This window comes from Rhodococcus sp. As11 (genome assembly GCF_048957735.1).
Taxonomy (GTDB): Bacteria; Actinomycetota; Actinomycetes; order Mycobacteriales; family Mycobacteriaceae; genus Rhodococcus; species Rhodococcus gordoniae.
Genome location: NZ_JARDJE010000006.1, coordinates 57,501 through 113,823 on the forward strand (window position 1 = coordinate 57,501; position 56,323 = coordinate 113,823).

The 56,323-nt window shown below is 68.1% G+C and carries 56 protein-coding genes (2 of these 56 only partly in view); 32 read left to right on the forward strand and 24 right to left on the reverse strand.

The features are described from left to right. On the reverse strand, positions 1 to 559 hold the 5' portion of the coding sequence (locus PV766_RS09845) for a pseudouridine synthase (protein WP_421096944.1). It extends 416 nt beyond the left edge of the window; the window shows 559 of its 975 coding nt (coding positions 1-559); the start codon lies at positions 557 to 559; its stop codon lies off the left edge, out of view. A 131-nt stretch (positions 560 to 690) separates the two neighbouring features. Here PV766_RS09845 and PV766_RS09850 point away from each other — a divergent pair, with 131 nt between their 5' ends. Then, a complete protein-coding gene (locus tag PV766_RS09850) occupies positions 691 to 1,962 on the forward strand; it encodes an MFS transporter (RefSeq protein WP_421096945.1) in 1,272 nt (423 codons plus the stop codon). A 24-nt stretch (positions 1,963 to 1,986) separates the two neighbouring features. Here PV766_RS09850 and PV766_RS09855 read toward each other — a convergent pair whose 3' ends face one another. Then, on the reverse strand, positions 1,987 to 2,901 hold the full coding sequence (locus PV766_RS09855) for a hypothetical protein (protein ID WP_421096946.1): 915 nt from the start codon (positions 2,899 to 2,901) through the stop codon (positions 1,987 to 1,989). A gap of 87 nt (positions 2,902 to 2,988) precedes the next feature. Then, entirely contained in the window at positions 2,989 to 3,255 is a 267-nt protein-coding gene (locus tag PV766_RS09860; protein ID WP_016932378.1) for a helix-turn-helix domain-containing protein, read from the reverse strand. A gap of 89 nt (positions 3,256 to 3,344) precedes the next feature. On the opposite strand from PV766_RS09860, the gene map reads away from it, so the two are divergent. From map to PV766_RS09880, 4 genes are all read left to right on the forward strand, one after another. Beyond that, positions 3,345 to 4,124, forward strand: coding sequence for a type I methionyl aminopeptidase (gene map, locus PV766_RS09865; protein WP_421096947.1), 780 nt, complete (start codon positions 3,345 to 3,347; stop codon positions 4,122 to 4,124). 89 nt (positions 4,125 to 4,213) lie between these two features. Beyond that, positions 4,214 to 4,504, forward strand: coding sequence for an FmdB family zinc ribbon protein (locus tag PV766_RS09870; protein WP_064064755.1), 291 nt, complete (start codon positions 4,214 to 4,216; stop codon positions 4,502 to 4,504). 58 nt (positions 4,505 to 4,562) lie between these two features. Further along, positions 4,563 to 5,816, forward strand: a complete 1,254-nt coding sequence (gene fmdA, locus PV766_RS09875; RefSeq protein ID WP_064064751.1) for a formamidase — start codon at positions 4,563 to 4,565, stop codon at positions 5,814 to 5,816. 86 nt (positions 5,817 to 5,902) lie between these two features. Beyond that, a complete protein-coding gene (locus PV766_RS09880) occupies positions 5,903 to 6,391 on the forward strand; it encodes an FBP domain-containing protein (RefSeq protein ID WP_129976943.1) in 489 nt (162 codons plus the stop codon). Positions 6,392 to 6,409: 18 nt separating this feature from the next. Here PV766_RS09880 and PV766_RS09885 read toward each other — a convergent pair whose 3' ends face one another. Beyond that, positions 6,410 to 6,994: a helix-turn-helix domain-containing protein gene (locus tag PV766_RS09885; protein WP_016932374.1), complete on the reverse strand. Its 585-nt coding sequence runs from the start codon at positions 6,992 to 6,994 to the stop codon at positions 6,410 to 6,412. A 48-nt stretch (positions 6,995 to 7,042) separates the two neighbouring features. Here PV766_RS09885 and PV766_RS09890 point away from each other — a divergent pair, with 48 nt between their 5' ends. From PV766_RS09890 to PV766_RS09905, 4 genes are all read left to right on the forward strand, one after another. After that, positions 7,043 to 7,903 (forward strand): class I SAM-dependent methyltransferase, encoded by an 861-nt coding sequence (locus PV766_RS09890; RefSeq protein ID WP_421096948.1) that lies wholly within the window; start codon positions 7,043 to 7,045, stop codon positions 7,901 to 7,903. Then, positions 7,900 to 8,874, forward strand: coding sequence for an NAD(P)/FAD-dependent oxidoreductase (locus tag PV766_RS09895; protein ID WP_064064756.1), 975 nt, complete (start codon positions 7,900 to 7,902; stop codon positions 8,872 to 8,874). Before PV766_RS09890 ends, PV766_RS09895 begins: the two co-directional genes overlap by 4 nt. Positions 8,875 to 8,883: 9 nt before the next feature. Further along, entirely contained in the window at positions 8,884 to 9,120 is a 237-nt protein-coding gene (locus PV766_RS09900; RefSeq protein ID WP_129977698.1) for a helix-hairpin-helix domain-containing protein, read from the forward strand. A gap of 131 nt (positions 9,121 to 9,251) precedes the next feature. Next, positions 9,252 to 10,274 carry an alpha/beta hydrolase gene (locus PV766_RS09905; RefSeq protein WP_129977697.1) on the forward strand — a complete coding sequence of 341 codons (1,023 nt, stop codon included), beginning with the start codon at positions 9,252 to 9,254 and terminating at the stop codon, positions 10,272 to 10,274. Here the strand turns inward: PV766_RS09905 and PV766_RS09910 are convergent. Both PV766_RS09910 and PV766_RS09915 read right to left on the reverse strand, forming a co-directional pair. Then, positions 10,271 to 10,975, reverse strand: a complete 705-nt coding sequence (locus PV766_RS09910) for a type 1 glutamine amidotransferase domain-containing protein (RefSeq protein ID WP_129977696.1) — start codon at positions 10,973 to 10,975, stop codon at positions 10,271 to 10,273. The genes PV766_RS09905 and PV766_RS09910 overlap by 4 nt on opposite strands. Positions 10,976 to 11,132: 157 nt before the next feature. Next, a complete protein-coding gene (locus PV766_RS09915) occupies positions 11,133 to 12,092 on the reverse strand; it encodes a hypothetical protein (protein ID WP_064062291.1) in 960 nt (319 codons plus the stop codon). A 340-nt stretch (positions 12,093 to 12,432) separates the two neighbouring features. On the opposite strand from PV766_RS09915, the gene PV766_RS09920 reads away from it, so the two are divergent. The 6 genes from PV766_RS09920 to recD all read left to right on the forward strand — a co-directional run bounded on the left by PV766_RS09920 (position 12,433) and on the right by recD (position 22,349). After that, a complete protein-coding gene (locus PV766_RS09920; protein ID WP_064062235.1) occupies positions 12,433 to 12,732 on the forward strand; it encodes a hypothetical protein in 300 nt (99 codons plus the stop codon). A gap of 66 nt (positions 12,733 to 12,798) precedes the next feature. Further along, complete coding sequence (locus PV766_RS09925; protein WP_064062236.1) at positions 12,799 to 13,299, forward strand: DUF2505 domain-containing protein; 501 nt, start codon at positions 12,799 to 12,801, stop codon at positions 13,297 to 13,299. A 169-nt stretch (positions 13,300 to 13,468) separates the two neighbouring features. Continuing rightward, positions 13,469 to 13,666, forward strand: a complete 198-nt coding sequence (locus PV766_RS09930; protein ID WP_064062237.1) for a hypothetical protein — start codon at positions 13,469 to 13,471, stop codon at positions 13,664 to 13,666. Positions 13,667 to 13,804: 138 nt separating this feature from the next. Beyond that, entirely contained in the window at positions 13,805 to 17,098 is a 3,294-nt protein-coding gene (gene recC / locus PV766_RS09935; RefSeq protein ID WP_421096949.1) for an exodeoxyribonuclease V subunit gamma, read from the forward strand. 32 nt (positions 17,099 to 17,130) lie between these two features. Next, the gene (locus PV766_RS09940; protein ID WP_421096950.1) at positions 17,131 to 20,460 is read left to right on the forward strand and encodes a UvrD-helicase domain-containing protein; all 3,330 of its coding nucleotides are present in this window, start codon (positions 17,131 to 17,133) and stop codon (positions 20,458 to 20,460) included. An 8-nt stretch (positions 20,461 to 20,468) separates the two neighbouring features. Next, entirely contained in the window at positions 20,469 to 22,349 is a 1,881-nt protein-coding gene (gene recD, locus PV766_RS09945) for an exodeoxyribonuclease V subunit alpha (protein ID WP_421096951.1), read from the forward strand. A 7-nt stretch (positions 22,350 to 22,356) separates the two neighbouring features. On the opposite strand, the gene PV766_RS09950 is transcribed toward recD, so the two are convergent. Continuing rightward, positions 22,357 to 22,830 (reverse strand): hypothetical protein, encoded by a 474-nt coding sequence (locus PV766_RS09950; protein ID WP_172506087.1) that lies wholly within the window; start codon positions 22,828 to 22,830, stop codon positions 22,357 to 22,359. Positions 22,831 to 22,934: 104 nt separating this feature from the next. Here PV766_RS09950 and PV766_RS09955 point away from each other — a divergent pair, with 104 nt between their 5' ends. After that, positions 22,935 to 24,362, forward strand: a complete 1,428-nt coding sequence (locus PV766_RS09955) for a lipase maturation factor family protein (protein WP_421096952.1) — start codon at positions 22,935 to 22,937, stop codon at positions 24,360 to 24,362. Positions 24,363 to 24,377: 15 nt separating this feature from the next. On the opposite strand, the gene PV766_RS09960 is transcribed toward PV766_RS09955, so the two are convergent. From PV766_RS09960 to PV766_RS09985, 6 genes are all read right to left on the reverse strand, one after another. Beyond that, a complete protein-coding gene (locus tag PV766_RS09960; RefSeq protein WP_245207747.1) occupies positions 24,378 to 24,956 on the reverse strand; it encodes a hypothetical protein in 579 nt (192 codons plus the stop codon). 80 nt (positions 24,957 to 25,036) lie between these two features. After that, on the reverse strand, positions 25,037 to 26,116 hold the full coding sequence (locus PV766_RS09965; protein ID WP_064062243.1) for an ABC transporter ATP-binding protein: 1,080 nt from the start codon (positions 26,114 to 26,116) through the stop codon (positions 25,037 to 25,039). Between the two features lie 33 nt (positions 26,117 to 26,149). Beyond that, the gene (locus tag PV766_RS09970) at positions 26,150 to 27,040 is read right to left on the reverse strand and encodes a carbohydrate ABC transporter permease (protein WP_129977690.1); all 891 of its coding nucleotides are present in this window, start codon (positions 27,038 to 27,040) and stop codon (positions 26,150 to 26,152) included. Then, complete coding sequence (locus PV766_RS09975) at positions 27,037 to 28,002, reverse strand: carbohydrate ABC transporter permease (RefSeq protein WP_129977689.1); 966 nt, start codon at positions 28,000 to 28,002, stop codon at positions 27,037 to 27,039. The genes PV766_RS09970 and PV766_RS09975 overlap by 4 nt, the downstream gene beginning before the upstream one ends. After that, a complete protein-coding gene (locus tag PV766_RS09980) occupies positions 27,999 to 29,306 on the reverse strand; it encodes an ABC transporter substrate-binding protein (RefSeq protein ID WP_421097026.1) in 1,308 nt (435 codons plus the stop codon). The genes PV766_RS09975 and PV766_RS09980 overlap by 4 nt, the downstream gene beginning before the upstream one ends. 56 nt (positions 29,307 to 29,362) lie before the next feature. Beyond that, the gene (locus PV766_RS09985; RefSeq protein ID WP_064062246.1) at positions 29,363 to 30,424 is read right to left on the reverse strand and encodes a sugar-binding transcriptional regulator; all 1,062 of its coding nucleotides are present in this window, start codon (positions 30,422 to 30,424) and stop codon (positions 29,363 to 29,365) included. Positions 30,425 to 30,572: 148 nt separating this feature from the next. On the opposite strand from PV766_RS09985, the gene PV766_RS09990 reads away from it, so the two are divergent. From PV766_RS09990 to PV766_RS10005, 4 genes are read left to right on the forward strand one after another with little or no spacing between them, the layout of a single operon-like run. Further along, positions 30,573 to 31,607, forward strand: a complete 1,035-nt coding sequence (locus tag PV766_RS09990; RefSeq protein ID WP_421097027.1) for an NAD(P)-dependent alcohol dehydrogenase — start codon at positions 30,573 to 30,575, stop codon at positions 31,605 to 31,607. Continuing rightward, positions 31,598 to 33,070: a mannitol dehydrogenase family protein gene (locus PV766_RS09995; RefSeq protein ID WP_421096953.1), complete on the forward strand. Its 1,473-nt coding sequence runs from the start codon at positions 31,598 to 31,600 to the stop codon at positions 33,068 to 33,070. The genes PV766_RS09990 and PV766_RS09995 overlap by 10 nt, the downstream gene beginning before the upstream one ends. Continuing rightward, positions 33,067 to 33,999 carry a carbohydrate kinase family protein gene (locus tag PV766_RS10000; protein ID WP_421096954.1) on the forward strand — a complete coding sequence of 311 codons (933 nt, stop codon included), beginning with the start codon at positions 33,067 to 33,069 and terminating at the stop codon, positions 33,997 to 33,999. Before PV766_RS09995 ends, PV766_RS10000 begins: the two co-directional genes overlap by 4 nt. Continuing rightward, a complete protein-coding gene (locus tag PV766_RS10005) occupies positions 33,996 to 35,423 on the forward strand; it encodes a xylulokinase (RefSeq protein ID WP_421096955.1) in 1,428 nt (475 codons plus the stop codon). The genes PV766_RS10000 and PV766_RS10005 overlap by 4 nt, the downstream gene beginning before the upstream one ends. A 22-nt stretch (positions 35,424 to 35,445) precedes the next feature. Here the strand turns inward: PV766_RS10005 and PV766_RS10010 are convergent, their stop codons facing one another. Then, complete coding sequence (locus PV766_RS10010) at positions 35,446 to 36,324, reverse strand: LysR family transcriptional regulator (RefSeq protein ID WP_064062251.1); 879 nt, start codon at positions 36,322 to 36,324, stop codon at positions 35,446 to 35,448. 76 nt (positions 36,325 to 36,400) lie between these two features. Here PV766_RS10010 and PV766_RS10015 point away from each other — a divergent pair, with 76 nt between their 5' ends. The 4 genes from PV766_RS10015 (at position 36,401) to PV766_RS10030 (ending at position 41,263) form a co-directional block, all read left to right on the forward strand. After that, positions 36,401 to 37,624 (forward strand): MFS transporter, encoded by a 1,224-nt coding sequence (locus PV766_RS10015; protein WP_064062252.1) that lies wholly within the window; start codon positions 36,401 to 36,403, stop codon positions 37,622 to 37,624. Positions 37,625 to 37,702: 78 nt separating this feature from the next. Next, positions 37,703 to 39,058 carry a TrkH family potassium uptake protein gene (locus PV766_RS10020; RefSeq protein ID WP_064062253.1) on the forward strand — a complete coding sequence of 452 codons (1,356 nt, stop codon included), beginning with the start codon at positions 37,703 to 37,705 and terminating at the stop codon, positions 39,056 to 39,058. Next, on the forward strand, positions 39,051 to 39,716 hold the full coding sequence (locus PV766_RS10025; RefSeq protein ID WP_072740535.1) for a potassium channel family protein: 666 nt from the start codon (positions 39,051 to 39,053) through the stop codon (positions 39,714 to 39,716). The genes PV766_RS10020 and PV766_RS10025 overlap by 8 nt, the downstream gene beginning before the upstream one ends. A gap of 62 nt (positions 39,717 to 39,778) precedes the next feature. Then, positions 39,779 to 41,263 (forward strand): flavin-containing monooxygenase, encoded by a 1,485-nt coding sequence (locus PV766_RS10030; protein ID WP_064062254.1) that lies wholly within the window; start codon positions 39,779 to 39,781, stop codon positions 41,261 to 41,263. 22 nt (positions 41,264 to 41,285) lie between these two features. On the opposite strand, the gene PV766_RS10035 is transcribed toward PV766_RS10030, so the two are convergent. From PV766_RS10035 to PV766_RS10045, 3 genes are all read right to left on the reverse strand, one after another. Beyond that, on the reverse strand, positions 41,286 to 41,954 hold the full coding sequence (locus PV766_RS10035) for a pentapeptide repeat-containing protein (RefSeq protein WP_064062255.1): 669 nt from the start codon (positions 41,952 to 41,954) through the stop codon (positions 41,286 to 41,288). Between the two features lie 112 nt (positions 41,955 to 42,066). Next, positions 42,067 to 42,618 carry a CGNR zinc finger domain-containing protein gene (locus PV766_RS10040; protein ID WP_421096956.1) on the reverse strand — a complete coding sequence of 184 codons (552 nt, stop codon included), beginning with the start codon at positions 42,616 to 42,618 and terminating at the stop codon, positions 42,067 to 42,069. Positions 42,619 to 42,893: 275 nt separating this feature from the next. Then, positions 42,894 to 43,412: a polynucleotide kinase gene (locus PV766_RS10045; protein WP_129977681.1), complete on the reverse strand. Its 519-nt coding sequence runs from the start codon at positions 43,410 to 43,412 to the stop codon at positions 42,894 to 42,896. Positions 43,413 to 43,511: 99 nt separating this feature from the next. Between PV766_RS10045 and PV766_RS10050 the strand changes: the two genes are divergently transcribed. Beyond that, positions 43,512 to 44,000, forward strand: a complete 489-nt coding sequence (locus PV766_RS10050) for a VOC family protein (RefSeq protein ID WP_129977680.1) — start codon at positions 43,512 to 43,514, stop codon at positions 43,998 to 44,000. A 32-nt stretch (positions 44,001 to 44,032) separates the two neighbouring features. Then, positions 44,033 to 45,349 carry an MFS transporter gene (locus tag PV766_RS10055; protein ID WP_421096957.1) on the forward strand — a complete coding sequence of 439 codons (1,317 nt, stop codon included), beginning with the start codon at positions 44,033 to 44,035 and terminating at the stop codon, positions 45,347 to 45,349. A 25-nt stretch (positions 45,350 to 45,374) separates the two neighbouring features. Here PV766_RS10055 and PV766_RS10060 read toward each other — a convergent pair whose 3' ends face one another. Further along, positions 45,375 to 46,901 (reverse strand): AMP-binding protein, encoded by a 1,527-nt coding sequence (locus tag PV766_RS10060; protein WP_421096958.1) that lies wholly within the window; start codon positions 46,899 to 46,901, stop codon positions 45,375 to 45,377. 710 nt (positions 46,902 to 47,611) lie between these two features. Here PV766_RS10060 and PV766_RS10065 point away from each other — a divergent pair. The 3 genes from PV766_RS10065 (at position 47,612) to PV766_RS10075 (ending at position 49,241) form a co-directional block, all read left to right on the forward strand. Then, positions 47,612 to 47,965, forward strand: a complete 354-nt coding sequence (locus tag PV766_RS10065; protein WP_064062259.1) for a hypothetical protein — start codon at positions 47,612 to 47,614, stop codon at positions 47,963 to 47,965. Positions 47,966 to 48,042: 77 nt separating this feature from the next. Continuing rightward, the gene (locus PV766_RS10070; RefSeq protein ID WP_024103381.1) at positions 48,043 to 48,651 is read left to right on the forward strand and encodes a ClpP family protease; all 609 of its coding nucleotides are present in this window, start codon (positions 48,043 to 48,045) and stop codon (positions 48,649 to 48,651) included. Further along, on the forward strand, positions 48,648 to 49,241 hold the full coding sequence (locus PV766_RS10075; protein WP_006550620.1) for an ATP-dependent Clp protease proteolytic subunit: 594 nt from the start codon (positions 48,648 to 48,650) through the stop codon (positions 49,239 to 49,241). Before PV766_RS10070 ends, PV766_RS10075 begins: the two co-directional genes overlap by 4 nt. Positions 49,242 to 49,285: 44 nt before the next feature. Here PV766_RS10075 and PV766_RS10080 read toward each other — a convergent pair whose 3' ends face one another. Beyond that, entirely contained in the window at positions 49,286 to 49,663 is a 378-nt protein-coding gene (locus PV766_RS10080; protein WP_064062260.1) for a helix-turn-helix domain-containing protein, read from the reverse strand. A gap of 166 nt (positions 49,664 to 49,829) precedes the next feature. Between PV766_RS10080 and PV766_RS10085 the strand changes: the two genes are divergently transcribed. Genes PV766_RS10085 through alc form a run of 3 tightly spaced genes read left to right on the forward strand, consistent with a single transcriptional unit; the run spans position 49,830 to position 53,418 of the window. Continuing rightward, entirely contained in the window at positions 49,830 to 51,104 is a 1,275-nt protein-coding gene (locus tag PV766_RS10085; protein WP_064062261.1) for a DUF6986 family protein, read from the forward strand. Continuing rightward, the gene (allB, locus tag PV766_RS10090) at positions 51,101 to 52,453 is read left to right on the forward strand and encodes an allantoinase AllB (protein WP_064062262.1); all 1,353 of its coding nucleotides are present in this window, start codon (positions 51,101 to 51,103) and stop codon (positions 52,451 to 52,453) included. Before PV766_RS10085 ends, allB begins: the two co-directional genes overlap by 4 nt. Continuing rightward, entirely contained in the window at positions 52,450 to 53,418 is a 969-nt protein-coding gene (alc, locus tag PV766_RS10095) for an allantoicase (RefSeq protein WP_421096959.1), read from the forward strand. Before allB ends, alc begins: the two co-directional genes overlap by 4 nt. 74 nt (positions 53,419 to 53,492) lie before the next feature. Here alc and PV766_RS10100 read toward each other — a convergent pair whose 3' ends face one another. The 5 genes in view from PV766_RS10100 to PV766_RS10120 are tightly spaced (at most 18 nt apart) and all read right to left on the reverse strand, a layout consistent with a single transcriptional unit that may run on beyond the window. After that, the gene (locus PV766_RS10100; protein ID WP_081314471.1) at positions 53,493 to 53,831 is read right to left on the reverse strand and encodes a WhiB family transcriptional regulator; all 339 of its coding nucleotides are present in this window, start codon (positions 53,829 to 53,831) and stop codon (positions 53,493 to 53,495) included. 18 nt (positions 53,832 to 53,849) lie between these two features. Continuing rightward, positions 53,850 to 54,845 carry an amidohydrolase family protein gene (locus PV766_RS10105; RefSeq protein WP_421096960.1) on the reverse strand — a complete coding sequence of 332 codons (996 nt, stop codon included), beginning with the start codon at positions 54,843 to 54,845 and terminating at the stop codon, positions 53,850 to 53,852. A 1-nt stretch (position 54,846) separates the two neighbouring features. Next, positions 54,847 to 55,365 (reverse strand): 3-hydroxyanthranilate 3,4-dioxygenase, encoded by a 519-nt coding sequence (locus PV766_RS10110; RefSeq protein ID WP_421096961.1) that lies wholly within the window; start codon positions 55,363 to 55,365, stop codon positions 54,847 to 54,849. 16 nt (positions 55,366 to 55,381) lie between these two features. After that, positions 55,382 to 55,810: a RidA family protein gene (locus PV766_RS10115; protein ID WP_064062265.1), complete on the reverse strand. Its 429-nt coding sequence runs from the start codon at positions 55,808 to 55,810 to the stop codon at positions 55,382 to 55,384. Next, positions 55,807 to 56,323: the 3' portion of a 2-keto-4-pentenoate hydratase gene (locus PV766_RS10120; RefSeq protein WP_202968355.1), read on the reverse strand. Its footprint extends 254 nt past the window's final position; only the last 517 of its 771 coding nucleotides appear in the window; its start codon lies off the right edge, out of view — the gene reads right to left on this strand; it ends in the stop codon at positions 55,807 to 55,809. The genes PV766_RS10115 and PV766_RS10120 overlap by 4 nt, the downstream gene beginning before the upstream one ends.

Genomic DNA, 56,323 nt, shown 5'->3' on the forward strand with positions numbered 1-56,323 from the left:
CCCACTCCGCCGGAAGAGCCGATACCGCCTCGTACACCTTGGTGACCCGGCGCCTCTCGAACAGTGACTGGTAGGCGCCGCGGGTTGCGGGCCGGGCCGAGAACATCACCAGTCCGGCGGTCGCCCGGTCGAGGCGGTGGATCGGTGTCAGATCCGGGTTGTCGAGACGCGTCCGTAGCCGGACGAGCGCCGACTCGCGCAGATACCGTCCACCCGGCGTGGTCGGCAGGAAGTGCGGTTTGTCGACGACGACGAGGTCGTCGTCGATATGCAGGATCTCCTCGTGGAACGGTACCGGTTCCTCGACGGGCAGATCGCGGTAGTACCAGACGAATCGGTGCGTTCCGAGCTCGGTGCTCCGGCCGATCGGTTCTCCGTCGATCCCCACGATCTCGCCGGTGTCGAAGCGGTGGTAGAGATCGTCGGCGTCCAGGTGATCGAATCGTGCGACGACGTACTCGGCGACCGTCGCCCACGGGCCCGAGGTGGGAACACGCAATCGCGTGGGCCCGACCCCGTTCCTGACGGGCAACGGCGAGGGCATCGGCACGTGCCCCATCCTCCCATCGAACCGGGAACGGGTTGCGCCTCGGGTGAGGGACGGTGATGCGGGGATGCGTCCGGGAAGCGGCGCAGCGTCTCATGTACGCCTGCCGGGGACGACCGACACCGTTCTGCCACCATGTCCGCATGACTGCACCGGCCCGGCTCGGCATCCCGACCGGCACGCTCGCGCTGCTGGCCGCCCTGTACTTCGCGCAGGGCCTGCCGTACGGGTTCTTCACCCAGGCGCTGCCGGTGGTACTCCGCGAGTCGGGTTTCTCGCTGATCGCGATCAGCGCGACCGGTGTGCTGTTCGCGCCGTGGGCGCTGAAGTTCCTGTGGGCGCCGTACGTCGATCATTACGGAACCCGGCGGCAGTGGCTGCTCTCGCTCCAGCTCGCGGCGTCGGCGGTGTCGTTGATCCTCGCGTGCCTCGATCTGTCGTCGACGCTGCGGTGGCTGCTCGTCGGCATCGCGGTGGTCAACGCACTGTCGGCGACGCAGGACGTCGCGACCGACGGCCTGGCCGTGCACCTGCTCGGACCGAGACAACGCGGACTCGGCAACGGTATCCAGGTCGGCGCGTACCGCATCGGGATGATCGTCGGCGGGGGAGCGCTGCTGTGGGTGTTCTCCCTCGCGGGCTGGCGCAGCCTGTTCCTCGCGATGGCCTTCCTGCTGGTGCTGACGACGATCCCGGTCTGGCGGCTGCCGCGCACGGAGCGACCGGCCACGCCGGATCAGGAGCCGAGGAGCGCGACCCGCATGACCGTCGCGTGGTGGGCACGTCTGCGCCGCCCCGGGATGCTCGCGTTCATCCTGCTCATCGGCGGTTTCAAGTTCGGCGATTCGATGGGATCGGCGATGGTGGGGCCGTTCATGTCCGACTCCGGCCTGACCCTCGGGCAGATCGCACTGGTCAAGGGCGTGTTGTCGTCGGCGGGCGCACTGGGCGGCGCCGCGCTCGGTGGATGGCTGTGTTTCCGGCGCGGCCGCCGCCAGGCCCTGCTGATCGGCGGCGTCACGCAGACCGCGAGTCTCGCGCTGTATGTGGTCGCGTCGCTCGGTTACGGCGGATTCGGGCTCCTCGTCTCCGCGAGTCTCGCCGAACACATCCTCGGTGGTGCTGCGACAGTCGCGGTGTTCACGCTCATGATGGACGCCGCGGACCAGGAGCATGCCTGCAGCGACTACACCCTGCTCGCGTGCGCGATCGTCGTCGTGCAGGGCATCGCGGGATTCACCGCCGGTGTCGTCGGAGACGTGTTCGGTTATCCCGCGCTGTTCGGTACGAGCCTGGTGCTGTCGGGAATCGGATGTGCCGCCCTGCTGATCGCCCTCGATCGGGGCGTCGGACCGAGCGGCGTGCACAGGGTGTGGAGAAGTGGCGCGGGACGGGCGATCTCGCGTCCCCGGTGACCTCACCGCGACCGGTACTGCCGATCACCGCGACCAGTACTGCAGCATCGGTTCCTCGGCGAGCACCGTCGACCCCTCGGAGATGACGAGAGCGCTCGACGAGATCCGATACTGCACACCGGCGTTCGTTGCGGTGAAGCCGTCCCCCGAAGGCGCGGGATCGTCGATCTCGATCGCCGCGCCGTCGTTCGTGCGGACACCCTTGTAGTAGTACCGCCCGGCCCCGGTCTCACACACCACGACGAGCGACTCGGCCGTCTGCCCGATGGCGACGGCGGGATTCGTGTGGTTGCACCGTGCCTCGGGGATGCCGACGAAGCCCTGTGCGTCGGTGTCCTCGGAGGCCGGCACGGGCGGTAGCGGCCGCGCGGGTCCCGTCGCGGGGGCGGGATTGCCGGTGGCCGAGAGTTCGAGATCCTCGATCCGCAGGGCCACATCTCCTGGGAGCACGGTGACGTAGCTGTTGCCCTGCACGATGCTGTTGGCCGTGATGCACTCGAAGTCGCCCGTGAGGCACGACAGTCGTTCCCAGTAACCGCCGAGCGAATCCGTCGGGCGCAGCGCGTATTCACCGGGGGTGATGTCCACCCCGACCTTCAAGGTGCCGTTGGTCGGGAAACCGCTCGGGGTGGCAGGCCGGCTCGTCTGCGCTCGGGGTGCTGACGGACTCGCCTCTGCTCGCGGCGCGGGTGATGCGGACGGCGACACGGTGACCGTCACGGTCGACGGGGACGTGCGTGCAGCGGCGGTGCTCTCCGATTCCGGATCGGCTGAGCGGGTCAGGGTGACGACCAGGGCGGCGACTGCGGCGACGACGGCGACGAGCAGGGCACCGCCCACGAACCACGGCCACTTCGGTCGTCGCGGCGGGGTCGGGGCGGGCCAGGGTGGCGGGGGAGCGCCGTAGCCGTAGCCGTATCCGTCCGGCGGAGGCTGCATCGACATTCGGGTCCCTTCGCTGTCGCGGTGTTACGCCTCCTGATATCGCTGCCGATGTCTGCTGCTGTTACGTCAGGCGGGGTGGGATCACCCGGTTTGCTGCAGGTCGTCGCAGGGAAGGGTCAGTTCGGCGAGATCGTCGAGGGAGACGGGCAGCACCCGCGCGAGCGCGGCGATCGTCGCGAACGCAGGGGTGGCCAGTCGTCCGGTCTCGATCTTCCGGAGGGTTTCCGGGGAGATGTCGGCGGCGCGAGCCACCTCGGTGAGCGTCCTGCTGCCCCGGGCTTCGCGCAACCGTCCGCCCAGACGCTTGCCGGCGGCGAGCTGTTCCGGGGTCAGGGGGAGTCGCACCATGGCCGCAGTCTAGCCGGTGCCGGTATGAAAATAACGGCCATGGGTTAGAGTGGTATTTAAATACCGTTTCGTCATCCTGAGGAGTGCCCGTGCTGGAATTGAAGACCCCCCGCGAGATCGCGGCCATGGACGTGACCGGCACGTTCATCGCCGAGTTGCTCGACGACCTCACCGGCCGCGCCCGGCCCGGTGTGAACCTGCTCGATCTCGAGCAGCGCGCGCGGGACATGATCGAGGAACGCGGCGCGGTCTCGTGCTACTGGGACTACGCGCCCTCGTTCGGGCGTGGACCGTTCCACAACGTCATCTGCCTGTCCGTCAACGACGCAGTGCTCCACGGGCTCCCGCACGACTACGTGCTCCGGGACGGCGACCTGCTCAGCATGGACATCGCCGTCTCGATCGGCGGCTGGGTCGCCGATTCGGCCCGCAGCATCATCGTCGGCGCGGAGCGTCCCGAGGACCGGCATCTGGTCGAGGCGACCGAGATGGCGCTGGCCGCGGGTATCGCCGCCGCGCTCCCCGGCAACCGCCTCGGTGACATCTCGGCGGCGATCGGCGCCGTCGCGGCCGACTACGGCTATCCCGTCAACACCGAGTTCGGTGGTCACGGGCTCGGCCGCACCATGCACGAGGATCCGCACGTGGCGAACGCCGGGCGTGCGGGTCGTGGGCTCGTGCTGCGTCCCGGTCTGACGCTCGCCCTCGAACCGTGGTTCGCGGCGGGGACGGACGAGATCGTCTACGACCCCGACGGCTGGACCATCCGCTCCGCCGACGGTTCGCGCACCGCACACAGCGAACACACGATCGCGATCACCGAAGGTGAACCGCTGGTGCTGACGAAACGGGAGCGCGTCACCGAATAGATCCGGACGGCAGGAAGATTCGGAGTAGACACGCGGGTTTCCGCTCGGTCCGTTATGGTCGGTGCACCGACGCGCGAGAGGCGATGCAGATGCCGCTGTACGAGTTCCGATGTGCCGACTGCGGGCCCTTCGACGTCTCCGTTCCCATGAGTGAAGTCTCCGCATCGGCTCCGTGCCCGCGGTGCGAGCAACAGTCTCGTCGCTCTCTCACCCCACCGCGTCTCGGTCGGGGAGGTTCGGCAGCGATGCGCCTGCACGACGCGACGGCCCGTACCGCCTCCGAGCCCGACGTCGTCTCGGGTGCCCTCCCAGGCGTGTCGAGGCGTCCGTCGCGGCCGGTCACGACCGATCCCCGACATCGAACGTTGCCCCGCCCGTGATCCGACACCACCCGTGATCCGACACCGCCCGTAATCAGACACCGCTCCAGGAGGTCCCGTGCCCGACGTCGTGTTCCCGCTCGATTCGACCCGCCGGTTCACCGATCAGGACAAGATCGGCCACAACCGCTGGCATCCGGACATCCCGCCCGTCGCGACGCTGAAACCGGGCGATTCCTTCCGCGTGCACTGCCGCGAATGGTTCGACGGTGAGATCCACAACGACGATTCCGCCGACGACATCCGCAATGCCCCGCTGCACATCGTGCACGCGTTGTCGGGACCGTTCGCCGTGGAAGGTGCCAAGCCCGGCGACCTGCTGATCGTCGACATCCTCGACCTCGGCCCGATCCCGCAGGAGGACTCGGGTCCGCTCGCCGGACAGGGTTGGGGATACACGGGCATCTTCGCGAAGACGAACGGCGGGGGCTTCCTCACGGACCAGTTCCCCGACGCCTACAAGGCGGTCTGGGACTTCTCCGGTCAGAAGGCGACGAGCCGTCACGTGCCCCATGTGTCGTTCACCGGCATCGTGCATCCCGGTCTGATGGGGACGGCACCGTCGCACGAACTGCTGTCGACGTGGAACACCCGGGAAGCGGCGCTGATCGCGACGGATCCCGACCGTGAACCGGCGCTGGCGCTGCCGCCCGAGCCGAACGGCGCCATCCTCGGCAGCCTGTCGGGCGCCGACTTCGACCGGGTCGCGGCCGAAGCGGCGCGCACCGCTCCGCCCCGGGAGAACGGCGGCAACCAGGACATCAAGAACCTCACGAAGGGAAGCCGGATCTTCTATCCGGTCTTCGTCGACGGAGCGAATCTGTCGGTCGGCGACCTGCACTTCTCGCAGGGCGACGGCGAGATCACCTTCTGCGGTGCCATCGAGATGGGTGGTTTCATCGACCTGCGCGTCGACCTGATCCCCGGCGGCATGGAGACCTACGGGGTGAGCGAGAACGCCATCTTCATGCCCGGCAACACCGACCCGCAGTACTCCGAGTGGCTCGCGTTCTCCGGCACGTCCGTGACGCTCGACGGCGAACAGCGGTATCTGGATTCGCAATTGGCGTACCAGCGGGCCTGCCTGCACGCCATCGACTATCTGACGAAATTCGGCTACAGCCCCGAGCAGGCGTATCTCCTGCTCGGGGCTGCACCCATCGAGGGACGCTTGTCGGGTGTGGTGGACATCCCGAATTCGTGTGCCACGGTGTACCTTCCGACGGCGATCTTCGACTTCCCGGTCGCGCCCACCGCGTCCGGTCCGGTGACGATCGATCCGGGTATCGGAGCGCCGCGTTCGTCGGCGTGAGGGCCGCGAAAATCGTTTGTCGGGTAGGAGCGGGGCGCGTACCGTCCTCGGGTCGGTACATACGCGAACGAAAGGTGGTCCCGACCATGGACCCGCTCACCGAACGGGACATTCGAACATCCTTCGTCAACTGCTCCAAGGGTGATGCGAAGCGGCTTCCGGTGCCGCGCGATCTCGACGACCGGCCGTGGGACGAACTCGACTTCCTCGGCTGGACCGATCCGTCGTTCCCCGGTCGCGGCTACATCGTCGTCCCGCGCGACGGCGAACTCGTCGGCGTCGCCATGCGGTTCGAACAGCAGGGTTCCGGCAAGACGCAGATGTGCACGATCTGCCTCACCACCCACACGCGGGGCGGCATCGCGCTGATGACGGCGAACAAGGTCGGAGATTCGGGACGAGCGGGCAACGCGGTCGGGACGTACATGTGCATCGACCTGCAGTGTTCGTTGTATGCGCGCGGCAGGAAGAAGCCCGCCCTGGGGAGCCGCTACCGCGAGGACCTCGAGCCGGAGGAGAAGGCCGAACGTGCCCGCGAGAATCTCCGCGCGTTCGTCGACCGTCTGTACGGCTGAAGGGCTCGTCCGGCGTGCTCAGTGCGAGCCGGAGCTGCGCAGGTGGGCACGCTCGCCGTTGTGGTCGAGGATCGTGAGGATCTCCACCGGCCCGTCGTGTGCGCTGATCGCGTGCGGGGTCATCGTGGAGAACTCGGCGGCATTGCCCTCCTGGATGAGAATCGTCCGCTCGCCGAGCTGGAGCCGGGCCGTGCCGGACAGGACGGTGAACCATTCGTGCCCCGGGTGCACGGGGAGCGTGTCCGCCGGCCGCGGCTCCTGCAGCGTGATCCGCATCTTGGCGACGGTGACACCGCCCAGTGACCGTTCCCGCGACAACAGCCAGGTCGTGTACCCCGGCGTGTCGCACGGTTGGGGTCTGATCACCACGTCCTGGTCGTCGCCGGATTCGACGAGCTGGTCGATGGTGGTGTCGAGTGCCCGGGCGATCGGGACGAGCTGGTCGAGTGCGATTCTGCGGCGGCCCGTCTCGATGCGGCTCAGGTTCGACGGGCTGATGTGGCACCGGGCGGCGAGAGCGTCGAGTGTCCAGCCCTGCGCGAGTCGCAGGCTGCGGATGCGCTGACGGATGAGTCGGTCGAGATCGGACGATTCTTGCTCCATAGGCAAGAGTGTATGCGGAAAATGAATGATGCGTTCTAGCGTGGAGTCATGCACCACCACGCCCATGCCTCGCATCCACGACACGCACCGCACGACCCTGCCCACGACGAATCGATGGCAGAGGTGCTCGACCTCGACGCCGAGATGCATCGGCCCTACTTCGAGTCGTTGCTCGACCGGGTCGCCGGACAGCTCGCGCGGGAACCACGCGTCATCGTCGACATCGGCGCGGGGACGGGCACGGGCACACTCGCCCTGGCCCGCCGGTTCCGCCACGCCCAGCTCGTGGCTCTCGACCGATCTGCCGGAATGCTCGGCCGGATCCGGAAGACCGCTGAGCACAACGGGTTCGATGATCGGATCCGAACCGTCGAGGTGGACCTCGACGCAGGGCTGCCGGCGGTGGGTGCGATCGATCTGGGCTGGGCGGCGCTGTCCCTGCATCACATCGAGGATCCCGACGCGATACTCCGGCAACTGTTCGACTCGATGGAATCGGCCGGAGTGGTGGTGATCACCGAGATGGAATCGCAGCCACGCTTCCTGCCCGACGACATCGGTATCGGTGCACCGGGACTCGAAGCGAGATGCCACGAGGCCGTAGCGTCCCGAGGGTGGAACAGGTGGCCCGACTGGAGCGAGAATCTGCGTCGCGCCGGTTTCGAGATGATCGAGATCCGCCGCGACGAACTCGATGTCGACGTCGATGCCACCGTGCGTCGATACGCTCACGCGGTACTGAGCCGGATGCGCACCGCACTCGAACATGTCCTGTCCCCCGATGATCTCGACACGCTCGACCAGCTCACCGGCCACGGTCCCGACTCGGTACTGCACCGAACGGACCTGGTGGTCCGTACATCCCGAACCGTGTGGATCGCACGGGCAACGAAGGAGAAGAACCGATGAACACCCAGGAGAATCCCGCGAAAGAGGACTACGACGTCGTCGTGATCGGCGGTGGCTCTGCCGGACTGAGCGCTGCCACCGCGCTGGCACGCTCGCGCCGCTCGGTGCTCGTCGTCGACGCCGGCGAACCACGCAACGCCCCCGCTGCGGCCGCACACAACGTGCTCGGGCACGAAGGCATCGCGCCGACCGAGCTCTTGGCGCTCGGACGAAAGGAAGCCGCCGGATACGGCGCCGAGATCCTGTCCGGGCGTGCCGAATCCGCTCGCCGTACCGAAACAGGATTCGAGATCGGTCTCGCCGGAGGCAAAGCCGTGCACGCACGCCGACTGATCCTTGCGACGGGACTGGCCGACGAGCTGCCCGACCTCCCCGGAGTGCGCGAACTGTGGGGCACGTCCGTCCTGCACTGCCCCTACTGCCACGGCTGGGAAGTCCGGGACCGGCGCATCGGCGTGATCGCGTCGGGTCCGATGAGCGTGCACCAGACCCTGTTGTTCCGTCAGCTCAGCGACGACGTCACGTTCTTCACCCACTCGGCACCTCCCTTGGAGGCCGAGGCCCGCGAACAACTCGAGGCGCGCGACGTCCGGATCGTCGACGGGGCGGTCGCGGAACTCCGCGCCGAGGGCGACGCGGTCCGTGCCGTGGTTCTCGAGGACGGCACCGAGTTCGACGTCGACGCCGTGGTGGTCGCACCGCGTTTCGTCGCCCGCGCCGAACTGTACGAGCAGCTCGGCGGGGCGGTCACCGATCATCCTGTGGGCACCTTCATCGAGACGGACCCGACGGGGAAGACCGCTCTGCCCGGCGTGTGGGCGGCAGGCAACTCGGCCGACCTCTCGGCGGTGGTCGTGGTCGCGGCAGGCACCGGCGTGATGACAGGGGCCGCCGTGAACGCCGATCTGATCGCGGAAGAAACTGCTGCGGCGGTGGAGAAACGAGCCGCCCGTCAGGATGTGCGGCTCTAACATCGATGCATGACGTCGACGCCCCCCACCCCGGGTGATCTCCCCGCGATCGGAAAGCCTGCGACTCGCGCTCTGCTCGCCGAAGGAATCGGCACACTCGACGATGTCGCACGGCATTCGCGACGGGAACTGGCGGCGTTGCACGGGGTGGGGCCGAAGGCGCTCCGTATCCTCGAGGAAGCACTCGCCGAACGGGGACTCATCTTTGCCGAACAGCCCTGCCCGGCATACGAGACGGCCGGGTGAGCACAGGCTCACCCGGCCGATGCGTGATCTGCGTCGGCACGGGTCGCACGCGAGGCCTCCCGCTGCGCTGTTCGACATGATCGTGCGGTCCGGATCCACCGGGGTGCGTCGTGATCAGGCGGGAGGGACAGGTGTCGGAAGGTGGTACGGACAGGACGCCGCGTCGGCGCGCGGGTAGGTGGATCCTGATGGTTCTCGTCGTGGTGATCGTCGTCGGGGCGGCGGCGTTCGTCCTGACCCCCGTGCCGGGAGCGCTGGTGGTGCGGAAGGTGTTCGAACGCGACGCACGAGAGCTGACGGCGAAGCTCGCGGTGGAGGCGCCGGAGACGGACCTCGTGGCAGATCTCCGGTATCGGGGGGACGACCCCGACGCCTTCCTCGACGTGTACACGCCGCCGGGCACCACCGAAGCGCTGCCGACGATCGTGTGGACCCACGGCGGCGCATGGTTGTCGGGCGACCGCACCAACTACGCCGGCTACTACCGGCGTCTGGCCGGCGCGGGGTTCACCGTCGTGTCGGTCGGCTACTCGCCGGCACCCGGCCACCGCTATCCGACGCCGGTGCGGCAACTCGTCGACGCCCAGAGCTATCTGCTCGAGCACGCCGGCGAACTGCACATCGACACCGACCGGATCGTGCTCGCCGGTGATTCGGCCGGGGCGCAACTGTCCGCCCAGATCGCCGCGGCGATCACCGACACCGACTACGCCGAGGCTCTCGGTGTCGACCCGGCCTTCACCCCGGACCAGGTCCGCGGCGTGGTGCTCAATTGCGGCATCTACGACGTGTCCGCACTCGGCGGGGGCGGCGGGCTGATCGGATGGGGTGTCGAACAGGCGATGTGGGCCTACACCGGTGCTCGCGACTTCGCCTCGTCGGATGCGGCGCGGCAGATGTCGGTCCTGGACTCGGTCACCGAGAATTTCCCCGCCACCTACATCTCGGGTGGCAACGCCGATCCGCTCACCGCCACCCAGTCCGGGCCGCTGTCACGGCGGCTCACCGGGCTGGGTGTACAGGTGGATGCGTTGTTCTATCCGGACGACCACACACCGGAACTGGGACACGAGTACCAGTTCGATCTGTCCACGCCGGACGCTCGCGCTGCCCTCGAGCGGACGATCGACTTCGTCCGCAAGGTCACGACCTAGCGCGCGGGGATCTCGGCGACGACACGTTCGGCGAGCGGACGCGAGGAAGCCGGGTTCTGGCCCGTGTACAGGACGCGGTCGACCACGACGTACGGTTCCCACGCACCTGCGGACGAGAAGACGGCACCGGCCTCCTGGAGGCGGTCCTGCAGCAGCCAGGGCGCCTTGTCGGCCAACCCGGCCTGGACCTCCTCGATGTTCGTGAAGGACGTCAACCGGTAACCCTCGAACAACCAGCGGCCACCGGAGCCGTGGGCGGGCAGCAGGGCGGCGGGGGCGTGGCACACCATCGCCACCACCTTGTCGGCCTCGACGAAGTGCCGGACGAGTTCACCGAACCGCTCGTCGACGGCGAGATCCTCCATCGGAGCGTGGCCGCCGGGTACGAACAGCAGATCGAAGTCCTCGGCACGCTGATCCTCGAGCACTGCCGCACCGGCCAGCACCGGTTGCAGCTTCTCGAGCGATGCCTTCAGGTCGGCCACGCGGTCCTCCCCGCCGGCGGCGTCGGGTTCGAGGCTGGCCTGGTCCACGACCGGCGTGCGACCGCCGGGGGTGGCGACGGTGATGTCGTATCCGGCCTCGTCGAAGACGGTGTACGGCTCGACGAGCTCCTCCGCCCAGAATCCGGTGGGGTGGCGGGTGCCGTCCTGCAAGGTCCAATGATCGGCGGCACTGACGACGAACAGGATACGAGTCATTGTGGTTCCTTTCGGGAGAACGTAGAGGTCGCGTACCCGCTGCCGGCAGCGCCGACACAGGGCAGGGGGAACGGTCGCGGGATCCGCGAGTGAGACGACGATCGCCGGGCCCTCGAGGGACCCGGCGATCGTGTGACGGAACTGGAGAGGCGGCGGATCAGACGCCGACCACCTCCTGCGCGATCGCGGCCAGACGGGTCTGGGCCGCGGAGACCACGCCGTGTCGTGCCTTGTGTGCTTCCTCGTAGGCGACGATCGCCCGGATGTCCGCGGGCTCGGTCAATTCCTTGACCGCCGCCACGGCCTTCGGGACGGTGAGATCGTCGTAATTGCGGATCGGCAGTTCCTCCTCGGTGAGGACACCGGAGGCGGTGCGTGCCTTGTGCAGGGCGTCGGCGGCGCCGTCGGCACCTTCGCGCCGACTCACCCGTTCGGCCGTCTCGAGGGCGGCATCCCGCGAGGCGCCGATGGTCTTGGCTGCCACGTCACCGGCATGCGCGCCGCGGGAGAGCAGCGACTCGATGCGGGGCCGCGTCGAACGGGCGACGTCGATCGCACGATCGATCCCGCGCGTCGACCAGGTGACCGGCGTGTTGACCAGGCGGACTGCCGCACCGGCCGCGGCCTGCAGCGGTGTACGACGCAGGGCGGCGGGACCGCCGAGCGCTTCCTCCGCGATGACGGTGGTCAGCCACTCGACCGTGGCCGTGTGAGCGGTGATCAGGCGGTCCGCCAGCGAGACGATCGACTTGTGACCGCCCGCCGTGGCCAGGGCCTTCACGTAGCGCGCCCGATCGAGGAGTTGATGTTCGAGGGCGAGGTCCGACAACAGCGCTTCGTCGAACGGCTGCGCCTGTTCGGTGAGGGTCTTCACCATGATGGCGGCGCGACCGAGGAACGGCCCGACCACATCGGGAAGTCCGCCCAGATCGCGGATGGCTTCTTCGATCGCCACCGCACGGATGCGGCAGTTCTCGGCGTTCTCGGTCAGCTCCTTACGTACCGCTTCGGTCCGGGCCTGCGCGACACGCGTTTCGGCGACCTGGGTTTCTGCATGGGTCAGTTCGTGGAGTGTGCGCAACTGGGTGAGCAACGCGGGAGTTCGGTTCTCTGTCATCGTGCGTTCGCCTCCTTCGCACTGGAAGAGTCGGTGATCTACCGACGAATTCACATCGATCGGAAAATGATGTGACAACTGTCGGCTACCCGGGCCCCGGAGCTGTTAACGTCGATGTGATTCACAACACACTCCATGGTCGGGTTCGGTGCTGTAATGACCACTCGGCGCACGCGAGTCACTTCGGTCCCGGTTTGGACCGGTTACTCACGGGGAAACTTCGGAGCACACCTTGACGTGAGATTTCGAGGCCGGAACGAGGCGCGGTCCGCCTGATACTCCAGGCGACCGGCGACCGTGAGGCGGCCGCAAGCAGCACGAGGAAAGCGGGGACGACACGATGACCACGGCAGCACCCGTCATGCCACCGGACGTGATCAGCGCTCCGGCGACGGCCGTTCCGTCACGATCGGTCGATACTCCCGCGCCGAAGATCGATGCCTCCGTGGAGGAAGTGAAGGCTCCGGCGGAGGAGATGCCGGCTCTGCTCGAGCACCCGATCGCGGGTCTGCTGATGTTCGTCGTCCTCGCCGTCTGTGGATTCGCAGCCGCCGCGGTGGTCGCGGGATCCTTGGCGGCCGGACTCGCTCTGGCGGGTGTCGTCGGAGGAGCTGCGGCGACTCTCGTCGCTGTTCTCTGACGTGGCAGAACGACACCGGTAGGCCCGTTTCGTCCAGATCCGGGTGGGAGGATATCGTCTCCGGTCATGTCCAAGGAATTCGTTTTCACGTCCACGCTCGACCACAGCGTCGAACGCGTCCACGGCGCTTTGACCAGCGAGGACTTCTGGAACAGCCGGTTGGCTGCGAGTCAGACCGGCGCGGGGCAGCTCGAGGTCGACTCCCGCCCCGGCACCTTCCGCGCGAAGGTCTCCGACCAGATGGACACCTCGGCTCTGCCCGCGATCGTCCGGGGCGTGGTGCGAGGACCTCTGATCATCGAGCGCACCGACGAGTGGGGCGGACTCGAGGGCGGTACCGCGCAGGGAACCCTCGCCGGCAGCACGTCGGGGCTGCCGATCACGATCGCGGCCCGTTCGGAGCTGCGCGGCAACGCGGCCGGCGGCACCGAGATCGAGGTGCGGGGCGAGGCCGCCGTCAAGGTTCCTGTCGTCGGCGGGCAGATCGAAGGCCTGATCGTCCAGCTCGTGGAGAGCATCGTCCAGAACGATCGGACCGATCTCGACAAGTGGCTCGCCGAGAACTGACCCGGGGGGTCCCCTGATCGGGCCGGCTCCCGATCGACGGGAAACCACCTCCTTCCGATGCCGCCGCACCTTTCGTCGAGGTGCGGCGGCATCGTCGTTCGCGGGATCGGCCGGCGACACGCCGGGCCGGGTCCGCGGTGCGGAGTGTGACCCGGGACACCATCGGATCATGTCGATGCCGTGGCACGAGGACGGCGGCTACGCGTGGGAACGCCGCGAGGCCGGATACACCTGGGATCAGATCGGCAGCGAACTCGGTTGCCCTGCCCATGTCGCACAGAATCTGGGGGAGCGGTACCACGCCGACGTCACCGCCGAGACGGCCGAGAACCAGTTGTCACTGTTCGACCTGTCGACGGAGACGTGATCCTCTCCCGGCGAGGTTCGCCCCGCCTGTAGCCCGTCCGCCGCCCGCCGCGCCCGCGACCTGCGGCGCCGTCGCCTGTCCGGACGGTGTGATAAGCCGTACCGGACGGGAACGAGCGACGACGAGGGAGATCGACGCGTGCTGATACTGCACCGTGCCGAGCGCACCGGCATCCTTGCGGACGCGCTGGCCGAGGTGCTCGCGAAACCCCTCGACGACCCGTTCGCGAGAGAGGTCGTCGCGGTGCCCGCGCGCGGTGTCGAAAGGTGGCTCACCCAGCGGTTGTCGGGCACGCTCGGTTCCTCCGACGGCGACGGGGTGGCCGCGAACATCGACTTCCCGTCCCCGACCCGCCTCGTCGACGAAGCACTCGCTGCCGCCTCCGGCATCGCCGCCGCCGACGACCCGTGGCACCCCTCCCGCATGCTGTGGTCGCTGCTCGGCGTGATCGACGAGTGTGTCGACGAAGCGTGGTGCGCCACTTTGGCGCGCCATCTCGGTCACGGCGCGGACGACCATCGGTCCGGGCGCCGGTACGCCACGGCCGCGCATCTCGCCCGCCTGATGCGCAGCTACGGACTCCAGCGCCCCGGGATGATCGCCCGGTGGGCGGCCGGGGAGGATGTCGACGGCACGGGTGCCCCGCTCGACGATCATCTCCGGTGGCAGGCGGAGTTGTGGCGACGTCTGCGCGCGCGCATCGGCGTCGACAGCCCGTCGCAGCGACTCGACGAACTGTGCGGCCGGTTGCGGGACGACCCGGGCGTCGTCGATCTGCCGGAGCGGCTCTCGATCTTCGGTCCCACCCGGCTCGACACCGTCCTCGTCGACGTGTTGTCCGCGCTCGGGCATCACCGCGACGTGCACATCTGGTTGCCGCACCCGAGTCCGGCGATGTGGGACGGGTCCGCCCGGCGCCCGGCGTCGATGCGCCGCGCCGACGATCACAGTGCCCTCGGGGTGCAGCATCCGTTGCTCGCCGCGCTGGGCCGCGACGTGCGCGAACTCCAAAGCCGGCTCTCCGGCCTCGACTGCACCGACCTCCTGCACGCTTCGCCCCCTCCGCCGGTGACTCTCCTCGGTCGGTTGCAGGCCGATCTCCGGGACGACCGGACTCCCGTGCACGGATCGGCCGAACCCGACGGAACCGTGATGATCCATGCGTGCCACGGCCCCACCCGGCAGGTCGAAGTTCTCCGCGAGTGCCTGTTGCATCTGTTCCGCGACGACCCCACTCTCGAACCGCGCGACGTCATCGTCATGTGCCCCGATGTCGAGACGTACGCCCCACTCGTCCACGCGGCCTTCGGCGCCGGGGTGGGGGAGCATCCCGGTCACACGCTGCGGGTCCGCCTCGCCGATCGCGGTCTGCGCCGGACAGACCCGGTGCTGTCGGTGGTCTCCGGACTCCTCGCGCTCGCCGACGGCCGGGTCACCGCCAGCGAGATTCTCGACCTCGCCGCCTCGGCTCCGGTGCGCCGGAAGTTCGGATTCGATGACGATCGACTCGAGCGCCTGCAGGAGTGGACCACCGAGGCCGGTGCCCGCTGGGGCCTCGGGCCGTGGCAGCGCAAGAGCTTCGGTCTCGGCGATTTCATGCAGAACACCTTCGGTGCGGCGCTGGATCGCATCCTGCTCGGTGTCGCCGCCGACGGCACGGACGGGGAGTGGCTGTCGCTGTCGTTGCCCCTCGACGACGTCGACAGCAACGACATCGACCTAGCCGGACGGTTCGCCGAGTTCATCGACCGGTTGACGGTGGTTCTGCTCCGGTTGCGCGGACCGCACCCCGCGGCGCGGTGGGCGGACGAACTCGGTTACGGCATCGACCTTCTCACCGATGTCCCCGCGGCCGACGCATGGCAGCTCACGCGCGCGCGTCGCGAGATCGGCGAGGCCGTCGAGCATGCCGGCGACACGCAGTTGTCCCTGAGCGATGTCCGGTCCATGCTCGCCTCCCGGCTCGCGGGGCGCCCGACGCGCTCGAACTTCCGGACGGGCGAACTCACGGTGTGCACCATGGTGCCGATGCGCTCGGTGCCGCATCGCGTCGTGGTGCTCCTCGGTCTCGACGACGACGTCTTCCCGCGCTCGGCGCACATCGACGGCGACGATGTCCTGACCCAGAATCCCTGTGTGGGAGAACGCGATCCGCGCAGCGAGGATCGGCAGCTACTCCTCGACGCACTGATGGCAGCGGAGGAGCGGGTGTTGCTGTTCCACACCGGTGCCGACGCCGTCACCGGAGCACTGCGCCCACCGGCGATTCCGCTCACGGAGGTGCGCGACGTGGTGGCGACGATGACCGGCGTCGAGGTCGACGACGACCGGATCGTGCGGCGTCATCCGTTGCAGCCGTTCGATCCGCGCAACTTCCGTGCCGACGACCCGTTCGGCTTCGGTGTCACCGCACTGGCGGGAGCGCGTGCCGGACAGGGCGGTTCGGAGGTGCGAGACCGATCGGGTGCGCTGCTCCTCGACGATCTTCCGGCCCCGGCGCGCACCGATGTCGATCTCGACGAGCTCGTCGCCTTCCTGACACATCCCACCCAGGGATTCCTCCGGCAGCGGCTCGGCTTGCGGATTCCCGACACCGACGAGGGCATCGCCGACGCGCTCGACGTCGAACTCGACGGTCTCGCGCAGTGGCAGCTGGGCGACCGCATGCTCGAAGCGCGGTTGGCGGGCATGTCCGCGGGGGCCTTCCAGGACGCGGAGTGGCGTCGCGGCACGCTGCCGCCCTTCGCGCTCGGCCGGAAGACCCTCGACGCGGTGAGCGACAACGTCGAACGTCTCGTGCACGCCTGTGCCGGGGTGCACACCGGCCGGGCCCGCACCGTCGACATCCGTGTGGATCTCGGCGACGGGCGTCGGCTCACCGGCACGGTGGGCGGTGTTCACGACGAGGTACTCGCCCGCAGTACGTACTCCAAGCTGTCGCCGAAACATCGCCTGGAAGCGTGGATCCGATTGCTCGCCGTCGTCGCATCGGGCCATCCGGGGCACTGGCGCGCGGTGACCACCGGACGCAGCCGGTCGCGGTCGTATCCGGCCTGGCGCTCGACCCTCCGTGCCCCGGACGACGCCGTCGAGGTGCTCACCGCACTGGTCGATCTGCGCGACCGCGGACTGTGCCGGCCGCTGCCGCTGGTGACGGGCACCTCGGCCGAGTACGCCGAGCGCCGCCACCGCGGCGATTCCGTGGAGATGGCGCTGTCGGCGGCCTCGAAGTCGTTCGGCGGCGCGTTCGGCGACAGGAAGGACCGGCACGTGAGGTATCTGTACGGGCCCGACGTGACGATAGGGCAGCTCACCGCCGACGCCCCGGCCGGTGCCGAGGCCGGCTGGTTCGACGACCCGACCCGTTTCGGTGTGCTCGCCCGGCGGTTGTGGGAGCCTCTGCTCGCCTCCGAGAACCAGGGGCGCCCGTGAGAGAAGGGACGCCCGTGAGAGAAGGACACAGCGTGCCCGACAGTGCCATCACCGATCCGCGAGCGGTGGGCGGTCCGCCGCCGGAAGGTTTCGATCTGCTCGGGCCGCTCCCGAGCGGTACGACCGTGCTCGAGGCCAGTGCGGGAACAGGCAAGACGTACGCCATCGTGGGGCTCGCCACCCGGTTCGTCGCCGAAGGGCACGCCCGTTTGTCCGACCTGCTGCTCGTCACGTTCAGCCGGGCCGCCACGCAGGAACTCCGCGAACGCACGCGGAACCGGTTCGCGCAGGTCGCCACGGCTCTCGCCGATCCCGGCAGTGCGCGGCTCAGCAGCGACGTGCTCGTCCGTCACCTCGCGAGCGAGGACGTCGACGCGCGGCGGGCCCGACTGCGACAGGCATTGTCCGACTTCGATTCCGGCACCATCTCCACCACGCACGGCTTCTGCCGCCGCATGCTCGACGAGCTCGGGATCGCCGGGGAGCGCGAACCCGACGTGACGGTCGTGGAGGACGTCGACGACCTGCGGGTGGACGTCGTTGCCGATCTCTACCTGCAGCGCTACGGCCGGGGGCAGGCTCCCATCACCTACGCCGAGGCGGCAGTCGCCGCGAAGGAGGCGATCTTCGATCCGCAGGCCGAGCTCGCCCCGAGCGACGCCGACGGCACCGCGGCCGGCGAACGCGTCGAGTTCGCGCATGCTGTCCGGAAAGAGGTCGAACGACGCAAGCGACGGCTGGGTCTGCGCGACTTCGACGACCAGCTGTCCTTGCTCCACGCGGTCCTCGGCGATCCCGAGCACGGCGACGCCGCCTGCCGGCGGATGCGTACGCGTTTCTCCGTCGTCCTCGTCGACGAGTTCCAGGACACCGACCCGAAGCAGTGGGAGATCCTGCGCCGGGCGTTCCACGGGCACAGCACACTCGTGCTCGTCGGCGACCCGAAGCAGGCCATCTACGCGTTCCGCGGTGCGGAAGTGCTCAGCTATCTCGACGCGGTCTCCGAATCCGACACCTACTGCGAGCTGACCACCAACTGGCGCAGCGACGGCGATCTGGTCCGGGCGCTCGAACATGTCCATCTCGGCGCCGCGCTCGGTGATCCCCGCATCGTGGTGAACCCGGTGAAAGCCGCTGCGGCCGAGTCCCGGCTCTCGGGCATCGCGCCCCTGCGGGTACGTCATCTGCCTCGCGCCGGCGCCGGTCCGCTCAACGACTGGGGTTTCCCTCAGAACCTCGACGGCCTCCGCGGGCGGGTCGCCCGCGACGTCGCGGCCGACATCGTGCGCCTGCTCGACGACGAGAACGTCACCGTCGACCTCGGTGCCGGGCCGAAACGCGTGCAACCCGGCCACATCGCCGTCCTGGTGCGCAAACACAAGCAGGTGGCGCTGGTCCACGACGCGCTGACGAAGGCGAACGTGCCGTGTGTGGTCGCCGGTGGCACGAGTGTGTTCGCCACACCGTCCGCGCAGCACTGGCTGTGGGTGCTCTACGCGCTCGAACAGCCCCACCGCGCCGACCGGGTCCGACTCGCGGCGCTCACCCCGCTGCTCGGCCGCACGATGGCCGACATCGATTCGGAGGGCGAAGCGCTGGTCGTGGAGGTCGGCGGACTGCTCCGCGAACTGAACGACGTCTACGCCCGCTCCGGTTTCGCCGCTGTCTTCGAACGGCTCGCGTCCTTCGGTTCGGTGGAAGCCCGCCTTCTCGACGAACCGTCCGGGGAACGCACCCTCACCGACATCCGTCACGTCGCACAGCTGCTCGAGGACGTCGCCTCGGCGCAGTCGCTGGGTCCGGCCGCCCTCACCCGCTGGCTCGAGGATCGCATCAACGATCCCGACCGCGGTGGGGCCGACCGGATCCGACGCCTCGACAGCGACGCCGCGGCGGTCCAGATCCTCACCGTGCACGGCAGCAAGGGACTCGAGTTCCCCGTCGTCCACGTCCCGTACGGGTGGGATGCCGCGAAGAACCCCGAACCCGACAAGCTGCTGCTGCACGAGAACGGGCGCCGCATCCTCGATGTGGGCGGCAAGAGCGGACCCGGCTACGTCGCGCGGCGCCGCCTGCACGAACTCGAGGAGGCCGGGGAGGAACTGCGCCTGTTGTACGTGGCGGTGACGCGTGCGCAGTGTGCGCTGACCCTCTGGTGGGCACCGTCCACCCCCACCTCTCGGTCGCCGCTGCACCGGTTGCTGTTCGCTCGCGAGCCCGGTTCGGCGGAGATCGCCGCGGAAGGCCGGATCGGCCACGACGAGGCCATGGCCGAGGAGTTCGACAGGTGGGCCGCGCGCGCCGATGGGGTCATCGCCGCCGAAGCGGTGGGGCCGCATCCGATTCCGGTGCTGCGCTGGACCCGCCCCCGCGTGGAGACCGGACCGCTCGCCGCCGCCCGCTTCGATCGGGTCGTCGACGAAAGTTGGCGCCGGACTTCCTATTCGGCGCTCACCGCCTCGGTGCACGATGCGCCCGGGATGGGTAGCGAAGTCGAAGAGCCGGTGACGACCGACGAGCCGGGTGAGCCTCCACTGAGCGCCGAACCGGGGGGCGCAGGCATTCCGTCGCCGATGAACGGCCTGCCCGGCGGCACGGTGTTCGGCACGTTGGTGCACGCGGTCCTCGAAGTCGTCGACACTTCGGCCGCCGATCTCGAGGCCGAACTGCTCGACTGCTGCCGCGAGACGGTGCGCCGCCAGATGTCGCCGATCGATCCCGCGCAGCTCGCGGCGGCGTTGCTCCCGGTGATGCGCACCCCGCTCGGGCCGCTCGGCCGGACCCTCGCCGACTTCGCCCCGTCCGACCGGCTCTCCGAACTCGACTTCGAGTTGCCGCTGACGGGAGGCGAGCGCCCGCTGCCCGTCACCGTCACCCTCGATGCGGTCGGCGGACTGTTGCGGCGGCACCTGCCCGCCGACGATCCGATGGCGGCCTACGCCGATCCGGTGCGCGCCCTCGAACCCGTGCCGCTGCGGGGTTATCTCAACGGCAGCATCGACGCCGTACTGCGTACCGAGGGGCCGCGATTCGTCGTCGTCGACTACAAGACCAACCGGCTCGCGCCCGTCGACGAGCTGACCACCGCCCACTACACCCGCGAGGCGATGGCGGCGGAGATGCTCCGTGCCCACTATCCGATGCAGGCCTTGCTCTATTCGGTTGCCCTGCACCGTTATCTGCGGTGGCGGATGCACAACTACGATCCGCACGTCCACCTCGGTGGCGTGCGGTATCTGTTCGTCCGCGGCATGGCCGGGCCGGACAGCCCACCCGGCAGTGGGGTGTTCGACTGGCATCCGCCGGCCGATCTCGTCACCGACCTGTCCGACCTTCTCGCCGGAAAGGCCGTGATCTCGTGATCGAGTCCATGACCGACGTTCGGATCGCCCAGCGCGGCAAGGGTGTTCTGCGGCAGTTCAACGAGGTGGGCGCACTCTCCGCCGCCGACGTGCACGTCGCTCTGCGACTCGCGACGCTCGGCGGCGAGGACGACCCGCACGTGCATCTCGCCACCGCACTGGCGGTGCGTGCCGTCCGGTCCGGATCGGTGTGCCTCGACCTCACCCGGCTCCGCGAGGTCACCGTCGAGGAGGACGAGGACGGGCACCCCGTCGTCGATCCCGCGAGCCTGCCGTGGCCCCGCGACGAGGACGTGCTCGCGGCGTTGCGGCGTAGTCCCCTCGTGGTCGGCGGCGAGCGCGGGCCGCTGCGTCCGCTGCGCCTCGTCGACACCGCGGAAGGCCCGCTGCTCTATCTCGACCGGTATTTCCGGCAGGAACAGACGATCCGCCGGGTACTCGCCGAGCGCACGGCGACCTTCCCCGACCTCGACGAAGAGCGGATCGCGGCCACGCTCGACGAGTTGTTCCATCACCCCGACGATCCCGCCAGGCCCGCACCGGCACCCGACCGTCAGCGCGTCGCGGCGGCGCTCGCGGTCACCCGGCCGACCACGGTGATCGCCGGCGGACCTGGCACCGGCAAGACCCACACGGTCGCACGGATCCTCGCGCTGCTCACCCGTCTGTACGGGCACGACCTTCGTATCGGTCTCGCTGCTCCCACCGGAAAGGCCGCCGCGCGCTTGCAGGAGTCGGTGCGCGAGCAGGAGGCGGAACTGGGTCTGCCGTCGAATCTCACGGCCATGACCGTGCACCGGATGCTCGGCTGGCAGCGCGGACGTACGCGCCTCCGTTACCACACGGGCAACCATCTGCCGTACGACGTGATCGTCGTCGACGAGACGTCGATGGTGTCGCTGACGATGATGTGCCGTGTGCTCGAGGCGGTGCGGCCCGACACCCGGCTGGTGCTGGTGGGCGACCCCGATCAGCTCGCGTCCGTCGACGCGGGTGCGGTGCTGGCCGACCTGGTGGCCCGGCCCGTGACGGGCACACTCGACCCGGTCTTCGAGCGGATCGTCATCCGCGATCTGGTGGCGGAGGGGGATCCTGCCGAAGAAAAGGGCTTCTCGGACAAGGAGCGCGACCGGTTGCGTGGCGGCGTCGTGCGCCTCAGCCGGGGACGCCGGTTCGGTGGTGCGATCGCGGATCTGGCGGTGGCCGTCCGCAAAGGGAACGGCGACGAGGTGCTCGACATCCTGCGCAGCGGCGACCCGCACGTCTCGTTCGTTCCTCCCCACGACCTCGACGCTCTGCGCGACGACATCGTCCGGTCCGCGGAGGAGGTCACCAAGGCCGCGGAGACGGGCGAGGTGAAGACGGCGCTGACACGGTTCGAGGAGCACCGGTTGCTGTGCGCGCACCGCGACGGTCCGGCCGGTGTGCAGTGGTGGGCGCGGCAGGCCGCCGAGTGGATCGGCGAGGCTGCGGGACAGCATCTCGACCCCGAGGGGTGGTATCCCGGCAGGCCCCTGCTCGTCACCGCCAACGACCACGACATGCAGATCTACAACGGCGACACCGGCGTGGTGGTGCGGCGCGGCGACGAACTCGTGGCGGCATTCGCGCGCGGCGAGACGCCGTTCGAACTGCGCCCGAGCCAGTTACCCGCGGTGAGCACCGTCTACGCGATGACGATCCACCGCAGCCAGGGCAGTCAGTACGGCACTGTGTCGGTGGTGTTGCCCGATTCCGGATCGGCGCTGCTCACTCGCGAACTGCTGTACACCGCCATCACGCGGGCGCGGTCGCACGTGCGGATCATCGGGACCGAGGACGCGGTACGCGCGGGTGTGGCCCGGCAGGTGCTCCGAGCGAGTGGGCTGCGGCGGGCGATCGACGTGTAGCCGATCGTCAGCGGTCGTCGGCGTCGGCACCGGACCGGGTGAGCACGAGACCGGTCCCGCCGATCCCGATGAGGCTGATCGCCAACGCCACGGACGGCCAGCCCTCGGTCTGCCAGTACACGTCTTCGAGGGTGATGAGCAGGGCTGCTTCGTCGACGATCAGGGCGAGGGCCACACCGAGGGCGAGACCCATCCAGGTCCGCGTCTTCGGCGACCGGTCGACCATGCCGTAGATCGCCACGCCGGCGAGCAGCAGGATGCCCCACAGGTAGTGGTGGAGGTGTACCCCGCCGGTGCTGATGTCGCCGAAACCCCTCGTGTCGATCTGAATGAGCCAGGTCACGAGGCGGGCACCGCCGAAGGTCACCGTGAAGGCCAGCCAGGCAAGGACGATCCCGCGGCGCGACGGATCTATCTGACTCCATCGCCGCGGAATCGAGATACGGGATCGGGTACCGTCCGATTCGTTAGATTTGCTCACTATTCCTGTCTACACCGCACGGCTTCGCGAGTCCGTCTCCACCACCGGACCGGACGTGGCATGCTCGAATCGGCGCGCACGACAGAGGACGAACGAGCCGAGCGATGGACTGGCTGGACGCGGACGGGTACACGATCGGGAGGCTGCTGGTCACCCGCGGACTCGCGGCGTTGTACGCCGTCGCCTTCCTCGCGGCGCTCCTGCAGTTCCGGGCGCTGATCGGGGAGCGCGGCATCCTTCCCGCCCCGCGCTTCCTCGCTCTCACGTCGTTCCGGCAGTCGCCGAGCCTGTTCCACTGGAGATACTCCGACGGGCTGTTCACCGCCGTCGCCGTGGTCGGTTTCGGGCTGGCCGTGGTGACGGTGCTCGGTGTCACCGAGCAGTTACCGCTCGTGGTCTCCATGCTCGTGTGGTTCGTGATGTGGCTGCTGTACCTGTCGATCGTCAACGTGGGGCAGGTCTGGTACTCCTTCGGATGGGAGTCGCTGCTGCTCGAGGCCGGGGTGCTCGCGATCTTCCTCGGCAATGCCGATACCGCGCCGCCGCTGCTCGTGTTGATCCTGCTGCGCTGGTTGCTGTTCCGGCTCGAATTCGGTGCCGGACTCATCAAGATGCGCGGCGACCGGTGCTGGCGCGACCTGACGTGCCTGTACTACCACCACGAAACCCAGCCGATGCCCGGCCCGTTCAGCCGGTACTTCCACCTTCTTCCGCGGCCGCTGCACAGGGCGGAGGTGGCAGGCAACCACGTCACCCAGCTCGTCGTGCCGTTCGGGTTGTTCCTGCCGCAACCGGTCGCCGGGATCGCCGCGCTGATCATGATCGTGACGCAGCTGTGGCTCGTGATCAGCGGCAACTTCGCGTGGCTCAACTGGATCACCATCGTCGTCGCGCTGTCGGCGGTGCCCGACAGCTTCTACGGGATACCGGTCGACGCGACGACGATCTACGGTCCGACCCCCATCGCATACACTGTCGCCGTGGTGGCGCTGACCGTGCTGGTCGCGGGGCTCAGCTACTGGCCGGTGACGAACATGATGTCGCGTCGGCAGGCGATGAACGCCTCGTTCAACAAGTGGCACTTCGTGAACACCTACGGCGCTTTCGGCACCGTCACCCGCACCCGGCGCGAGGTGATCGTCGAAGGCACATCCGATGCGGTCGTGACGCCGGCGACGGAATGGCGCGAGTACGAGTTCAAGGGCAAGCCGGGTGATGTGCGGCGGCGCCCACGCCAGTACGCGCCGTATCACCTGCGTCTGGACTGGCTGATGTGGTTCGCGGGAATCTCCCGCGACTACGCGGCGGGCTGGTTCCCGAGGTTCGCCGGGAAACTGCTCGAGAACGATCCCGCCACCGTGAAACTGCTCCGGCACAATCCGTTTCCGGACGAGCCGCCCCGGCTGGTGCGAGCACGCCTGTTCCGCTATCGCTTCGCGACGCGCGCGGAACGACGGGCGACGGGGCAGTGGTGGATGCGGGAGGAGATCGGCGACTTCATGATGCCGATGGCCCGGCACGACCTGCCCTGACCACGGCCCTCGCGATCACCAGACCTCGCCGCCTATGTCCGACACGGTGAATCCGTGCTCGTCCGTCTCGCAGGTGACACCCGTCTTCTCGTCGACGACGCAGGTGAACGGATCGACTGTGAGAGTGCGGCCGTAGGGCAGTGTCTTGGGGGCGCCACCGAACTCCATGAACGAGATCTCGCCGATGCCGACCCACTCGCCGGGGCCGTCCGCCGCGAGCATCAGGGCGTTGGCGGGCACTAGCATGTCCGGCGCACCACTGCCGGGGACCCGGGGCGCACTCGCCGGCATATCGCCCTGGCAGCCCGCGAGTGGGCTGGTGTGGACGAGGATGGCACACCCGAACCTGCCGCTCTCCGAGGTGAAGTAGTACACGCCGTCGGACGTGGCGGCGTAGTCGTCGGGATCGGCCGGCTTCGGCGCGGGGGTGGTCGTCGTCGACGGTGCCGACGACGTGGCAGTGGCGCGTGGTGCCCCGGTGGGTGTTTCGGACGCGATGGCTTCACCCTCGATGCTCCGCGAACAGCCCACCACGACGAGTGCCGCACCTGCGACGGCGACGAAGCTGACGAAGCGCGCCCGGCCACTGATCATGCGGGGCAGCATAACCGGCATCGAGATCGACGCAAGTTTCGTTCCTTCTGCTCGCCCACAGAGATCCTTGCGTCGCCGGGTCAGTCGCCCACCCGCTCTCCGGTCTCGGTGTGGAACAGGTGTACCGTACCTTCGCGCTTGCGCAGGTGCACGGTGTCGGCGAGACGGGCGGGGGTGCGGACCAGAGCACGCGCGACCACCTGGTTTCCGGTTCCCGGCACCCGCGTGTACAGGTACGACTCGCTGCCGAGTTCCTCGACGAGCTCGACGACGGCTTCGACGCCCTCGTCGGCGATCTCGAAGTCTTCCGGCCGGATTCCGGCGGTGACCTCCTCGATGCCCGCTGAGTGCAGTCGCGCGATGCGTGCGCGTTCGACGGGAATGACGGTGTTACCCACGACGACACCGTCGTCGACGACCTTCGCCGTGAGCAGATTCATCGACGGGGAGCCGATGAACCCGGCGACGAAGGCGTTGGCGGGGCGGTCATAGAGTTCGGTCGGGCTCGAGAACTGCTGCAGCACTCCGTTCTTCAGGACCGCGACGCGATCGCCCATGGTCATCGCCTCCACCTGATCGTGGGTGACGTACACGGTGGTGGTGCCGAGACGGCGCTGCAGTGCCGCGATCTCGGTGCGGGTCTGCACGCGCAGTTTCGCATCGAGGTTCGACAGTGGCTCGTCCATGCAGAACACCTGAGGCTCACGCACGATCGCGCGTCCCATCGCCACGCGCTGACGCTGACCACCTGACAGCTTGGCCGGCTTGCGGTCGAGGAAAGGGGTGAGGTCCAGGATCTTCGCTGCCTCCTCGACCTTGCGGCGACGTTCGTCCGCGCTCACCCCGCGCATCTTCAGGGCGAATCCCATGTTCTCGGCGACCGTCTTGTTGGGATACAGGGCGTAGTTCTGGAAGACCATCGCGATGTCGCGGTCCTTCGACGGCACGCCGGTCATGTCCTTGCCACCGATGGAGATCGACCCCTCGTCGATGTCCTCGAGTCCCGCGAGCATGCGCAGCGCGGTGCTCTTGCCGGAGCCGGACGGCCCGACGAGGACCACGAACTCGCCGTCCTCGATGTCGAGGTTCAGCGAATCGACCGCGAAGGTGTCGGAGTTCTCGTAGATGCACGAGGCGTTGCGGTAGGTGATGTCGGCCATGAGGGAAGTCCTTGCTGGTAGCGGGAATCGGGTCTACTTGATGGCGCCGAACGACAATCCGCGCACGAGCTTGTTCTGGGCGAGCCAGCCCGCGAGCACGACGGGCAGGGCCGCCATCGTCGCGGCCGCGGACAGCCGTGCCCAGTACAGCCCCTCACCGGTGATGAAGCCGACGAGGAAGACCGGGATCGTCTGTGCCTGAACGGCGGTGAGGTTGACGGCGAAGAAGAACTCGTTCCACGAGAAGATCACGCAGATCAGGGCGGTGGCGGCGATGCCGGGGGAGACCAGGGGCAGGATCAGCTCCCGCACCGATGTCCACAGGCTCGCTCCGTCCATGCTCGCCGCCTCGAGCAGCTCACCCGGGACCTCGAGGAAGAACGATCGCATCATCCACACCGCGATCGGCAGGTTCATCGCGGTGTAGAGGATGATCAGCGCCCAGATATTGTCGAGAAGGCCGATATTCGCGACGATCACGTACAGCGGGATGATCGCGGCGACGATGGGCAGCATCTTCGTGCTGATGAAGAAGAACAGCACGTCCTGGGTCTTCTTCACCGGTCGCAGCGACAGCGCGAAGGCCGCCGGCACACCGAGCAGGAGGACCAGGGCCGTCGAGACGACGGTGGCGAACGCCGAGTTGAGCAGGGCCGTGCCGACTCCCGTCTCGAACACCGCCCGGAACTGGTCGAGAGTGGGGGTGAAGAAGAGTTTCGGTGGGTCGGAGTAGGCGTCGGCCTCCTGCTTGAAGGCGGTGAGCACCATCCAGAAGACCGGGAAGAAGAATCCGATGGCGGCGATCCACGCGACCACACCCCACGGATTCATCTTGCGGTTCTTGCGTTTCCGGGCCGTGCGCATGGCACGGCCGGTAGGCGCCGTGGTGTCCGAAGCCTGTGGCTCCGTGGCCGTGGTGCTCATGCCGCTTCCTCCTTGCCGGTGAACGATGTGAAGATCAGGCGCAGTGCGAAGGTGGCGATGACGATCGTGCCGACGACGACCACGACACCCATCGCCGCGGCCTGGCCGATGTCGAAGCCGAGGAACGCGCGCTGGTAGATGTAGAACGGGAGGTTGGCGCTGGCCGTGCCGGGGCCGCCCTGCGTCATCATGTAGATGGCGTCGAACGTGTTGACCAGGTAGATCGCGCCGAGAACGGTGCCGAGTTCGATGAACCGGCGCAGGTGCGGCAGCGTCAGTTCGCGGAACAGGGAGAACGCCCCGGCGCCGTCCACCCGCCCGGCCTCGAGGATGTCGCGGGGCATGGACTGCAGGCCGGCGAGGATGAGCAGCATCATGAACGGCGTCCACTGCCACACGAGTGCGACCATCACCGCCGGCAGCGGGAACCGGCTGATCCAGTCCACCTCGCCCACCCCGAAGGGTGAGAGCACGAAGTCGACGATGCCGAAGACGGGATCGAACATCGACGTCTTCCAGATCAGCGCGCTCGCCACCGGCGTGACGAGGAACGGGGTGATCAACAACGTCCGCGCGATACCGCGCCCGAGGAACGCCCGGTCGAGCAGCAACGCGAGCAGCAGACCGAGGATCACCGAGATGAGGACGGTGCCGACGATGAGGATGACGGTGTTGAGGGTGACCTGCCAGAACTGGCTGTCCTGGAAGACATCGACGTAGTTCTGGAGTCCGACGAACCGGCGAGAGCCGGGACTGACGAGGTTCCACGACTGGGTCGAGTAGTACAACGTGAACAGGAACGGGATCTGCGTGACCACGATCGTGAAGATCAGGGCCGGGAGCAGGGGTCCGCGTCGGCGCCATCCCTCGGCTCGGGAGACGCCCTCTTCCTTCGCCTCCCGTACGGCGCGGATTCGGTCGTCGGCGTCCGGTGCGGGACGCTGCGCTGCAGGTGCGGTCATTGCTTCTCCCGGTAGGTTGCGCCGACGGCCTCGGCGTACTTCTGTGCCTGGTCGAGAGCTTCCTCGACGGTCTGCCGTCCGGCGATGGCGGCGCTGATCTGCTGGCTGACCCGGGTACCGAGGTCCTGGAACTCGGGGATGGCCACGAATTGGATGCCCGTGTACGGGACGGGGTCGACCGTGGGGTTCTGCTGGTCGGCCCCCTCGATGGATTCGAGGGTGATCGGACCGTAGGCCGCGGCGGCCTCGGCGTATTCGGGGATCTCGTAGGTCGAGAGCCTGCTGCCCGGAGGTACGCGCTCCCAGCCGAGTTGCTCACCGACGGTGCGCAGGTACTGCTGGTCGGTCATCCACGAGATGAACTTCCAGGCATCCTCGGTGTGCTCGCTGCCGGCGGGGATACCGAGCGACCACGTGTACAGCCAGCCGGAGGGGTCCTTCTCCCGGACCGGTGCGGCCGCGTACCCGATCTTCCCGACGACATTGCTCGACGCGGGATCCTCGAGGGTCGAGACGGCCGAGGTGGAGTCGTACCACATGGCGACCCGTCCCTGCGCGAGTTGTGTTGCGCACTCGCTGAACCCGCTCGTCGCAGCACCGGGCTGACCGTGCTCGCGGACGAGATCGACGTAGAACTGCACCGCTTCACGTACCTCGGGGCTGTTCAGCTGTGCATTCCAGTCCTCGTCGAACCATCGTCCGCCGAAGGTGTTGATGACGGTGTCGAGCGGAGCGAGCAGCTCGCCCCAACCCGGCTTGCCGCGCAGGCAGATCCCGTTGATGTCGGGGCTGTCGAGTCGTGCTGCGGCGTCGGCGACCTCGTTCCAGGTCGGCGGATCGGACAGCGTGATACCGGCCTGCTCGAACAGATCCTTGCGGTACATCAGGAACGACGATTCGCCGTAGAAGGGGACCGAGTACAGGTCGCCTACGTACGAGAGTGCTTCACGCAGCGACGGGATGATGTCGTCGGCGTCGTAGCCGTCGGTCCGCTCGATGTACGGCGACAGGTTCGTGAGCCAGCCGTACTCCGCCCACTGGGGCGTCTCGTAGTTGCTGATCATCACGACGTCGAACTCGCCGCCGCCCATCGCCGTGGATGCGGTGATCTTGGCACGGGCCTGGTTCTCGGAGAGGGTGACGAACTTCAGGTCGATATCGGGATTCTCGGCCTCGAACTGCGACGCGAGTTGCTGTGCGTCCTGCATCTGGGAGTTCGACACCATCGCGATGGTGACGGTGCGGCCGGACGTACCGATCGATCCTGCACCGGCACAACCGGTCAGTGCAACGCTCAGGGCCACGGCCCCTGCCGAGGCCGCGCGGATGGCTCTTCTTGCTGTAGGCACGATGGTCTACCTCATTTCGGTGGTGCCTCGCCCTTCGTGGTGCCGTTCTCGAGGGTGTGGTCGGGATGGTCGAGCAGGTACTGGGCGCAGGCGATGTCGCAGACGAGCATGGTGGCGAGACCGCCGCGGAGAGCACCGAGCACCGCACGGTGCTTGGACTGCCCGCCGGTGACGAGAATTGTTGCGGGGCAGTCGCGGACGTCGTCGAGGGGCACCGACATCGTGCGGGTCTCCAGTTCGCCGTGCACGGGGGTGCCGTCGGCACGGAAGAACCGGCCGCCGATCTCCCCGACCGCGCCGAGACCGTCGAGCTCGTGGAGCATCGTGGTGTCGAGGAAGCTGCCCTCGAACAGGGTGGTCGAGGTCGACACCGCGCCCACACCGAAGATCATCACCTCGGCGCGGCGGCCGACCTCGAGGGTGCGGGAGATCAGCGAGTCGGCGCGCATCGAGGAGACCGTGGACGGATCGGCGTACAACGGGGTGGGAAGCCGGAGGGGTTGCGCCCGAAGCTGTTCGGCGCAGCGGCCGAGGACGAACTCGGTGCCGGTCTGGTAGGCGCTCGTGGAGATGGAGCCGTCGAGCTGCACGATCGTCGCGCAGGTGGCGACGCCCGCCGGGAGAGCCTGTGCCACGGCGACGGTCTCCGGCCCCCAGGTGAATCCGAGGGTGTCGGAGGGGCGGAGGCGCCGGGTGAGCAGGCCGGCGGCGGCGCGCCCCAGGCCGGCGAAACTCGCGGAATCCTCGATGGGGCCGGCGTCGTCGACGCGGCGCCCCACGACGACGGCCTCGACGAGTCCGTAGCGCTCCTCGAGTGCCTGTTCGGTCTCGGCGTGCAGATCGTCGCGCCAGGTGGGTGGCACGGTGACCTCGATGCGCACGAGGCCCTGGGCGCGGGCGCGCGCCACGAGGCGGCCGGCGGTGGGGCGGGAGACGCCGAGACGCTGGGCCACTTCCGCCTGGGTGAGGCCGTCGAGGTAGTAGAGCGTCGCGGCCCGCACGGCGAGACGGAGATCCTCGGTGGATACCGGGATCTCCGCGTCCGGGTTGTGGGTGGGGCCGGGGGCGGTCACGAGCTCTCCTCGGTGCGAGCGGATCTCTGCTGCGGACGGGCTTCGGGTCTCGATCTGTGAGCATCTGCTCAGGGATGCGTGCATCTGCTCAGTACGTTAGCATCGCAGTGTGACCCACACAACAGTTCGTCCGGCGCTCCCGGACACGATGCGTGCCGCGGTCCTTCTCGAACCGGGCCGCATCGAGATGCAGGAACGGCCTCTACCTGCACCGGAGCCCGGCGACGTCCTCGTCCGGGTGACCACCGTGGGGGTGTGCGGATCGGACGCGCACTACTACCGCGAAGGGCGGATCGGGGAGTTCGTCGTGACCGCCCCGATCGTGCTCGGTCACGAGGCGTCCGGAGTCGTGGTCGCGGTGGGGGACGGTGTTCCGGTGGGCCGGATCGGCGAGCGGGTCTCGATCGAGCCGCAGCGTCCCGACCCGCTCACCGAGGAGACGCGCCGCGGCGACTACAACCTGTGCCCGTACATGCGCTTCTACGCCACGCCGCCCGTGGACGGCGCGCTGTGCGAGTACGTCACCATCGGGGCCGCCTTCGCGCATCCGGTTCCCGAGACCGTGTCGGACGACGCAGCGGCCCTGTGCGAACCGCTGTCGGTCGGCATCGCCGCGGTCCGCAAGGCCCGCGTCACCGCCGGCTCCCGCGTCCTCGTCACCGGCGCCGGACCCGTCGGCATCGTCGTCGCCCAGGTCGCCCGCGCCTTCGGTGCGGTCGAGGTCGTCGTCACCGACCTCGACGAACGACGACGCGAGACCGCACTGTCGTTCGGGGCGAGCGCTGCGCTCGACCCCCGCGTCGACGACCCGTCGGCCCTGCGGGTGGACGCCTACATCGACGCGTCCGGCGCCCCCGCCGCCGTCGATTCGGGTATCCGCGCGGTCCGTCCCGGCGGCACCGTCGTCCTCGTCGGATCCGGCGCCGAGACGATGACCCTGCCGGTGCAGCTCGTCCAGAACCGCGAACTGATCCTGACCGGCGTGTTCCGCTACGCGAACACGTGGCCGACCGCGCTCGCACTCGTCGGGTCGGGCCGGGTCGATCTCGACTCGATGGTCACCGCCCGGTTTCCCCTCGACAAGACCGCCGACGCGCTCGAATCCGATCGGACACCCGGAAACATCAAGGCCGTCGTGGACGTGACCGATCCGGCAGGAAAGGACCGAAGACCATGCGTGTGAGTGAGCAGACGCTCCCCGAGCTGGCCGTGCCCGTCCCGAGCTACCGGCGCGATGACGTCTCCGTCGGCATCGTGCACTTCGGTGTGGGCGGATTCCACCGCGCGCACCAGGCGATGTACGTCGACCGGCTCCTCGAACAGGGGAAGGCGAAGGAATGGGGTATCTGCGGCGTCGGGGTGCTCCCCGGTGATCGCCGCATGCAGGAGGCGCTCGCCGCCCAGGACCACCTGTACACGCTGGTGCTCACCCATCCCGACGGCACGTGGGAGCCGCGGGTGATCGGCTCGATCGTCGACTATCGCTACGCCCCCGACGATCCCGAAGCCGTCGTCGAGCTCCTCGCGGCCCCGAGCACCCGGATCATCTCGCTGACCGTCACCGAGGGCGGTTACAACATCCGTCACGACACCGGCGAGTTCGACGTCGACGATCCGGCCGTGCAACACGATCTGCGGTCCGGTGAACCCCCGACCACCGTCTTCGGTCTCGTCACCGAAGCTCTCGCCCGGCGCCGGGAGCGGGGGCTGCGCGCCCCGACGGTGATGTCGTGCGACAACATCGAGGGCAACGGAGCCGTCGCGCGCCGCGTCTTCACCGAATACGCGCGCCTTCTCGATCCGGACCTCGCGGAGTGGATCTCCGAGCACGTCCGCTTCCCCAACTCCATGGTCGACCGGATCACCCCGGTGACCACCGACGAGGTGGTCTCGGCGCTGTCCGAACGCTTCGACGTGCAGGACCGCTGGCCGGTCGCCGCCGAATCCTTCACCTCGTGGGTCCTCGAGGAGGCCTTCGCCGACGGGCGACCGCCTCTCGAGGATGTGGGGGTGCAGATCGTCGACGACGTCGCTCCCTACGAGCTGATGAAGTTGCGTCTGCTCAACGCGGGTCACCAGGGACTCTGCTATTTCGCGTATCTCATGGGATACCGGCTCGTCCACGAGGCCGCGCAGGATCCGCTCCTCGCCGGGTTCGTCCGTGCCTACATGGACACCGAAGCGACACCGACCCTGAAACCGGTGCCGGGCATCGATCTCGACGAGTACAAGACCACCCTCATCGAGAGGTTCGCGAACCCCGAGATCCGGGACACGATCGCCCGCTTGTGCGCCGAATCGTCCGACCGCATCCCGAAGTGGCTGGTGCCGGTGATCCGGGAGAATCTCGCCACCGGTGGTCACGTGCAGTTGTCCGCGGCGATCGTCGCCTCGTGGGCGCGCTACGCCGAAGGTGTCGACGAGCAGGGACAACCGATCGAGGTGGTCGACCAGCTCGCCGACACGCTCGTCCCGATCGCGCGACGACAACTCACGCATCCCACTGCCTTCATCGAGAACACCGAGGTCTTCGGCGATCTCGCGCAGAACCATCGCTTCGTCGACGCCTACACCTGGGCGCTCGACGCCCTGCACGGCGACGGCGCCCGCGCCACCCTGAAGGAACTTCCGGGAGAGCCGGAATGAACGGCCACGCCCTCGTCGTCGGAGAAGCCCTCGTCGACATCGTCCACCGAGGCGGCGCCGAACCCGTCGAGCATGTAGGCGGGAGCCCGCTCAACGTCGCGCTCGGTCTGGGGCGGCTCGGCCGGCCCGTGCAGTTCACGACACGCGTCGGCACCGACGCCCGCGGACGGCGGATCGTCGACCATCTCGCAGCCTCCGGTGTGTCGCTGACACCGGGCAGTGCGGCAGCCGAGCGCACGGCGACGGCGCAGGCCGAGATCGACGAGAAGGGCTCCGCGAACTACGAATTCGACATCGTCTGGGATCCGGTCGAGCCACCGCCCTCGACGGACGCCGTGCTCGTGCACACCGGATCCATCGCCGCGGTGCTCGAACCCGGATGCGACCTCGTCGCCGAACTCGTTGCACAGCAGTCGACGGCGTCCACGGTGAGCTTCGATCCGAACGTCCGGCCCGCCCTGATCGACGACCCGGCGCGCGGACGGGCACGTATCGAACACCTCGTCTCGCTCGCCGATGTCGTCAAGGCCAGCGACGAGGATCTGCGGTGGTTCGCGCCCGATCGTGACCCTGTCGACACCGCACGGGAGTGGCTCTCGCGAGGACCGGCGATCGTCGCGGTGACCCGCGGCGAGCACGGTGCGGTGGCGCTGTGCGCGGCCGGAACCGTCGAGGTACCCGCCGTGCGGGTCGAGGTGGTCGACACGGTCGGGGCCGGTGACGCCTTCACCACCGGTCTGCTCGACGGATTGTGGACCTGCGGCCTCCTCGGCGCCGACCGGCGCGAACGCTTGCGCGGCATCGGCACCGGTGAACTGCGCGACGTGCTCGACACCGCGGCGTGGACGTCCGGCCTGACCGTTGCGCGCGCCGGCGCCGATCTGCCCACCCTGGCCGATCGCACCGCAGCCCGGGAGGCAGCGCGATGACGCTCGTCGCCGGGATCGACTCGTCCACCCAATCCTGCAAGGTCGTCGTGTGCGAGGCCGACACCGGAGCCGTCGTGCGCGAGGGCCGCGCTCCCCATCCACCCGGTACCGCGGTGGACCCGCTGGAATGGCGCGCCGCCTACGAGCGGGCGTGTTCCGAAGCGGGAGGACTCGACGACGTCGCGGCGATCTCGGTGGGAGCGCAGCAGCACGGCATGGTGTGCCTCGACGCCGGCGGCGACGTCGTCCGCGACGCGCTGCTGTGGAACGACACGCGATCCGCCACGGCAGCAGCCGATCTCGTCGTCGAAGCCGGTGGCGCGGCCGTGTGGGCCGACGCCGTCGGCGTGGTCCCGCTCGCAGCCGTCACCGTGGCGAAGGCCCGCTGGCTCGCCGACCACGAACCCGGCAACGCCGATCGCACTGCGGCACTGTGCCTGCCGCACGACTGGCTGACGTGGACGATGCGCACCGACCGCGATCTCGACCGGCTGATCACCGACCGCAGCGACGCGAGCGGCACCGGTTATTTCGACGCCTCCACGAACACCTACCGCCACGAGCTGCTCGAACTGGCCCTGCGTCGACCGAGCCCCCTCCTTCCGCGGGTCGCCGGGCCGGCCGAGCGCGTCGGTGAGACGAGTTCCGGCGCCCTCCTCGGGCCGGGTGCCGGCGACAATGCCGCGGGCGCGCTCGCCCTCGGCGTCCGTGAGGGCGACGTGGTCGTCTCGATCGGCACGTCGGGAGTGGTGTGCGCAGTGTCCTCCACTCCGGCCCGCGACGCGGACGGGTACGTCGCCGGTTTCGCCGACGCGACCGGCAGGCACCTGCCGCTGGTGTGCACGCTCAACGGTGCTCGCGTGCTGGACGCCACGGCGACGATGCTCGGCGTCGACCATGCCGAACTCACCCGCCTCGCGCTCTCGGCACCGCCCGGGAGTGAGGGGCTGGTGCTGATCCCGTATCTCGAAGGGGAGCGCACCCCGAACCGTCCCGGAGCGACGGGTGCCCTGCACGGACTCCGGCTCGGCACGGCGACCCCGGCGCATCTCGCCCGGGCGGCCTTCGAAGGTCTGTTGTGTTCGCTCGCCGACGGCATCGACCACATCCGGGTGCAGGGCACCGAGGTCCGCCGGGTGCTGCTCGTCGGGGGAGGCGCGCGCTCGCGGGCGGTGTGCGAGCTGGCGCCGGCCGTGCTCGGCGTGCCCGTCGAGGTGCCCGAACCGGGGGAGTACGTGGCGCGGGGCGCCGCCAGGCAGGCAGCGTGGGTGCTGCGCGGAGGCGACGAGCCCCCGGCGTGGGAATCCGGCGCGACACGCCGCTACGAGGCCGACCCGGCCCCGCACGTGCGGGAGCGCTACGCGGAGGTGCGGGACCTGACGGACGGTTCGGACATCGCCCTGGAATCACGCTCGGTGGGATGAGAACACTCGCTCGGCACCGGGGTCATGCGATCGGATCGGTGAGCAGGTCGAGGAAGAGTCTCGCGGCCCTACTGGGGGACGCGTTGGTGCGTCCGACGAGTGCGAGAGTGCGGCACCGGTTTCCGGTGTTCATGCGAATCCGCCGAAGCCCGCTGCGCTGCGCGATCGGTTCGGGCACGACCGCCACTCCGAGGCCGTAGCGGACCAGTTCGAGGAGCCGGTCCATGTCGCCGACCCGGAACGTGATGTGCCGGTGCACTCCCGCAGCCGCGAACAACGACTCGATCGTGGTCTGCAGACCGGTGCCCGCCTGGAAATCGACGAACGAACAGGACTGCAGGTCGTGCATCTCGATGTCCGTCACCGCAGCGAGCGGATGATCCGGGGCCGCGACGACGGTCAGTTCCTCACGGTAGGTCCGGAGGGCGGTCAGCCCCGACCGGAGCGGGCGTGCATCGAGTGCGACGAATGCCAGGTCCAGCTCCGCTGTGGTCACGGCATCGAAGAGTTCGTCCGTGGTCGCTTCTCTCAGCGTCACTCCGATTCCCGGAAACCTGCCGTGCAGGCGCGCCAGCAGTGCGGGGAGGTCCACTGCGGTGAACGTCTGCACCGTCCCCAGCGTCAGTGTGCCCAGTTCTCCGGTCCGCAACCGGCCGACGGCGGCCACCGCGTCCTGTGCTTCCCCGAGCATTCTCTGCGCATAGGGATAGAGCACCTTGCCGGCATCGGTCGGGACCACCGAGCGGGTGGTGCGTTCGAACAACGGTGTTCCCAGCTCGTTCTCCAGCGCGCGGACGGAGGCGCTGAGGGCCGACTGGGACAGGTGCACGGATTCGGCGGCGCGGGTGAAGTGACCGTGCTCGACGACCGCCAGGAAATGGCGGAGCTGACGAAACTCCATTGATCGATTCTACTTCTGCGGTCGATCGATTCATCCCGTTGGACAGATCGATGGACGGCGTTCGACGATCGGATCCATGTCACGCACCGATATCTCGACGCCTCGTATGGATCGCCGACTCGTCGCGGTGATGGCCCTTGCCTCGGGGTTGGTGGTGGCCAACAGCTATTACGCGCAACCGCTGGTCGGCGCCATCGCCGAGACCTTCGACGCCTCCACTGCCGAGGTCGGGCTCGTGGTCACGGCCGGACAGATCGGGTACGCGCTCGGCCTGGCGTTCCTCGTTCCCGTCGGGGACATGGTCGAACGACGGACACTCCTGCGCTGGATGCTCCTCGTCACCGCTGCCGGTTTGCTGGTCATGGCGTGGTCGCCGGACTGGCGGATCCTGGCGGCGTGCGCCGTCCTGGTCGGTACGGGATCGGTCGTGGGCCAGGTGCTGGTGCCTTTCGCGGCGAGTCTCGCCCGCGACGACGAGCGTGGACGTGTCATCGGCAACGTCATGACCGGTCTGTTGCTGGGCATCCTGCTGTCCCGCGTGGTGGCAGGACTGATCGCCGAGGTGGCAGGCTGGCGGGCGGTGTTCGTATGCGCAGCGGTGCTGATGCTGCTCACCGTGCTGTTGATCCGCACCCTGCCGGAGTCGGCCCCCACCACCGATGCCGGGTACCGTGCGGTGCTGGCCTCGGTACTCCGACTGATGTCCGCCGAAGCCGTTCTGCGGCAACGGATCGCGTACGGCGCACTGACGTACGCGTCGTTCGGGGTGTTCTGGACGAGCGTGGGATTCCTCCTCGCCGGACCGGGATACGGGTGGTCCGATGCGCGCATCGGGATGTTCACCCTCTTCGGGGTCGCGGGTGCGTTGGCCGCGCGTGTGGCGGGTGCTCTCGCCGACCGGGGATATGCGCGTCGCCAGACCGGATTCTTCGTCGCCGTCACCGCGGCGAGTTTCGTGCTGCTCGCCGTCGGGGAGCGTCACGTCGTCGCGCTGGCGATCGGGGTCGCACTGCTCGATCTGGGGATCCAGGGAACACACATCAGCAACCAGAGTCTGATCTACCCGCTTCGGTCCGACGCTCGAAGCCGCCTCAACACCGCCTACATGACCTGCTACTTCCTCGCAGGATCGCTCGGGAGTGTGCTGTCCACCCTCGCGTACTTCGGTGGAGGCTGGAAAGCGGTGTGCGTGCTGGGGGCGGTCTTCCCCACCTGTGGTCTCGGGCTCTGGATTCGCGAGATGCAGGGCGTGAGGCGTGCGCGGACGTGCGTTCCCGTCGAGCAGGCCGGGAACGCCTGACACCGTAGTGATCCCCCCGAGATTCCGGGCGTGCGGCCGGCGGGTCTAGTGTTCGGCGATGTGAGTAGACGCACCGAAGTGGTGTCCGCGCCGATCCGGCGCCTCGCGAACCGGTTGACGCGCAGCCCGGCCAGGGTGGTGGCGCTGGGCTTCGCCGCAGCGATCGCGGTGGGCACGGTGCTGCTGCTGACCCCGGCCGCGACGCAGTCGGGTACCGGAGCAGGCGTGATGGCGGCGCTGTTCACCGCGACCTCCGCGACGTGCCTGACCGGCCTGATCGTCGTGGACACGCCCACCTACTGGTCCGGATTCGGGCAGGGTGTGATCGTCGGGCTGATCCAGGTGGGTGGACTCGGCATCATGACGATGGCCTCGTTGATCGGTTTGGTGCTGGCCGACCGGATCGGCCTGAAGGCCCGGCTCAACGCTGCGGCGGAGGTTCGTACGTCCGGACTCGGCGACGTCCGCAGTGTCGTCGTCGGTGTGGTGCGTACCAGCGTGCTCATCGAAACCGTCGTGGCGTCGGCCCTGGCGCTCCGTTTCGCCGTGGGCTACGACGAAACCCCGGCCCGAGCGGTGTGGCTGGGGGTCTTCCACGCGATCTCGGCGTTCAACAACGCGGGGTTCGCTCTCTACAGCGACAACATCGTCGGGTTCGCCGCCGATCCGTGGATCTGTGTGCCGTTGATGATCGCGGTGATCCTCGGTGGCATCGGGTTTCCGGTGCTGTTCGAACTCGGCAGGCACCTGAGAGGACACCGGAAGCGCTGGTCGCTGCATACCCGGTTGACGGTGGTGGTGACCGCGGTGCTTCTGGTGGTGGGCCCGCTGCTGGTCCTGGTGCTCGAATGGAATCACACTCTGCAGGGACACGATTGGGGCGCGAAGCTGCTCACCGCCACCTTCCAGGGCGTCATGCCGCGCACCGCGGGGTTCAACAGCGTCGACTACGCCCAGGTGGACAACGCGACATTGCTGGTGACCGATGTACTGATGTTCATCGGAGGCGGGAGCGGCGGCACCGCCGGCGGTATCAAGGTCACGACGTTCGCCCTGCTGTTGTTCGTCATCGCCGCCGAGGTCCGGGGCGAGAAGTCCGTGACGGTGTTCGATCGGCGCATCGATCCGCGTCTCCAGCGCCAGGCCCTGGCGGTGGCGTTGATCGGTGTGGCGCTGGTGATGGTGCCGACACTCGTGCTTCTCGCCGGTACCGCATTCGACCTCGACGTACTGCTGTTCGAGGTCACCTCGGCGTTCGCGACCGTGGGGCTGTCCACCGGCATCACCGCTCAGTTGCCGTCCTGGGGACAACTGATCCTGGTGACGCTGATGTATCTGGGCCGGATCGGACCCATCACGCTCGTCAGTGCATTGGCGGCCCGAGACCGTGGTCGCCGCTACGAACTACCCACAGAAAGGCCCTTCATTGGCTAGGAAACCGGCCGCCGATGTCGTCGTCGTCCTGGGGCTCGGACGATTCGGAAAATCGCTTGCGCTCGAACTGATGGCTCAGGGCACCGAGGTGCTCGGTATCGATGCGAGCGAAGCGGTGATCGAGAAGGTGTCGGGCCGGCTCACGCACGCTGCCGTCGCCGACACCACCGACGAGGAATCACTTCGGCAGTTGTCGGTGCACGAATACGGCCGGGCGGTCGTGGGGATCGGGTCCGACCTCGAGGCGAGCCTCCTCACGGCCTCGGCGTTGATCAACATGGCGGTACCGAACGTGTGGGCCAAGGCGATCAGCAACGCGCACGCCCGGATCCTCACCCAGATCGGTGTGCATCACGTCGTGCGACCCGAGCACGACATGGGCAAACGCGTTGCGCACCTGGTGCGTGGGCGGATGATGGACTACATCGAGTTCGACGACGGCTTCGCCATGGTCAAGACGGTCGCACCGGCATTCGCCGTAGGAAAGCCTTTGTCGCAGACGACGATCCGAAGCCGCTACGGCGTGACGGTGGTGGCGATCAAGCGACCGGGGGAGGGATTCACCTACGCCACGGCCGACACCGTGATCTCTCCCGGCGACACGATCATCGTCTCCGGGCAGGCGCGCGAGACCGAACGGTTCGCCGAACTGGCGTGAGGCCGGATCGGGCGACGGGAGAGGGTGTCGGCCGTCACGCCCCCACGTGTCATACTTTTGGTATGACGCCGGGTAACGCCTACGTTCACCACGATGTGGTCGTCATCGGTGCCGGTATCTCCGGTCTCGGTGCCGCGGTCCACCTGCGCCGACACGGTATCGACTTCGTCGTCCTCGAGAAGGCCGACGCGATCGCCGGAACCTGGCGGGACAACACCTACCCCGGCTGTGCATGCGATGTGCCGTCGGCGCTCTATTCCTACTCCTTCGCGCCCAACCGCGAGTGGTCCCGCTTGTTCGCCGGACAGGCCGAGATCCGGCGGTACATCGAAGACGTGGCCGAGACGAACGGAGTGCTCCCGCACATCCGGTTCGGCACCGAGATGCAGCGCGCCCGGTGGGACGACCGCGCCCATCGGTGGACGGTGCACACGTCCGCCGGAGTGATCACGGCCGATGCGCTCGTCGCGGCCGCGGGCCCGTGGAACGAACCGCTCATCCCGCACATTCCCGGGCTCGACACCTTTCCCGGTGAGGTGTTCCACTCCTCCCGATGGAACCATCGGTACGACCTGAGCGGAAAACGCGTCGCGGTGGTCGGGACCGGCGCGTCGGCGGTGCAGTTCGTTCCCGAGATCCAGCCGGACGTTGCCGAACTGCACCTGTATCAGCGCACCGCCCAATGGGTGCTGCCGAAACCCGACTATCCCCTCCGGCGTCTCGAACGTGCCGTCCTGCGCCGAGTGCCGGGTGCCCACGAAGTGTTGCGACGATCCGAGTACGCGATCATGGAAATGCTGGGGCTCGGCTTCCGGAACCCGGCGTTCATGAAGGTGCTGCAGCAGGTCGGCCGGGCATGGTTGCGTCTGCAGGTGCACGACCGGCGACTACGCGACCTCCTCACACCGGAGTACACGCCGGGTTGCAAACGCATGCTGTTCTCCAACACCTACTACCGATCCCTGACCCGGTCGAACGTCGAAGTGCATCCCACCGCCGTGGCGTCGGTGCGGGGAAATGTGGTGATCGGCGGGGACGGTGTCGAACGCGAGGTGGACGCCGTCATCTTCGGTACGGGTTTCCGCATCCTGGACATGCCGATCGCCGGGCGGATCGTCGACGGGCAGGGTCGTAGCCTCGACGATCACTGGAGTGGCAGCCCCCAGGCGTATCTCGGAACGACGGTCGCCGGTTTCCCCAATGCCTTCGTTCTGCTCGGCCCCTCGTTGGGCACCGGACACACGTCCGCCTTCACGATCCTGGAAGCGCAACTGGGATACGTCATGCAGGCGCTGATCCGAGCGCGGCAGGAGGGATGGACCCGGATGGAGCCGCGACGGGCCGTGCAGGATGCCTTCAACCGGACGGTGCAGGACGCACTCGACGGGACCGTGTACAACGCCGGCGGTTGTCGTAGTTACTTCTTCGATGTCAACGGCCGCAACAGTTTCAACTGGCCGTGGTCCACGGACCGGATGCTGCGGGAGCTGTCGACGTTCGACGAGGCGGCGTTCGATGTCTCCTCGGTCCCACCCGCACGAATGTGATCGGTCGGGCGGGGAATCGTCCTCAGGAGGGGTCTTCGATGCGCAGACCGAGATGAGCGGCGAAGTGTCCTGCCAGTTCGACGGCCTGATGGGCGCTGATCGTCGCACCCTTCATACCGCCCGGGTTGCGGATCGTGTCGATCCGCAACCCGCGGAGATCGACCTGGTCGAGAGATGCGCGGTCGACGTCGAGGACACCGACGGAACAGTCCTCGAAGGCGACGCGGGTGAACGTGCCGCCTCCCAGATCCAGTTCGTCGAGGATGCAGCCGCGGAAGAGCACGTCGCGTCCCGTGGCGGCCCGCAGATTGACCAGGCCGAGTTTCGAATCCGCGATCGTGACGCTGCGCAGATCCGCGTCGAAGAGGTCCAGCGCACCGATCCGGCTGTCCCGGATGTGCACGCGGTGCAGGCCGCTGCGCGGCGCGAACAGATTCGGTGCCTGCATGCGCTCGACCAGAGTGTCGCGCAGGCGTGCGCTCGTGAGGTCGCTGTCGGCGACGATCGGTGTGACGAGCGAACATTCGGACATGACGATCCCCGTCAGATCACGGCCCGTGAGGTCCGTGTCGGTGTAGCGCACGCTCTCGAAGATCCCGTGCGCGAGCAGCTCGTCGCCGTCCGCGTCGGTGAGGACACCGAGGTCCGGAGCGTCGATCCTCGGCGGGTGGGTGGTGGAACGAGCAGCCATGGTTCTCGGGGCCTCCGGATCGGTCGGGTGTCTGCCGTTCAGCTTCCCAACCCGTCGGGTTCGGGGGAACGTGGGGGACAGTCCCGTCGCCGGTGGCGATGTGCTACTCGGGCTATGCGGGTCGACGCTGCTGGGCCGCCCGCGCTCGGTGCCTGCGCACAGCGGCGCGGTTCGCGCAGCGCACGGAGCAGTACCGCTGGCGACCGTTGCGGGTGATGTCGACGACCACGGCCGAGCACGGGTTGGTGGGAATGTCCGCTGCGGCGCACCGGTGGAGGCGGTGCATTCCGCGCGTGGTGAGGTGCAGTGCCGTGCCGACGCTGATCACCGCGCGCAGTACGTCGGGGAGCGGTTGCACCTCGTCGCGGTAGTGCAGGTGCCACCCCTCGCCGTCGTGATCGGTCAGCCGGGGATAGGCCGCTGCGGTGGCCATCTGCGCGTTGAGCAGGCGCGCACGTTCCCTGGGGTCGGACGCGTCGACGATGGCGAGCCAGTCGTCGATGACCTCGCGGGTGCGCTGATGGTCGTCGGGCGCGGTCGGGAAGTCCATGGTCATGTCCACCTCGCGGGTACGGGCCATGATGCCGGCCCGATCCTCGGGCCAGTCGTCGGCCAGTGACGCCGCGAGAAGAACCGCATACTCTCCGTAAGGGTTGAGATGCATAAGAGCATTACATCATGGTGGTGGACATGACCGCCATCGAAGCTCGGAACCCACAGGAATGTCCCATCCGGACCCCCGCTCACGAACACGCGTGGAGCGTGGAGTCGAGCCACGCCACGTCGATCGGACAGGTACTGTACGTGCGTTGCGTCGGATGCGGGGCCCGGCGCGTCGATCTCGGCGGGGGCCCGATCGTTCCGCCGACCGCGCTGAGTGCCGAAGTGTCCCCGAATGATCGACTCACCGGTCGAGAACCGGGCGTGTGCAGATGCCCGTCAGAAATCGCCCTCGGCGACCTGGAAACACACCAGTCCCATCCGCCGCCACATGTGCACCACCTGATCGCGATCGTCGAGCACCGCGATGATGCGGTAGCGGTGCCGAATGTGACGGTCGAACAGTTCGGCCTTGACGATCGAATCCTTCCGGTTGTCGCCGGCCGGACGCATGTACAGCTCGTCGTAGGGGATGTCGTGCCGGGCGAGCCACTCCTCGGTTTCCGGCCGGCACACGCCGTCGCGTCCCGAGAGCAACACGATCGCGGCCCGGTCGGGCGCGGCGGCGAACGCCCGCACCGCGGCCTCGACCGCCGGGGAGACGGTGTCCTCACCCACCCGGTGCCAGTGGAAGGGACTCCGGTCGCCCATGTGTGCGAGCGTTCCGTCGATGTCGACGAGCCAGGCCGCCGGCAGCGTCGGATCCTCGACGTACCGCCCCGGCGGTGCGGGTGCGGTGCCCGGCGGCCGGTGCCGCTGTCTCGGTCGTTCCTTGCGATCGCGCGTCTTCTTCGCCACGCACGTCGTATACCCACTCACGCTCCGCGATGAGAATCCGACCCGGACAGGGTCTGCCTTCGTGACCGTGGAACACATTCGACAGCACGAGGAGTCACGATGCCCAGGATCATTCCGTGGCTGTGGTTCGACATGAACGCCGAGGAAGCCGCGAACTTCTACGTCGGTATCTTCCCCCACTCCGAGATCGGGGAGATCACCCGGTACACCGAGGAGTCCACGGGAGGTGGCGTCCCGGTTCCGGCGGGGACTCCGATGACGGTCGAGTTCTTCCTCGACGGTCAGGTCTTCTACGGACTCAACGGAGGTCCGCAGTTCCGGTTCTCCGAGGCGGTGTCGTTCCAGATCGACTGCGCCGACCAGGAGGAGGCCGACCACTACTGGGACGCGCTGACCGCCGACGGCGGCGAGGAATCCGCGTGCGGATGGTTGAAGGACAAGTACGGCCTGTCGTGGCAGGTGGTACCGAAGCGGCTGAACGAACTGCTCGCCGACCCCGATCCGGCCGTCGTACAGCGGGTGACCACCGCGATGATGACGATGCGCCGGCTCGACGTCTCGGCTCTGGAGGCCGCCGCGCGCGGCTGATCGGGTCCGGAGGCTGCGGTACGTTTCGGTGCATGACCACTCGCACCCAGCGGCTCGACGACCTGCCGTTCACCGGCAGACACCGCCGCCTGCTGACCGGCTCCGGCGTGGGCTGGGCCCTCGACGCCATGGATGTCGGGTTGATCTCGTTCGTCATGGCGGCGCTGGCCGTGCAGTGGGATCTGTCGTCCACGCAGTTGTCGTGGATCGGATCGATCGGCTTCGTCGGTATGGCCATCGGTGCATCGCTCGGTGGTCTGCTCGCCGACCGTATCGGACGCCGGCAGGTGTTCGCCGCGACGTTGCTCGTCTACGGGTTGGCGACCGGCGCTGCGGCGCTGTCGACTTCGGTGGCGATGCTCATCGTTCTCCGGTTCGTCGTCGGTCTCGGTCTCGGTGCCGAACTGCCGGTCGCGTCGACGCTGGTCAGTGAGTTCGCGCCACGCAGGATACGGGGGCGTGTGGTCGTGGCCCTCGAGGCGTTCTGGGCGGTCGGCTGGCTCCTGGCCGCCCTGATCGGATACTTCGTCGTCCCCACGAGCGACAACGGCTGGCGGTGGGCACTCGCCGCCGGTCTCGTCCCCGCCGCCTACGCCCTCGTCGTGCGGTTCGGTCTACCCGAATCGGTGCGCTACCTCGAAAGTCGCGGACGGTACGCGGAAGCAGAGTCGATCGTGCGCGACTACGAGCGATCGGCCGGCGTCGCCTCTGTCCCCGACGAGGGCCGCGAACCCGTGGCCGTGGCAGAGCCGGTCGCCCGAGGGTCGGTGTGGGCGCCGAACCTGCGCCGCCGCACCGCCGCGCTGTGGATCGTGTGGTTCGGCATCAACTTCTCGTACTACGGCGTCTTCATCTGGCTGCCGAGCCTGCTCGTCGCGCAGGGCTTCGACCTGGTCACCTCGTTCGGATACACGCTGATCATCACCCTCGCCCAGCTGCCGGGCTACGGCGTCGCGGCGTGGCTGATCGAGGTGTGGGGACGACGCACGACGCTGGGTGTCTTCCTCGCCGGTTCGGCCGTCTCGGCAGGGCTGTTCGGCCTCGCCGAGACACCGGGAACGATCGTCGCGGCCGGTATGGCGCTGTCGTTCTTCAATCTCGGAGCATGGGGTGCGTTGTACGCGATCGGCCCCGAGCTGTATCCCACACCGGTCCGCGGCGCCGGTACCGGTTCGGCCGCGGCCTTCGGCCGGCTCGCGTCGATCATCGCGCCGCTGCTGGTGCCGGTGCTGCTGGACACCGGTGGCAACGGTCTCGTCTTCGGCGCGTTCGCGGCGTCGTTCGTCGTCGCCGCGGTCGCGGCGTTCACCCTGCCCGAGCGGGCCGGGACGGTCCTCGACGAGAAGTGACGTCGGGAACCGTCCCGGCCGGAGCTCAGAAACGCTCGCGTAGTTCGACTTTGCGGATCTTTCCGGACGCGGTCTTCGGCAGGGCACCGAAGACGATGCTGTCGGGCACCTTGAAGCCGGCGAGCTGCGAACGCACGTGTGCCCGCAGTTCCGCCTCGTCGGCGTTCGCGCCGCTGCGCAACGTCACGTAGGCGACGGGACGTTCGCCCCACTTCTCGCTCGGTGCTGCGACCACGGCCGCCTCGAGAACGGCCGGGTGGCTGATGAGAGCCGCCTCGACCTCGACGGACGAGATGTTCTCGCCGCCGGAGATGATGACGTCCTTGGCGCGGTCGCGGATCTCGATGTAGCCGTCCGGATGCACGACGCCGATGTCGCCGGTACGGAACCAGCCGTCCGGCACCGCGCGGGCGGTCGCGTCCGGGTTGTTGTAGTAGCCGAGCATCACGTTGTTGCCGCGCAGTGCGATCTCGCCGGACGTCTCACCGTCGGCCGGAACGTCGGATCCCATCGCGTCGACGATGCGGACTTCACCGGCCACGATATTGCCGACACCCTGCCGGGAGCGCAGCCGTGCCTTCTCGTCCTCGGGGAGGACATCCCACTCCGAACGCCACTCGCAGATCGCCGCCGGACCGTATGTCTCGGTGAGCCCGTACAGGTGGGTGATGTCGAGTCCGAGGGCGGTGCACCGCTCGATGAGGGCGGGCGCCGGCGGTGCGCCACCGATGGCGGCGACCACACGATGGTCGATGCCGCCGGCAGTGGGGGCGTCCACCAGCGACGCGAGCACGGTCGGCGCGCCGCACAGGTGCGTGACGTTCTCGGTGCGCACGAGATCCCAGATCCGTTCGGGATCGACCTTGGGCAGGCACACGTGCGTGCCACCGGCCGCGGTGACCGCCCAGGTGAACGTCCAGCCGTTGCAGTGGAACATCGGCAGCGTCCACAGATAGGCGGATCCGCTGTCCAGCCCGAAGTGCGCGACCATTGCCAGGGCCTGCAGGTAGGCGCCGCGCGCGTGGTACATCACGCCCTTCGGATCACCGGTGGTGCCGGACGTGTAGTTCAGAGCGATCATGCTGCGCTCGTCGGCGAGCGGCACGTACCGGTGGCGGGCCTCCGCGAGCCTGTCCTCGTAGTCGTCGCCGACGACGGTAATGGACGGCAGGCCGGCCGTCGCCTCGCGGGCCAGGTCGGCCAGCGACTGCTCGACGAGCAGGACCCGGCTGCCCGAGTGCTCGAGGACGAACCGGAGTTCCGGCGCGGTGAGGCGAGTGTTGAGCGAGACGAGCACGGCGCCTGCGTAGAGCACGCCGTAGTGCGCCTCGAGCATCAGCGAGGTGTTCGGCGCGAGCACCGCGACACGGTCGCCGGGTTGGACGCCGAGAGCGTGCAACATGCCCGACTGCCGCAGGCACCGATCGCGCAGTTCGGCGTAGGTGCGGCGGATGTCTCCGTCCACCACCGCGAGGTCGTCACGGAAGACTCGGGCGGAACGGTCGAGAAATGCTGTGGGCGTGAGTGTTTCGAAACTGAAAAGCTCGGTCACCTTGGTCGGTGCTCCTTCGGATTACGTCGCGCGCGTACTCCCCGTCGCGAACGATGATGCGCACACCTCCCCGTGTGCTGTGAGGGCACTGCCCATTCTTCCAAGGGCAGTTGCCGATCTTGAACAGGGTCCATTTCTTTCCGTACCGGCTGAACGCTCCGTCTGCCGTTGACCGGACCCGGAATCCGGCGTTCACTGAGAGGCACCGTGCCCGTCCACGAGAGAAGGCGAGCGGTATGAGTGCTCGGCAGAACGAAGCCCGCCGAACCTCCCGTCCGGCGCGGCGGTCGACCGCGACGCGCGCGAGGACCACGGGGACGGAGACTCCCGCCGAGCCTGCGCGGACGCGCAGCCGTCGACCTCGCGAGCCCGAGCCCGCGGCGCGGCGCGGCACTCGCGAACCCGACAGCACCGCGCGGCGCCGAGATCGCGACCCCGGAACCGGCTCGCGACGCACCTCGACCCGAACCTCATCCCGATCGACCACTCGGACATCGACCCGTTCGGACGCCACGCCCCGCGCTCGTGCGAAGCCGGCACTTCCGACGGAGAGACGACCGCGTCCGCCGGCGAACGACGCCCGGGCAGGAAAACCGACACGCCGGGCACGTGAGCGGACACGACCCGAGCAGACCCGACCCGAGCAGACCCGACCCGAGCAGACCCGACCCGAGCAGACACAGCCGGAACCCGCATCGCTCCTCGAGAGGTTGAAGGATGCACTGCGGACCGGTGTCCGTACCGCGCTGGCCGGACTCCGGGGACTCGGGGCGAGACTGATCCGGAAGATCCGCGGATGGGTGGACTCGCTCCTCGGCGAGGTCACCAGCGGTGGCGTGGGACTGCAGGCGGTCCTCGCCGGCATCCGGGCCGCGCTGGAGGGTCGCAATCCGGCCCTCGCCGCACTCGGCGGGTTGATCTCCGGACTCAGCACCAAGGCGAAGATCGGCCTGGCCGTCGTGATCGCGCTGGTGCTGCTGCTCGGACCCGTCCTGCTCGTGATCCTGTTGCTGGCCGTCCTTGTCGCAGCGGTGATCAGCGCCGTCCGGTCCGCGGGGGACTGATCTGCCGGAACGACCGGTCCGTCTGCCGTGAGCAGACGAACCGCCGGTTCGCGCCCATCGGGGGTCAGGCTGGCTGCATGACGACCACCGAACCACTCTCGTACCGGGACCAACTGGCCGACAGACTCTTCCGTCAGCGCATCCTGCGACTGACCGGAGAGGTGGACGACGAGATGGCCGAGCGCGTTTGCTCGGAACTCGTCCTGCTCGCCTCCGCCGACGACCGGCGCGACATCGTCCTGCACATCAACTCGCCCGGCGGATCCGTCTTCGCCGGCCTCGCCATCTACGACACGATGCAACTCGTTCCCAACGACATCGTCACCGTGGCAGCGGGATTCGCCGCCAGTATGGGGCAGGTCCTGCTCGCGGCAGGCACCAAGGGCAAACGCGCGAGCCTTGCCCACAGCCGGATCATGATGCACCAACCCTCGGCCGGATTCTCGGGGACGGCCGTCGACATCGCGATCCAGGCCGAGAATCTCGAATACATGAAACTGCAGTCGCAGCAGATTCTCTCGGACGCCACCGGACATTCACTCGAGGAGATCGAACGCGACAGCGACCGCGACCGGTGGTTCACCGCCGAACAAGCACGCGAGTACGGCATCGTCGACACCGTCGTCGGGTCGCTCGCCGAACTGGCGCCGTTCGCCGCGGGACGACAGATGGGACTGGGACGATGAGCACCTACACGATCCCCAACGTCATCGAACGCACACCGGCGGGGGAGCGGTCGTTCGACGTCTTCAGCCGGTTGCTCAACGAACGCATCGTCTTCCTCGGCACCGAGATCGACGACGGGGTCGCCAACGTCGTGATGGCCCAGATGCTGCATCTCGAGGCCGAATCTCCCGACCGGGAGATCGGTCTCTACATCAATTCGCCCGGTGGATCGTCCACCGCGATGCTCGCGATCTACGACACCATGCAGTTCCTGCGTCCGAAGGTCGCGACCTACTGCATGGGTCAGGCCGCCTCGGCGGCCGCCGTGCTGCTCGCGGCCGGAGCCCCCGGTCGCCGGCACGTGCTCGCCCATTCGCGGGTGTTGCTGCACCAGCCCTCGGCGCAGGGGCAGGGCACCATCTCCGATCTGGCCCTGCAGGCGGCGGAGGTGATGAGGGTGCGGGCCCAGACCGAGGAGATCCTGGCCGCGCACACCGGGCGCGACATCGACCGACTGCGCCGCGACACCGACCGGGACCGGATCTTCTCGCCGACGGAGGCGGTGGCCTACGGCCTGGCCGATCACGTCGTCGTCGACCGGGACGGATGACCCGTCACACCGTCACGTGGTCACACTGTGACGCAGTCACACCGTCATGCCGCGCACAACTCGACGCCGGCGTGACCCGTGGCCCGGAGTGTGCGGTGCGCGGTCATCCGGCGGATCCCGCGCGCGAGCAGTTGCTCCATCGGAAGCTCCAGCGCATCGCACACGGACCGCAGCATCTCGGAGGAGGCCTCCTTGCGTCCACGTTCGACCTCCGACAGATACTGCTTCGACATCCCCACCGTGCGGGCGACGTCCTCGAGGCTGCGGTCCTGATCGCGACGCTCGTCGCGCAGGATCTCGCCGTAGATCTGGCGGAGCAGCCGGGGCTCGGTGCTGTCGGCTCCCCGCGCGGGAGTCCGTGCCGACTTCGCGGCGGTGGCGAAATCGATCACGCGACCCTGCTCCGGCTCCATGCCGACCATTGTGCCGTCGATCCGGCGGCATCGGATCGGGTTCAGCCGAGGACGAACACCGCCCCGGCAGATGTGTAACGGGCCCGTAACCGCAGTTAACCGAACACATGACCTGGCGCCGATAACGTCGGCGCACCACGACGTTTACAGCCGTGGATACAGGACAGGAGTTCGGGTGCCGACAGGATTGCACAGGCTTGCGGCTGCGCTCGACGCGCAGCTCGCGGACACCGACGCGGCATACGCCGCGACCTATCCCGGGACCGACGGTGCCCGCCAACCGGTGCACACCGTCTACCTCCCGGCCGACCGCTACGACGCCGGGATCGTGGCACGGTGGGGAGCCGACGCGCTCGACACCCTCGACACCCACATCGACGGACCCGCGGACCTCGCCGCGGTCACCGGCATCGAACCCGAACTCGCCGAGACGGTCCTCCCGCTCGTGGAGGCCAAACTGCGCACCGAACCGATCGAGGATCTGCGCATCGACTTCGAGGACGGTTTCACTCGCCCCGGCATTCCCGAGCACGAACGCGACGCCGACGAGGACGCCCACGTCGCCCGCGCCGCCGCCGAACTCGCGACCGATCCCACCGCGACACCCTTCGTCGGCATCCGGTTCAAGTCCTTCGAGGCCGCCACCCGGCGCCGCGGCCTCCGCACACTCGACGTCTTCGTCGCCGAACTCACCGGAAAGTGCGCTCTCCCGGACGGATTCGTCGTGACGCTGCCCAAGGTCACCGCGCCCGAACAGGTGGCCGCCATGGTGACGGTCTGCGAACACCTCGAGGCCACCTACCCCCTCGCCGCACCCCTGCGGTTCGAGATCCAGATCGAGACGCCACAGGCGATCTGCGGACCCGACGGCACCGCGGCCGTCGCCACGATGATCCGAGCGGCCCGCGGACGCTGTTCGGGACTGCACTACGGCACCTACGACTACTCGGCCGCGTGCGACATCGCCGCGGAGTACCAGGCGATGGACCACCCCGTCGCCGACCACGCCAAGGCCACGATGCAGGTCGCGGCAGCGGGCACCGGGGTGCGGTTGTCCGACGGGTCCACCAACCGCCTTCCCGTCGGCACCCGCGACGAGATCCGTGCGGCATGGGGACTGCACGCCCGCCTGATCGACCGGTCGCTGCGCCGCGGTTTCTACCAGGGCTGGGATCTGCACCCGGCGCAGTTGCCCACCCGCTACGCCGCGACCTTCGCGTTCTATCGCCGGTCGCTGTCCACCGCCGCGGGACGCGTCGCGGCCTATCTCGACCCGGCCCTGTCGTCGGGATATCTCGACGAACCCGCCACCGCCCGTGCTCTCGCCGCCTTTCTCCTGCGAGGAACGAGCTGCGGAGCCCTCACCGAGAAGGAAGTATGCGATCGCACAGGCACGAATCTCGACCACCTGGCCCGGCTCGCGGGTCGACCGACGGCGGTGACGCGATGACCACCATGATCCGCGCGCGACGCGCCGTGGTGGGGGACGAGGAACGCAGCTGCGCCGTCCACGTGCGCGACGGTCGCATCGTCGCAATCGAGGAGTACGACGACGCCGCTCCGGCCGGTGCACGGGAGATCGTCCTCGCCGACGACGAGATGCTGCTCCCCGGCCTGGTGGACACGCACGTCCACGTCAACGAACCCGGCCGCACCGAATGGGAGGGATTCGCGACGGCGACACGTGCCGCCGCGGCCGGGGGAGTGACGACGATCGTCGACATGCCCCTCAACTCCATCCCGTCCACCGTAGACGTGGAGGCCCTCGAGGTGAAGCAGAAGGTCGCGGCCGAGCAGGTCACCGTCGACGTCGGATTCTGGGGCGGTGCGGTCCCCGGCAACCTCGCCGAGCTCGAACCTCTGTGGGACGCAGGGGTGTACGGCTTCAAGTGCTTCCTCGCGTATTCGGGTCTCGACGAGTACCCGCCGCTGGACCGCGAGCAGATGGTCGAGGCGATGCGTGTGATCGCCGGCTTCGGCGGCCTGCTCATCGTGCATGCCGAGGACGGACCGACCCTCGATGCGCAGGACCCGCCGGCCGGTCCTCGATACGACGACTTCCTGTACTCGCGACCACCGGTCGCCGAATCTCGTGCCGTGGCCCAGGTCATCGACGGCGCGCGGCAGACCGGATGCCGCGTGCACATCCTGCACCTGTCGGACGCGGGAAGCCTCCCGCTCGTCGCCGCGGCGAAGGCCGAGGGGCTGCCCGTCACCGCGGAGACCTGCCCGCACTATCTGTCGCTGTTCAGTGAGGAGATCCTCGACGGCTCCACACATTTCAAGTGCTGCCCACCGATTCGTGAGGCCCGTAACCGGGAAGCGCTGTGGCGCGGCCTGGCCGACGGCACACTCGACTGCATCGTCTCCGATCACTCGCCGTGCCTGCCGGAACTGAAGAAGTTCGTCACCGGCGACTTCGGCGAGGCCTGGGGCGGAATCTCGTCGCTGCAACTCGGACTGCCCATCGTGTGGTCGGAGGCCCGCAAGCGCGGGCACACACTCGTCGACGTGGTGCGCTGGATGGCCGGTCGCACCGCCGACCTCGTGGGCCTGGCCGACCGCGGTGCCATCGCCGTGGGCAACAGTGCCGACCTGTGCGTCTTCGCGCCCGACGACGCCTTCGTGGTCTTCCCGGAGCGACTGCACCACCGCAACGCGGTGACGCCCTACGCCGAACGCGCGCTGGCCGGGGTCGTGCGGCAGACCTGGCTCGCCGGTGAACCACTCACCGTCACCCTCGGCGCCACCGACCCCGCACCGCGTGGTGCGCTGCTCTCCCGAAAGGAAAACCGTTGACCGAAGCAGATTTCCTGCAACTGCCCGATCTCGCCGCGCGATCGCTGGGCGGAGCCGTCGTGTACGCGAACGACGAGTTCTTCGCGAGTCGCGAGAACCTGATCTCGCCGGGCGCACCCGATTTCGATCCGTCCGAGTTCGGGCACAAGGGAAAAGTCTACGACGGGTGGGAGACCCGGCGTCGCCGCGAGTCCGGGCACGACTTCGCGGTGGTCCGGCTCGGCGTTCCCGGTGTCGTCGAGGGCATGGTGATCGACACCGCCTGGTTCACCGGCAACTACCCGCCCTTCGCATCCGTCGAGGGGGTGAACCTCGATGGTTACCCGACCGATCGGGAACTCCTGGACGCACCGTGGGAACCGGTCCTCGAGCGGGTGGCCCTGAAGGGGGACACCGCGAACGCCTTCGCGGTGGACGACAACCGGCGCTGGACGCACCTGCGCCTGAACATCTTTCCCGACTGCGGTGTGGCCCGATTCCGCGTGCACGGACATGCGCGCCCGGACCCGGCCTTCCTCATGGGCACGATCGATCTCGCGGCCCTCGAGAACGGTGGCGACGTCGTCGCGTGCTCGAACCGTTTCTATTCGTCGCCGCGCAACATCATCGGCCTCGGTCGCTCGCGGCACATGGGGGAGGGCTGGGAGAACGCCCGTCGCCGCGACGACGGCAACGACTACGTGGTGATCCGCCTCGCCGGGCAGGGCTGCGTCGATCATGTCGAGATCGACACCTCCTATTTCGTCGGCAACGCACCGGGAGCGGCACGCCTGAGCGGAATTCCCAGCGAGGACGCGATGTCCGACGAATCGTCCTGGGTCGACCTCGTGCCGCGGACCGCACTGCTGCCGGACTGCCGGCATCGTTTCCGCGTCGATTCGCCGACGCCGGTCGAGTTCGTGCGGCTCGACGTCTATCCCGACGGCGGCATCGCCCGCCTGCGTGTGAACGGACGACTGACCTGAGACAGATCTGACGAACGTATTACCCAGGTGACGACGGTGTTCGACGTCACCGCCAAAGAAGCGGGCCCACCGCGCTACGACGAACCGTTGCGCGGTGGGCAGAAGCCGGACCGGTGTGGGCTGTGCGTGTCACGTCCGGTCGACCGGTTCACCGCTCTTCGTCGGGCGTGCTCCGTCATGGCGCCCCAGATGCCGTGTGTTTCTCCGGCGGCGAGCGCATAGTCGCCGCACTCTCCACGAACGCTGCAGCTCATGCAGATACTGCATGCCAGCTGCTCCCGGCGCGCTCGTGCACCTCGGGTTTCGACTTCGGGTGCAAAGAACATCTCCGCGCCGTAGAACCGGCAGAGTGCCCGACTCTGCCAGTCCCAGGCGTGTCCGTCGAGACTCGTGTGCGACAGGCGTTTTCCCATCGCTTTCAACAATCCGTCTCAACTCACCCCGAGGAACCGCATTGCATTCTCGTGCTCGATCATGGCGCGGGCCTCGGGCGTCAGGAACTCACTCTTACGAACCACGCTTCCCACCGGTCGCTCGCCGAGGGGATACGGATAGTCACTACCGACGAGTACCCGTTCGGAACCCATCGTATCGACGAGCAGTCGAAGGGCTCGCTCGTCGAATACGACGGAATCGACGTAGAACCGGTCCACATATTGGGAGGGTGGCTTGGCCGACGTGCCGATGATGTCGTGACGGCGGTGCCACGCGTTGTCGACGCGACCGAGCCAGAATGCGAAGGACCCACCGCCATGAGCGAACGCGATTCGCAGACCCTCGTCAATCCGGTCGAATCCTCCGCCCAGAATCAGCGAGAGAATCGACAAGTGGGTCTCGGACGGCATTCCTGCGAGCCACTGGGCCATCCACCGGTCCAAGCGTGGCGAGTTTGCCATGTCCCACGGATGCACGAACACCGGAACCGACAGCGAGGCGCAGTGCTGCAGGAAGGTCACTATCCCATCGCTGTCGAGATCGCGATCACCGACGTGATTACCGATCTCGACGCCGCGGTGCCCATTTTCGACACACCGTTCCAATTCGCGGCATGCGGCATCCGTGTCCTGCAGGGGGACTTGGCAGAACGGAATGAGCCGATCCGGTGCCGGTTCGACGATCGTGAGAGCCAGGTCGTTGAAGATGCGCGCGATCCGCTCGGCTTCTTCGGGCGTACGTCCGTAATTGAAGAAAGCGGGGGTGGGGGAGACGACCTGTGCCCGGACACCGTCCGCATCCATGTCACGCAGTCGCACTTCGTAATCCCACGCATCGGACTGGATACGGCGGAACTCACGCGTACCCATCATGATGATTGCGTCGGATTCGCTTTCGACCCGAAGCCACGGTGCGTCGACCCCGGCGTCGGCACTCAGGTCGGGCCACCCCTTCGGAACGTAATGGGTGTGTACGTCGATGATGTCGCTCATGTCATCCCTTTCCGGGATGCATTGCGCCGCAGGTACTGCAGGTCCGCGCGGTCTCGTCGTTATAGAAATCGACGAACACGGGCGGCAGGTCCGCAACGATGTCACGTACCTGCAGTTCGACTTCGTGGATGAGAGCATCGCACTCGAGGCAGTACCACTGGAACTTCTCTAGTGTTCCTTCGCGCCGTACACGCTCGATTACGAGTCCGATGCCTTCGGTGGGGCGCTGAGGCGAATGGGGGATGTTTCCGGGGAGCAGCCAGGATTCGCCCTCGCGAATGTGCACCGCGCGAGTGCCCTCCTCGGTCATGACATTGACGTGGATATCGCCTTCGATCTGGAAGAACCACTCCTCGTATGGATCCACGTGGTAGTCGGTGCGCTGGTTGGGACCACCGATGACCTGCACGATGAAGTCGTCCCCGAGAGCCATGGTCTGGTTGTTCACCGGCGGAGCGAGGAGGTGCCGGTTGTCGGCGATCCACTTGTGGAAGTCGATGACGGGCGGAATGGTTGTCATGGCGTTCTCTTTCGGTTCAGTGGTGACGGGCGCCAGGTAGATGGGCTACTGCTTGCATCTCGATGAGCAGGTGCGGATGGGGCAGCTGGTGCACTGCCACGGTCGTCCGTGTCGGGCCTGCTTCGTCGAGCATTTCGGCGTAAACCTCGTTGTATCCGCCAAAGTCGTTCATCGACACGAGGTAGGTAGTGACCTGGACGAGGTCGGTAAGGTCGGCTCCGACCTCCGCGAGAATTGCCTGGATATTGCTGATAACCGCGCGCGTCTGGGCGCGGATATCGAGGCGTGTCGTGCCCATCTCGTCTACCTCGACACCTATGAAAGTGTTGTCGGGCCGACGAGAGCTGGTGCCGGAGACGTAAACGAAATCGCCGGCGACCTTGACGTGGGGGAACCTACCCCGAGGTGTGGCGAGCCCCTCGATCACTCGTGCGTTCCCGGTCATGCGATTCCCTTCAGGCTCACGGTTCCCAAACCTTCCACTTCACATTCGACGCTGCCTGTCGTCAGCGGTGTTGCCGCAGTTGCGGCTCCGGCCAGCACCACATACCCGGCGCGCAACGGAATCTGCCGACGTCGTGCGATTTCCAACAACTCGCGGACGGCATTGGCCGGGTCGTCGAGGACAGCGTTCGTCGAGCCTTCCACGACGGTGCCGGATGTGGAGAGGCGGACAGCGCGATTGCTGACATCCTGCAGCGGATGCCACGGCCCGATGACGTAAGCTGCTGCGGAGGTGTTGTCCGCCACCACGTCGGTGTAGGTGAAACGGAAATCCCGATACCGTGAATCGATGATCTCCATCGCGGGAGCGACAGCATCTACGTATGCGGCAATATTCGGCATAGGTCCGTCGAAGTCGATATCGGCGGAGATGCGGTACGCGATCTCGGGTTCGATCTTCGGGTGGATGAAGCGCGAGAGGTCTACGCTCTCGCCGTCGGCGACCTCCATGGCG

What these genes read in the sequence shown, in the direction of transcription:
- PV766_RS09850 (WP_421096945.1), top strand. Translation starts at nt 691, where the DNA reads ATGACTGCACCGGCCCGGCTCGGCATCCCGACCGGCACGCTCGCGCTG.
- PV766_RS09855 (WP_421096946.1), bottom strand. Translation starts at nt 2,901, where the DNA reads ATGCAGCCTCCGCCGGACGGATACGGCTACGGCTACGGCGCTCCCCCG.
- PV766_RS09860 (WP_016932378.1), bottom strand. Translation starts at nt 3,255, where the DNA reads ATGGTGCGACTCCCCCTGACCCCGGAACAGCTCGCCGCCGGCAAGCGT.
- PV766_RS09870 (WP_064064755.1), top strand. Translation starts at nt 4,214, where the DNA reads ATGCCGCTGTACGAGTTCCGATGTGCCGACTGCGGGCCCTTCGACGTC.
- PV766_RS09880 (WP_129976943.1), top strand. Translation starts at nt 5,903, where the DNA reads ATGGACCCGCTCACCGAACGGGACATTCGAACATCCTTCGTCAACTGC.
- PV766_RS09885 (WP_016932374.1), bottom strand. Translation starts at nt 6,994, where the DNA reads ATGGAGCAAGAATCGTCCGATCTCGACCGACTCATCCGTCAGCGCATC.
- PV766_RS09890 (WP_421096948.1), top strand. Translation starts at nt 7,043, where the DNA reads ATGCACCACCACGCCCATGCCTCGCATCCACGACACGCACCGCACGAC.
- PV766_RS09895 (WP_064064756.1), top strand. Translation starts at nt 7,900, where the DNA reads ATGAACACCCAGGAGAATCCCGCGAAAGAGGACTACGACGTCGTCGTG.
- PV766_RS09900 (WP_129977698.1), top strand. Translation starts at nt 8,884, where the DNA reads ATGACGTCGACGCCCCCCACCCCGGGTGATCTCCCCGCGATCGGAAAG.
- PV766_RS09910 (WP_129977696.1), bottom strand. Translation starts at nt 10,975, where the DNA reads ATGACTCGTATCCTGTTCGTCGTCAGTGCCGCCGATCATTGGACCTTG.
- PV766_RS09915 (WP_064062291.1), bottom strand. Translation starts at nt 12,092, where the DNA reads ATGACAGAGAACCGAACTCCCGCGTTGCTCACCCAGTTGCGCACACTC.
- PV766_RS09920 (WP_064062235.1), top strand. Translation starts at nt 12,433, where the DNA reads ATGACCACGGCAGCACCCGTCATGCCACCGGACGTGATCAGCGCTCCG.
- PV766_RS09925 (WP_064062236.1), top strand. Translation starts at nt 12,799, where the DNA reads ATGTCCAAGGAATTCGTTTTCACGTCCACGCTCGACCACAGCGTCGAA.
- PV766_RS09930 (WP_064062237.1), top strand. Translation starts at nt 13,469, where the DNA reads ATGTCGATGCCGTGGCACGAGGACGGCGGCTACGCGTGGGAACGCCGC.
- recD (WP_421096951.1), top strand. Translation starts at nt 20,469, where the DNA reads ATGACCGACGTTCGGATCGCCCAGCGCGGCAAGGGTGTTCTGCGGCAG.
- PV766_RS09955 (WP_421096952.1), top strand. Translation starts at nt 22,935, where the DNA reads ATGGACTGGCTGGACGCGGACGGGTACACGATCGGGAGGCTGCTGGTC.
- PV766_RS09960 (WP_245207747.1), bottom strand. Translation starts at nt 24,956, where the DNA reads ATGATCAGTGGCCGGGCGCGCTTCGTCAGCTTCGTCGCCGTCGCAGGT.
- PV766_RS09965 (WP_064062243.1), bottom strand. Translation starts at nt 26,116, where the DNA reads ATGGCCGACATCACCTACCGCAACGCCTCGTGCATCTACGAGAACTCC.
- PV766_RS09970 (WP_129977690.1), bottom strand. Translation starts at nt 27,040, where the DNA reads ATGAGCACCACGGCCACGGAGCCACAGGCTTCGGACACCACGGCGCCT.
- PV766_RS09975 (WP_129977689.1), bottom strand. Translation starts at nt 28,002, where the DNA reads ATGACCGCACCTGCAGCGCAGCGTCCCGCACCGGACGCCGACGACCGA.
- PV766_RS09990 (WP_421097027.1), top strand. Translation starts at nt 30,573, where the DNA reads ATGCGTGCCGCGGTCCTTCTCGAACCGGGCCGCATCGAGATGCAGGAA.
- PV766_RS09995 (WP_421096953.1), top strand. Translation starts at nt 31,598, where the DNA reads ATGCGTGTGAGTGAGCAGACGCTCCCCGAGCTGGCCGTGCCCGTCCCG.
- PV766_RS10000 (WP_421096954.1), top strand. Translation starts at nt 33,067, where the DNA reads ATGAACGGCCACGCCCTCGTCGTCGGAGAAGCCCTCGTCGACATCGTC.
- PV766_RS10005 (WP_421096955.1), top strand. Translation starts at nt 33,996, where the DNA reads ATGACGCTCGTCGCCGGGATCGACTCGTCCACCCAATCCTGCAAGGTC.
- PV766_RS10010 (WP_064062251.1), bottom strand. Translation starts at nt 36,324, where the DNA reads ATGGAGTTTCGTCAGCTCCGCCATTTCCTGGCGGTCGTCGAGCACGGT.
- PV766_RS10015 (WP_064062252.1), top strand. Translation starts at nt 36,401, where the DNA reads ATGTCACGCACCGATATCTCGACGCCTCGTATGGATCGCCGACTCGTC.
- PV766_RS10030 (WP_064062254.1), top strand. Translation starts at nt 39,779, where the DNA reads ATGACGCCGGGTAACGCCTACGTTCACCACGATGTGGTCGTCATCGGT.
- PV766_RS10035 (WP_064062255.1), bottom strand. Translation starts at nt 41,954, where the DNA reads ATGGCTGCTCGTTCCACCACCCACCCGCCGAGGATCGACGCTCCGGAC.
- PV766_RS10040 (WP_421096956.1), bottom strand. Translation starts at nt 42,618, where the DNA reads ATGCATCTCAACCCTTACGGAGAGTATGCGGTTCTTCTCGCGGCGTCA.
- PV766_RS10050 (WP_129977680.1), top strand. Translation starts at nt 43,512, where the DNA reads ATGCCCAGGATCATTCCGTGGCTGTGGTTCGACATGAACGCCGAGGAA.
- PV766_RS10055 (WP_421096957.1), top strand. Translation starts at nt 44,033, where the DNA reads ATGACCACTCGCACCCAGCGGCTCGACGACCTGCCGTTCACCGGCAGA.
- PV766_RS10070 (WP_024103381.1), top strand. Translation starts at nt 48,043, where the DNA reads ATGACGACCACCGAACCACTCTCGTACCGGGACCAACTGGCCGACAGA.
- PV766_RS10075 (WP_006550620.1), top strand. Translation starts at nt 48,648, where the DNA reads ATGAGCACCTACACGATCCCCAACGTCATCGAACGCACACCGGCGGGG.
- PV766_RS10080 (WP_064062260.1), bottom strand. Translation starts at nt 49,663, where the DNA reads ATGGTCGGCATGGAGCCGGAGCAGGGTCGCGTGATCGATTTCGCCACC.
- allB (WP_064062262.1), top strand. Translation starts at nt 51,101, where the DNA reads ATGACCACCATGATCCGCGCGCGACGCGCCGTGGTGGGGGACGAGGAA.
- PV766_RS10100 (WP_081314471.1), bottom strand. Translation starts at nt 53,831, where the DNA reads ATGGGAAAACGCCTGTCGCACACGAGTCTCGACGGACACGCCTGGGAC.
- PV766_RS10105 (WP_421096960.1), bottom strand. Translation starts at nt 54,845, where the DNA reads ATGAGCGACATCATCGACGTACACACCCATTACGTTCCGAAGGGGTGG.
- PV766_RS10110 (WP_421096961.1), bottom strand. Translation starts at nt 55,365, where the DNA reads ATGACAACCATTCCGCCCGTCATCGACTTCCACAAGTGGATCGCCGAC.
- PV766_RS10115 (WP_064062265.1), bottom strand. Translation starts at nt 55,810, where the DNA reads ATGACCGGGAACGCACGAGTGATCGAGGGGCTCGCCACACCTCGGGGT.